This is a genomic window from Nitratireductor luteus (assembly GCF_026162365.1).
Lineage (GTDB): Bacteria > Pseudomonadota > Alphaproteobacteria > Rhizobiales > Rhizobiaceae > Chelativorans > Chelativorans luteus.
Genome location: NZ_JAOANW010000004.1, coordinates 113,657 through 171,327, shown reverse-complemented (window position 1 = coordinate 171,327; position 57,671 = coordinate 113,657). Strand labels below are relative to the sequence as shown.

Genomic DNA, 57,671 nt, shown 5'->3' with positions numbered 1-57,671 from the left:
GTCGTAGAGCAGCCCGACCCAGAAGGCCGGCAGAGCGCAGATGCGCCGCCAGGGGCCGCCATCGGCGCCGCGCATTTCGAGAAAGCGCTTGAGCCGCACGTCGGGAAAGAGCGTGGAAAGGTGATTGGCCCAGTCGCCCATGGTCGGCATGCCGCTCGGCAATTCCTTGCGCAAGGCGCCTTTCATGAACTGGCGAAAGGTGACATGGGTGCAATCGTGATAGCGGCCTTCGCGGATGACGAAGTACATCGGCACGTCGAGCGCCCACTCGACATAGTCCGCAAAGCCGAAATCGCTGGAGAACACGAAGGGCAACTGTCCCGAGCGCTGATTGTCGGTGTCGCGCCAGATCTCGCCGCGCCAGGACTGGAATCCGTTCAGCCCGCCATCGGTGAAGGGTGAATTGGCGAAGAGCGCGGTGGACAGCGGCTGGAGACGCGAGGAGACCTGCATCTTGCGGCGCATGTCGGCCTCGGAGGAGAAGTCGAGGTTAACCTGGATGGTGCAGGTGCGGTACATCATGTCGAGGCCGTGGGCCCCCACCTTGGGCATGTAGGCGGTCATGATGTCGTAGCGCGACTTGGGCATTTTCGGCGTTTCGGAGAGCCGCCATTTGGGGCTGCCGCCAAGGCCGAGGAAGCGAATGCCCAGCGGCTCGGCCATCTCGCGCAGCTGCGCCAGATGGGCGTTGCCCTCGCGGCAGGTCTGGTGCAGCGTCTCGAGCGCGGCACCCGAAAGCTCGAACTGGCCGCCGGGCTCGAGCGATATGGCCCCCTGCCCGGTCGGCTCCACAAGGCCGATGATGTGGCCGGCATCCTCTATCGGGTCCCAGCCGAGGGTGCGCCGCATGCCTTCCAGCAGAGCCTTGATGCCGCGCTCGCCTTCATAGGGGACGGGGCGGTTGCCATCCACGTAGAACGGAAACTTCTCGTGCTCGGTGCCGATACGCCATGCCTCGCCGGGCTTGCAGCCGGCGGCGATATAGGAGACCAGCTCGTCAATCTTTTCGATCGGCTGATCGTCGGTCGTGTCGCGCGCCATTAAACCGGGCCCTCTCTTTTTCCGTCCCTCAAGCGCCGGGCGGGCGCCTCCGCGCCCTTGGCTCGCGCCATCAGGGCGCGACGGCCGGTCGGCCTTGCCATTTTCGCTGCGCGAAAATGGAGATCGCCGCCTGATTGGCGAAAGGCCGGGACGCAATCAAGCGAAAAGTTCTGAACCATGCTTCAAGCCGGCGCATCGCGCCAATCGCCGGCCGCTGCCTGGATGACCGCCAGAGCGGCCACGGCCGCGGTGTCGGCGCGCAGAATGCGCGGGCCGAGCGGGATGGGCACGACAAAGGGCAGGTCGCGCAGCATCTGCCTCTCCTGGTCGGAGAAGCCTCCTTCCGGTCCGACGAGGAGCCCGAGCTTGCGCCCGGCAAGCCCTGATAGCATATCGACAGGATTGTTGGACGGGGCATCCTCGTCGCAGAAGACGAGCGCGCGGTCGGGCTCCCATTCCGCCAGCAGCCGGTCGAGCTTCACCGGCTCGAAAAGCTCCGGAACGGAGAGGATGCCGCACTGTTCGGCCGCCTCGATCACATTTGCTTGAAGGCGCTGGATGCCAGGCTTGGACACCTGGGTGTGCTGGGTGATGACGGGCTGCAGGACGCCGGCGCCCATTTCGACGGCTTTCTGGACCAGGTAGTCGAGCCTTCCCTTCTTGATAGGAGCGAAACAGTAGAAGAGGTCGGGAGGTGCCGGCTGCGGGCGGGTCTGCTCGCGTATGGCGAGCGTGGCCTTCTTCCTGGCCGCTCCGGTCAATTCCGCCAGCCATTCCCCGTCGCGCCCGTTGAAGACAAGCAGCCGTCCGCCCTCGCGCATGCGCAGGACGTTCAACAGGTAGTGCGCCTGGTCCGCAGCCAGATCGAACGACGCCCCCGCGGCAAGGCCGTCGGGCACAAAGAGGCGCTGCATCTTGTAGTTGGCTCTCATGACCGCTTGATGCGGCGCTGGTGGCTTGGGGTCAAGTCCGGTCCTCCACAGGCGCCGTCGGGTGCCATACCGGCTGGTAGCCGGCCGCGAGTGCCGCGCGCGTGGCGGAAGGCGTGACGATGGAAATCAAGGCCGGCAGGCCGCCAAGCCGCGGCTTGCCGTAACCATCGAAGGACCAGGGCAGGAGCAAGCCCGCGCGCAGCGCATAGGCGGTGCCACCGGACGCGACGACCGTGGCGTCCGGCAGGCGATGCAACTCCTCCGGCTCCACGGTTTCGCGGCTTCTGGCCGAGGCCCATCGCTTGACGTGCAGCAGGGCGTCGATCTCGGGAGCGCGAATGCCGGGGCGATGCAGGGCCTCTGCGAGGCACCGGCTGAACCGTTTCGCCCGTTCCCTGCGGCAGTAGAAGCAGGGGCGATGGCCGGCAGCCAGGGCGGTCACCTCGTCGAGGAAGAAGAGCTCGGTCCAGCCGGCGCCGCCGCGGGGGGCGTTGCGGCCCATGACCTCGCGGCTGCGGCCACGGAACTCGCACTCGCAGACGATCCAGGCACGGCTCGTCCAGCGCCGCTTCAGGAGAGTGCGCGAATCGGGATCATGGATCACGCCGCGATTGCCCGTGAAGAGACCGCGCGCCGGTGTGCTGTGGATTTCGCCGAAGGGATCGACCCGGTTCTGGAGAGGCATGCGGGATCCAAGTTGCAGGCAAGTCACATCGGGATTGCAAAAGTCATGAACAATAACAGAAACAGGCTTGTCATTTTTTAGGAATAGCAGCAATTGGCGCGTCGTCTCCGACCTTGAGTCGCTGCCATTCAACCCGATACGGCGCGGAACATTTTCGTAACCTGCCGTATCGTAAGCTGTTGCCCAACGAGTAGAACCGAAATGAGCCTCATGCGCGCTGCCGTTCTTTCCCTGATGATGCTCACCGCCGTCGCGGTCAGTGGCGCCGGCATCTATGCGGCGACCACTTCGGGGGCGCAGGCAACCGACGGCTACGGCATCACCGCGTTTACCCGGTAGAGCCGCGCACGACTTCCAGCAGCTTCTTACGCCTTCCCTCGAACATCATTGCCGTCAGGCGGCCCGTCGTCCAGGCGCCGGTGTCCAGGTTGACGCGGTTGGGGCATATTTCCGGCGCGGGCACAGGTGTATGGCCATGGATGACGACCTTGGGATGAAGGCCGTCATGCCCGTGAAATTGCTGCCTTATCCAGACGAGATCCTGCGGCGATTGCTCGTCGAGCGGCACGCCAGGGCGAATGCCGGCGTGGCAAAAGAAGAAATCGCCGAAACTCGCCGACAATGACAGCCCGCGCAGAAAGGCCAGATGCCTCTCGGGTATGGCACGTTGCAGGCGGGCATGGCCGCGCAGCAGGCCCGCATCGGAGCTGAGATCCAGTTCGACGCCATAGGACTGGGCCGTCGTCTCGCCGCCATTGTTGACGAAAAGGCCGTAGGTGCTCGGCCATTCGAGGAATTCGAGCAGACCGATATCGTGGTTGCCGGCCAGGGCGAGGACGCGCGGCTCGTCGCGGGTGACGCGCGACAGGAATTCCAGGACATCGCTTTCGGCCCCGCCCCGGTCGACATAGTCGCCCAGATAAATCAGCCGCCAATCCCGTGGGCGGTCCTCGACGATCTGCGCCATGATGCGGCGATGCATCTCGACCAGAAGGTCGTGGCGGCCGTGAATGTCGCCGACGGCATAAAGGCGCATGCCGTCGGGCGTGGATGCATCGTCGAAATGAACGCCGTCATCACCCGTCATCGACCACGATCAGATGCAGGGCGCGCGGCCCGTGCGCGCCCAAGAGCAGCTTCTGCTCGATGTCGCCGGAGCGCGAGGGGCCGGTGACGAGATTGAGCGTCCTTGGCATCTGTCCCTTCCCGAAGGTCTGTCTCACACGGTCGAACACCGTTTCCAGGTCGCCGGCGATGTCGCCGGCCTTGACGACAACGATATGGTGCTCGGGCAGGAAATTGACAGTGGTCGGGTTGTCCTGGCCCGAGTGAAGCGCGAGCGTGCCGGTCTCGGCCACGCCGGCATAGGCGTGGCTGACGCCGACCTCGTCGTCCGGTCCGGCGGGACCATGCGTGACTTCGAGCGATTTGGCCTTTTCCCAGGGCATTGCCGCCAGCCGCTCATCCGCGCCCATGCGCACGGTGGCCGGCAGGTTCCTGGAACGCAGATATTCGACCACGGCGGTCGGCACGTCCGCATCCTTCTTCACGCGCTTGACGCTTGCCGAGACCTTTCCCGCCATCTGGCAGAACAGCTCGATTCGCTCTTTCCGGCCGAGCTGGCCACGGGCGGGTATGACGCCCTTGGGCGCTGCTTCAAGGCGCCCGGCGACGCTCTTCCTGCGGGCGCCATCGTCACCGGCCGCGCCGAGCGAGGCCCGCACCTTGCCCAGTATCGCGTTGCGGCCACTCATGTCCGGCCTCCCTGCTTAAGCGTTTCCCGGTTGCGCCATTGCTGCATGAAGGTCCTGCTTTCAGGCGCAGGCAGATCGCGGTGCCTGGTCCAGCCGCCGGCAAAGGGCAGATAACCGAACCTGCCGCGCCTGCCGGCCAGAAGGGACAGGCCGGGAATGGCGAACGACGTCACCAACTGGTAGAGCCTCGGATGCCGGGCAAACCACGCCCAGGCGCGCAACCCGTAGCGCTGGGTCGCCGGATTGAGGCGGCGCGAGAATTCGCGCTCGCGCCAGTGACGCATCATCCTGGGCAGCGGAATGTGCATCGGGCACACCGCCTCGCACCGTCCGCAGAAGGTGGAGGCGTTGGGCAGATGCCCACTCTTGTCGACACCGATCAGCGAGGGGGTGAGCACCGCGCCCATGGGCCCCGGATAGACCCAGCCATAGGCGTGGCCGCCGACCGCGTGGTAGACGGGGCAATGGTTCATGCAGGCGCCGCAGCGGATGCAGCGCAGCATGTCCTGGAACTCGCTGCCCAGCATGGACGAGCGGCCATTGTCGAGCAGGATGACGTGATATTCCTCCGGGCCGTCCGGGTCGTCCTGCCGGCGCGGGCCGGTGGAGAAGGTGGTGTAGACGCTCATGTCCTGGCCCGTGGCCGAGCGCGCGAGCACCCGCAGGATCTGCCCCACATCGTCGAGGGTCGGCACGATCTTCTCGATCGAGGCGACGACGATGTGCACCTTCGGCAGCGTTTGGGTCAGGTCGCCATTGCCCTCATTGGTGACGATGACGGAGGTGCCTGTCTCGGCGACAAGGAAATTGGCGCCGGTGATGCCCACGTCGGCGGCGAAATATTCCTCCCGCAGCACGCGGCGCGCCTCAGCCAGCAGCGTCTCGGGCTCGGTCAGATCGCGGCCCTCGGGCAGATGGGTGTGCACCCGCCGGAAATCCTCCTCCACCTGCTCCTTGTTGAGATGGACGGCGGGGGCGATGATGTGGCTCGGGTGCTCGCCACGGAGTTGGATGATGTATTCGCCCAGATCGGTCTCGACGGGGCGGATGCCGTTTTCCACGAAGAAATCGTTCAGGCCGATCTCCTCGGTGATCATCGACTTGCCCTTGGTGACCGTGCGGGCGCCGGCGGCCCGGCAGATCTCGAGGATGGCCTTGCGCGCGTCCTCCGCCGTTTCGGCCCAGTGCACCTTGCCGCCTGCCGCGGTGACCTTTTCCTCATAGGATTCCAGATAAAGGTCGAGATGAGCCAGCGCGTGGTCCTTGATGTCGCGGGCGGAGTCTCGCAGCGCGTCGAATTCGGGCAGCGCATCGACGGCCTTGATGCGCTTGTCGATGAAGCCCAGACGCACATTGCCGAGCGCCTTCTGCAACTGGACGTCGGAAAGCGCTCCGCGCGCGTTCTTCTTGAAACTGGGTGACGTGATCTGCATCAGCTTTTCCCCCCGCCGATGGACGGCTTGTCGTCGAGGCCGGCCAGAACCTCGGCGACGTGGCGCACCTTTACGCTGCTGCCTTCGCGCTGAAGCTTGCCGGCCATGTTCATCAGGCAGCCGAGATCGCCGGCCAGAAGTGTCTCGGCGCCCGAAGCGTCGATGTTGGCGGTCTTCTCCGCGACGATCTTGTTGGAGATGTCGGGATATTTGACGCAGAAGGTGCCGCCGAAGCCGCAGCACACGTCGCTGTCGCGCATTTCCTTGAGCTTCAAACCCGAGACGGTGGCGAGCAGGCGGCGCGGCTGGTCCCTTACCTTGAGTTCGCGCAGGCCCGAGCAGGAATCGTGATAGGTGACGGTTCCCTCGTGATGGGCTGCGACCTTCTCCATGCCCATCACGTCGACGAGGAAGCTCATCAGTTCGTGCACCTTGGCCGAAAAGGCTTCGGCGCGCTCCTGCCAGTCGCCGTCCTTGAAGAGCGCCGGGTAATGCTTCTTCAGCATGCCGGCGCAGGAGCCGGACGGCGCGACGATATAATCGTAGTCCTCGAAGGTCTCAATCGTGTTCCTGGCGATGGCGATGGTGTCGGCGCGGTCGCCGGAATTATAGGCCGGCTGGCCGCAGCAGGTCTGCGCCATGGGTACCTCGACACGGCAGCCGGCATCCTCCAGGAGCTTAACCGACGCAAAGCCGATGCTTGGCCGGAAGAGGTCGACAAGGCACGTCACGAACAGGCCGACGCGGGGGGACTTCTGGTCACTCTCAGACAATGGACTATCCTGTTGCTTGCTACTGGGTCCCGGCGGACCGCTTGCTACTACGGGCTGGTTTGGTGGAATTTTCGGAGCGCTGGCGCAGGCGCATGGCGGAGATGCGTTCCCACTCGCCTGTGCGCTCGGCCTCCGCGCTGGCCCGCTCGACAAAGGCGATGTGGCTGACCGCCGCAGCGCGCGCGGTCTCGGGATCGCCGCCGCGGATGGCCTCGTAGATGGCCAGGTGCTGGGCGAGAAGCTGTTCGCGGGCGCCCGGCAGATCGTAGACCTTGGCGCGGTTGTAGAACACGCCCTCCGCCAGGAGCCGGTAGCACGAGCGTAGCGTGTGCATGAGCACGAAATTGTGGGTGCATTCGCTGACGGCGTTGTGGAACTCGGCGTCGATCTCGACCTCGATGTCGAAATCCCCGTTCCGGTGGGCCTTCTGCATGCGCTCCACAAGCTCGGCCAGCAACGCCTTGTCGGCTTGCGTGGCGCGGCGGGCAGCCATCTCGGCCGCGACGGCCTCCACCTCGCGGCGGTACTCCAGGTAATCGGCGGTCGCCTTGGGATGGGTGGCGATCAATTCGCGCATCGGCTTGGCGAAAACCTCGCCGACGATGTTGCCGACGAAAGTGCCGCCGCCCTGGCGCGTGACGAGCAGGCCGCGCGTTTCCAGCGCCTTCAGCGCGTCCCGCAAAATGGGGCGGGAGACCTGCATCTCGGCGGCCAGCTCCCGCTCCGCCGGCAAGCGGTCCCCGTCGCGCAGGATGCCTTCGAGGATCAGCGCCTCGATCTGGCGCGTCACCTCGTCGGCGGTGCGCGAATGCTCTATTCTTGTAAAAATCGTGGTCACTGAGCCGGAACCGCTGGAGCGAGATTTCATCGCCATTCTAGGATCAGGAGCGCTTTTTGGTCAAATGTTTTGTCCACTGTACCCGGCAGAGGTGGCGTTACCGGTTGTCCGTAAGCCTGTTCTCCGCAAAGTACAGGGAAGATGGCTGCACGATATTGATTATTGCCAGACAAGGCGGTAATTTTCCTTTACCAATTGGAGAGCGCCATGTCCGGACCCGCAATGCCGAAGGCCGATGCCGCCACGATGAAGCGGCGCGACGAGATCGTCGCCGACATGCGCATCATCGTGCCGGGAGAAGGCGTGGTCGACGCGGCCAACGAGATGCGCGTGTTCGAGAGCGACGGGCTGACGGCCTATCGCCAATTGCCATTGGTGGTGGTGCTTCCGGAGACGACGGCGCAGGTCGCGCGTATTCTCAAATATTGCGATGAGCGTAAAATCCGCGTGGTGCCCCGCGGCTCCGGCACGTCCCTTTCCGGCGGGGCGCTGCCGCTGGAGGATGCCGTGCTTTTGGTGATGAGCCGGTTCAACCGTATCCTCGATATCGATCTGGCCAACCGCGCCGTGGTGGCGCAGCCCGGCGTGACCAATCTCGGTATCACCCATGCGGTGGAGCAGGAGGGCTTTTACTATGCGCCCGACCCTTCCTCGCAGATCGCCTGCTCCATCGGCGGCAATGTGGCGGAAAATTCGGGCGGGGTGCATTGCCTGAAATACGGGCTGACGACGAACAACATTCTGGGCGTCGAGATGGTGCTGATCAATGGCGACATCGTCCGGCTGGGCGGCAAGCATCTGGACGCCGAGGGCTACGATCTGCTGGGCCTCATGACAGGCTCGGAGGGTCTTTTGGGCGTGGTGACGGAAGTCACGGTGCGCGTGCTCCAGAAGCCGGAAACGGCGCGGGCGATGCTGATCGGCTTTCCCTCCAGCGAGGCGGCGGGGCAGTGCGTGGCCGACATCATCGGCGCCGGCATCATTCCCGGCGGCATGGAGATGATGGACAGGCCGGCCATCCACGCGGCAGAGGACTTCGTCCATGCCGGTTATCCGCTGGACGTGGAGGCGCTGCTGATCGTCGAACTCGACGGGCCGCAGGCCGAGGTCGACCATCTGATCGGGCGGGTGGAGAAGATCGCCGGCGACAATGGCGCGACCACCAGCCGCGTCTCCCACTCCGACGAGGAAAGAGCGGCTTTCTGGGCCGGGCGCAAGGCGGCATTCCCGGCGGTGGGGCGCATCTCGCCGGACTATTACTGTATGGATGGCACGATCCCGCGCAAGGAACTGCCGCGCGTTCTGGCGGGCATGCGCGAACTGTCGGAGAAATATGGGCTGCGCGTGGCCAATGTGTTTCACGCGGGCGACGGCAATCTGCACCCGCTCATCCTCTACGACGCCAACGAGCCGGGCGAACTGGAGCGGGCCGAGGATTTCGGCGCCGACATCCTGCGGCTTTGCGTCAAGGTGGGCGGGGTGCTGACCGGCGAGCACGGCGTCGGCGTGGAAAAGCGCGACCTGATGCCGGAGATGTTCACGGAAGACGACCTCAACCAGCAAATCCGCGTCAAATGCGCCTTCGATCCGAACCATCTGCTCAACCCCGGCAAGGTGTTTCCGCAGCTTCACCGCTGCGCGGAGCTGGGGCGGATGCATATCCACCGCGGCCGGGTGCCGTTTCCTGAGCTGGAGAGGTTTTGATGGTTGCGAAGCTTTTTGACAAAAGCGACGACGATTATTTTGCGTGGATCGAAGCCAATCCCGAATCGTTCATTGCAAATACGCGTCGCAATATTTCTCCAAGCTACTTCGTCATCCATCTTCCGAGCTGTAAGCACATTACCGTTCGAGGAGATCTTCCTGCCGGAGCGTTTACCGAGCGAGACTACGTGAAGGTCGCCGCACTTGATCTCGCAGCACTCGTTGGCTTTGCTTCGTATCATCAGGTCCAGTTGGACAAGATTACGTATTGTGAGTCGTGCAAACCTGACCGAACCAACGATCTCGACCTCCTGGTAAAGAAGAGTTTACGCGATCCCGAAGAACGGCGACGAAAGCTCGCAGAGTCCAATGGTCAAGCTCGCTTTCGAACAGTCCTACGACGGGAGTTCATAAGGAGCGAACACGTAATAGCAGAAAGGTTGGAGATAGCGGGCCACCACTGCGAATCCTGCGGGAAAGAAGCACCTTTCCTCCGCAATTCTAATGGTCTCGCATACCTCGAAGTACACCACAAAAAGCCGTTGTCAGAAGGCGGATTGGATACCGTTGAAAACACAATCGCGCTCTGCCCCAATTGCCATCGCCGAGAACATCACGGCGTTCCCAAGCATCCCGCATGACCGTTTTCACCTCCACCAACGCAGAAGTCGTACTGAAAAGCGTCCAAGAGGTTTTGACATTAAAAGTAAGGTAAAAATGACTTACTTTCATTCTGTAATTCGGAGACGGTTCATGACGACGCTGACCGTGACGGCCAAGGGCCAGGTAACGCTGAAGAAGGAGCTGCTCCAGCATCTCGGAGTGCAACCGGGGCAGAAGATCGAGGTAGCCCCACAGCCCGGCGGAAGGCTTTCGATCACAGCCGCTCAGCCAAAAGGCAAGTTCGAGGACGCTTACGGGATTCTGGCGGGGAAAACCGACAAGGTTGCTACAATCGAAGAGATGAACGAGGTGATCGCGAAGGGCTGGGCGGGATTGTTAAAGTGACTATCTTCACCCCCACCACCGCAGAAGCCGTACTGGAAACCGTCCAATGGGCAGCCGACGAAGAGACGTCGCTGGAAATCACCGGTCACGGGTCCAAGCGCGGCATCGGCCGGCCGGTGCAGGCGGCGCATAGGCTCGATCTTTCGCAGCTTTCCGGCGTCACGCTGTATGAGCCGGAGGAGCTGGTCCTTTCGGCAAAGGCGGGAACGCCGGTGGCCGAGGTCGAGGCACTGCTGAGCCGGCACCATCAGCGGTTCGATTTCGAGCCTATCGATTATGGGCCGTTGCTCGGCCAGGAAGCCGGGCGCGGGACGGTCGGGGGGATGCTGGGCGCCAATCTGTCGGGGCCGCGGCGCATCAAGGCCGGGGCGGCGCGTGATCATGTGCTGGGCATCCATGCCGTCTCGGGACGCGGCGAAAATTTCAAATCCGGCGGGCGGGTGGTGAAGAACGTCACGGGCTACGACCTGTCCAAGGGACTGGCGGGCTCATGGGGCACGCTGGCGGTGGTGACGGATGTCACGTTCAAGGTGCTGCCGGCGAGCGAGACGGAGCGGACATTCGTGCTGGCCGGGTTGGACGATGCCGAGGCGGCCGGCGCCATGGCGGAAGCGATGGGATCGAGTGGCGAAGTTTCCAGCGCGGCGCATCTGCCGGAGGGCATTGTGGGGCGGTTTCTCGGCGGGGCGCTTTCGGCGGCTTCCACGGTTCTGCGGGTCGAGGGTTTCGGGCCCTCGGTCGACTACCGCATCGATCTCCTGGCCCGCCTGTTGAAGCCGTATGGGGCGGGGGAAACGATCGAGGTGGACGACAGCCGGCGGCTCTGGCGTGAAATCCGCGATGTGGCGCCATTCGCCGGCGGGTCGGATGCGCCGGTGTGGCGGGTATCGGTCGCGCCGACGGTAGGCCATCGGCTGGTCGATGCCTTTCGCCGCGCGGCAGGCGCCAATGCCTATTACGACTGGCAGGGCGGCTTGATCTGGCTGCGCATGGAGGCCGATCCGGAGGCGGCGATATTGCGCAGGCTGCTCGGTCATTTCGGCGGAGGCTTTGCCACGCTGGTGCGCGCGCCGGAAAGCCTGCGCGCCGCCCTGCCCGTCTTCCAGCCGCAGCCGCCGGCGCTTGCAGCACTTTCCCGGAGGCTGAAGGAGCAGTTCGACCCCCGGAACGTTCTCAACCCGGGGCGGATGATCGGCCCGGATGGCCGAGAGTCGAGAGCGTGATAGAGTGGCAGCGTGTTTCAAGCCCGGGAGAAGCGATATGAGCGAAACGAACACCGACCCAACACCGCCGCGCAAGACCGACGGCTGGCTAGAGCCGGGGCCCACGAACATTCAGGTCATCTACGTTCTTTATCTCGCCAGCTTCGTCATCGGCATTTCGGCGCTGGTCGGCATCGTGCTAGCCTATATCAACCGCGACAAATCGGAAGCGTGGGTGGAAACGCACTACACCTGGGCAATCCGCACCTTCTGGATCGGCATCCTTTTCGGCCTGATATCCGCCATCCTGATGGTGATCGGCATCGGATTCCTGCTGCTTCTGGCCGTGGTCATCTGGGCCGTCGTGCGCATCGTCATCGGCCTGCAGGCCGTAAGCCGCCGCGAGGCGATCAAGAACCCTCAAAGCTGGATTTTGTAACCACATATGCAGACCAATTTCACGGCCGAGCAGCTTGCCGATCCCCATGTCGCGGAATCGGAGCAGATCCTGCGCAAATGCGTGCATTGCGGGTTTTGCACGGCCACATGCCCGACCTATGTCGAGCTCGGCAACGAGCTCGACAGTCCGCGCGGGCGCATCTATCTCATCAAGGACATGCTGGAGAATGGCAGACCGGCGGACGAGGAGGTGGTCACCCATATCGACCGCTGCCTTTCGTGCCTTGCTTGCGTGACCACCTGTCCCTCGGGCGTCGACTACATGCATCTGGTCGACCATGCGCGGGCGCATATCGAAAAGACATACAAGCGCCCCCTGCCCGACCGGGCGATACGCGCCGTGCTGGCGCGGGTGCTGCCCTATCCGGGCCGGTTTCGCGCCGCGCTCAGGCTGGCGAAGCTCGGCCGTCCCTTTGCGCCGTTGTTGCGGGCTATTCCCGGCCTGAAACCGCTGGGCGCGATGCTGGCGCTGGCGCCCTCGCACGTACCCGCACCAGCGAAGACTACCAAGCCGGGGCGGCATGAAGCGGAAGGCGCCAGGCGCGGCCGCGTGGCGCTGCTGACGGGCTGCGCGCAATCCGTGCTCGATCCGGAGATCAACGCGGCGACGATCCGCCTGCTCAAGCGTCTGGGCATCGAGACGGTGGTGCCGCAAGGCGAGGGCTGCTGCGGGGCGCTTGTCCACCATATGGGCCGCGAGGAAGAGGCGCTTGCCTTCGCGCGCCGCAATGTCGATGCCTGGACCCGGGAGATCGAGGGGGGCGGCCTCAACGCCATCATCATCACCGCGTCGGGCTGCGGCACGACGATCAAGGATTACGGCCATATGCTGCGGCTCGATCCCACCAATGCGGACAAGGCTGCGCGGGTCTCGGCGCTGGCCAAGGACGTGACTGAGTTCCTCGCCACGCTCGACCTGCCTGGACCCGCGATCGAGCCGGGACTGGAGGTCGCCTACCACTCGGCCTGCTCGATGCAGCACGGCCAGAAGATCACACGCCAGCCGCGTGATCTCCTGAAAGCCGCCGGCTTCACAATCAAGGAGCCGCGCGAAGGGCATCTGTGCTGCGGCTCCGCCGGCACCTACAACATCATGCAGCCGGAGATTTCAGCCAGGCTGCGCGACCGGAAGGTGCGGAATATCGAGGCGACCGGGGCCAAGGCCATCGCCACCGGCAATATCGGCTGCATCACGCAGATCGCCGGCGGGACCGCGATACCCATCCTGCATACGGTGCAGCTGCTCGACTGGGCCTATGGCGGGCCGAAGCCGGATGTGATTGCGTTGTGAGGGCTTCCGTCAATGTATTTTGGAGAACGCAAAGCCTCTGTCCCGTCATCCCGGCCGACCGCAGGGAGAGCCGGGACCTATTGAGAGGCGCGGCCGGTTTCCGCAGAAGGGGCTGCCGATGTTGAAATGCGTTCGGGCGAGGACCGGGCCGCGCTCCCTGATATTCTTCCAATGGGTCCCGGCTCTCCCTGCGGTCGGCCGGGATGACTAGGTGGGAGCTTCGCCGTCTCCCGGGCGCATCAACGAACATGAAAAAGGGCGGCGCTTCCCCGAGGCGCCGCCCTTCTCCGTGTGCCCGGCGGTCCCCGCGCCGGGCATCCCCCGTTCGACGATCAGATGACGACGACCTTGGTGCCTACCTGGACACGGTTGTAGAGGTCGGTCACGTCTTCGTTGCGCATCCGGATGCAGCCGGACGATACGGCGCGGCCGATGGTCCAGGGCGCGTTGGTGCCATGTATCCGGTACAGCGTGGAGCCAAGGTAAAGAGCGCGCGCGCCGAGGGGATTGGACGGTCCGCCCTTCATATGCGCGGGCAGGATGCGGCCCTTCTTCTTTTCGCGGGCGATCATCTCGGCCGGCGGGCGCCAATCGGGCCATTCGCGCTTCTGCGAGATTTTCTCGGTGCCCGACCAGGAGAAGCCCTCCTTGCCAACGCCGACGCCATAGCGGCGCGCCTTGCCGCCCGGCTGGACGAGATAGAGAAAGCGCTGGCCGGTATCGACAACGATGGTGCCGGGCTTGTGCGGTCCGTCGTAATTCACTTCCTGCGGCAGGAATTTCGGGTCCAGACGGCTATCGGGGCGACCATCGGGCTGCTGCGGCGCGCGCGGCGCAACGGCAGCGGTGTGCAATCGCTGCGGGGCGGGCGGGAAAGCCCGTTGCCGCTCGACTTGGCGGGGCTGCGCCACGGGAACGCGGCGCTGCATCTGGCGCTGGCTCTCCTCATAGCGGCCATATTGTTCGGCCTGCCGGGCGCGGTAGCGCGCCTGCGCCTCGGCGGGCACGGAGCGAAGCTGCATCACCCACGGGGCGGACAGATCGGGACTGACCAGAACCGGCGGGCGCTCGACGTAGCGGTTCTGCGCCTGGGCCCCCCAGGGTGAAAGCAGCACGGCCACAAGGCCGGCGGCACACAGAAATGGCTTCATTTGACGTACTTCCTACTATTCGACGCGGTTGCCTTCAGGACGCTTCCCGCAATCTGGCGCGGGAAACGGGTGGCGGCGGACGGAAAAAGCGGTTCTCCCGTCAATCCGTGTCAGGATGCTGCATCGGCGGCGGCAAGCGAATGGTGAATCCGCATCCATAAAATGCGATAGAACGGCAAAACCATTTGGCGTGGTTACCCGGCGGTTCAGAAAGCTGGTGAACCGGCCGTTAAATGACTGATTTTATGCGTTAACCATCAGAGGACGGTTATATGAGCGACGAGCGGACGGGGTTGATCGAAGGGCCTGACGGGAAGACGCGATGCTTCTGGCACGCGAACCTGCCGGACTACCTGGCCTATCACGACAACGAGTGGGGCCGCCCCGTCGACGACGATATCCGTCTGTTCGAGAAGCTGTGCCTGGAAGGCTTCCAGTCCGGCCTTTCCTGGCTCACGATCCTGCGCAAGCGGGAGAACTTCCGCGAAGCCTTCGAAGGGTTCGACTTTGAGCGGGTGGCGCGCTTCACGGACGAGGATGTGGACCGGCTTCTGACCAATGCCGGCATCGTGCGCCATGGCGGCAAGATACGCTCGACGATCAACAACGCCCAGCGCGCCATCGAACTGCGCCGGGAGTTCGGTTCGCTGGCGCGCTATTTCTGGCGGCATGAGCCGGGGCCGGATGCGCGCCCGGCGCTGCTGGACTTTCCCACGCTGATGGCCAATCCCAGGACGGATGTTTCGGCGCGCATCTCGAAGGATCTGAAAAAGCGGGGCTGGTCCTTCGTCGGCCCCACCACCATTTATGCCTTCATGCAGGCAATGGGGCTCGTCAACGATCACATTGAAGGCTGCGCGATGCGGCCGGTGGTGGAGGCGGAGCGGGGACAGTTCACACGTCCGGTCTGAACGGTTGTCTTGACTCTCTCCGCCGCCGTCACTATTTCAGGCCCGCATTAGCACTCTCGATAGGTGAGTGCTAATGCCATCCGGCAGCGCCGGTGGAGGGAAAACCTATTTCATCATCCGAATCAAGGGTTCAAAACATGGCCAAGACGAATTTTCGCCCGCTCCATGACCGTGTGGTCGTACGTCGGGTAGAATCCGAGGAGAAGACGTCCGGCGGCATCATCATCCCCGATACCGCCAAGGAGAAGCCGCAGGAAGGCGAAATCATCGCCATCGGCTCCGGCGCGCGCGACGAGGCAGGCAAGCTGGTTCCGCTCGACGTGAAGGAAGGCGACCGCGTTCTCTTCGGCAAGTGGTCCGGCACCGAAGTCAAGCTCAACGGCGAAGATCTCCTCATCATGAAGGAGAGCGACATCATGGGCATCATCGGCTGATAAGGCCGACATCGAAACACGCGAAAAGGGTCCCAGACGGGATTCAGGAGCTTCAAGAATATGGCTGCAAAAGACGTAAAGTTTTCCCGCGACGCCCGTGAGCGCATGCTGCGTGGCGTCAACATCCTCGCCGATGCGGTGAAGGTGACGCTCGGCCCGAAGGGCCGCAACGTCGTTCTCGACAAGTCGTTCGGCGCACCGCGCATCACCAAGGACGGCGTCACCGTCGCCAAGGAAATCGAGCTCGAGGACAAGTTCGAGAACATGGGCGCCCAGATGGTGCGCGAAGTGGCCTCGAAGACCAACGACATCGCCGGCGACGGCACCACGACGGCCACCGTTCTGGCCCAGTCGATCGTCCAGGAAGGCGCCAAGGCCGTTGCCGCCGGCATGAACCCGATGGACCTGAAGCGCGGCATCGACAAGGCTGTCGAAGACGTCGTCGCCTATCTCGCCTCCGCAGCCAAGAAGATCAACACCTCGGCCGAAGTCGCCCAGGTCGGAACGATCTCGGCCAATGGCGAAAAGGAAATCGGCCAGATGATCGCCGAGGCGATGCAGAAGGTCGGCAATGAGGGCGTGATCACGGTCGAAGAGGCCAAGACCGCCGAGACCGAGCTGGAAGTCGTCGAAGGCATGCAGTTCGACCGCGGCTACCTGTCGCCCTACTTCGTCACCAATCCGGAGAAGATGGTGGCAGAGCTCGAGGATTGCTACATCCTCCTGCACGAGAAGAAGCTGTCCAACCTGCAGGCGATGCTGCCTGTGCTGGAATCGGTCGTCCAGTCGTCCAAGCCGCTGCTGATCATCGCCGAGGACGTCGAGGGCGAGGCCCTGGCCACGCTCGTGGTCAACAAGCTGCGCGGCGGCCTGAAGATCGCCGCCGTCAAGGCACCGGGCTTCGGCGACCGCCGCAAGGCCATGCTCGAGGACATCGCCATCCTGACGGGCGGCCAGGTGATCTCCGAGGATCTCGGCATCAAGCTCGAGAACGTCACGCTCGACATGCTGGGCCGCGCCAAGAAGGTCTCCATCACCAAGGAGAACACCACGGTCGTCGACGGCGCCGGCAAGAAGTCCGAGATCGAGGGCCGGGTTGCCCAGATCAAGGCGCAGATCGAGGAGACCACCTCGGACTACGACAAGGAAAAGCTGCAGGAGCGGCTTGCCAAGCTGGCCGGCGGCGTTGCCGTCATCCGCGTCGGCGGTGCGACGGAAGTCGAGGTGAAGGAGCGCAAGGACCGCGTCGACGACGCGCTGAACGCCACCCGCGCTGCCGTTGAAGAAGGCATCGTCCCCGGCGGCGGCACCGCGCTGCTGCGTGCTTCGCTCGCCATCAAGGCGAAGGCCGAGAACGCCGACCAGGAAGCCGGCCTCAACATCGTGCGCCGCGCCGTCCAGTCTCCTTGCCGCCAGATCGCGTCGAACGCCGGTGCGGAAGCATCGATCGTCGTCGGCAAGATCCTCGAGAACGACGCGGTGACCTTCGGCTACAACGCCCAGACCGGTGAATATGGCGACATGATCACCATGGGCATCGTCGACCCGATGAAGGTCGTGCGCACCGCGCTGCAGGATGCTGCATCGGTTGCCGGCCTGCTGATCACCACCGAGGCGATGGTTGCCGAGCTGCCCAAGAAGGACGCTCCGGCAATGCCCGGCGGCGACATGGGCGGCATGGGTGGAATGGGCGGCATGGGCTTCTAGGCCTGGCTGTTCGGAACCATTGATACGAAAGGGCGCCCTCGTGGCGCCCTTTCTGTTTAAATATTTGATTTTATTGTAAATTCTTTTCACCCTGATGACTGCCGAAAGCCGCCGGTGGCCCGCGGTTACCGGTCGCCCCCCGCCACGGCGATGCGATTGTGCAATGCAGCACGCGCAGGTCTGGTATTCGAAAATGGGCATGGTGCTGCGGGCCAGGAAGATTTATCTATCTGGTTATCGGCCATCTACTCCTCCCAGATGCGATGCCGATACCGAAAGCGGTGCACCTCCTCCCGCACCGCAATCGAATTGAAGCCCGCTGCCACCTCCTCCCGGCAGCGGGCTTTTTCGTATGCCCACGCACCTTCTTCTGCATTCAGCGTCGTACCGATCCCCGGTCCCTGCGCCATGGCGTGTGGCGGAAGAAGGAATATTGTTCTTCACCCGACCGCCCTGCGCCATCGCACCGTTGCAAAGACGCGCCTATATCGTCATTAAAGGCTACGCGACGACGCTGCGGATCATGGAGTTAATGCATGGCGAAGACCCGGACTGAAACCGACACTTTTGGCCCTCTGGAGGTAGCCTCCGATCGTTATTGGGGCGCGCAAACGCAGCGTTCGCTCACCAATTTCCGCATCGGCACGGAAAAGATGCCGGTGCCGCTGGTCAGGGCGCTGGGGATTGTCAAGCAGGCGGCCGCCGAGGTGAATCTGGACCTCGGCAAGCTCGACGCCAAGATTGGCGAAGCCATGGTCGCAGCGGCCAGGGAAGTGGTCGACGGCAAGCTCGATGATCATTTCCCCCTTGTCGTCTGGCAGACCGGGTCCGGCACGCAGTCCAATATGAATGCCAATGAGGTGATCTCCAACCGCGCCATCGAGATGCTGGGCGGCGAGATGGGCTCCAAGAAGCCCGTCCACCCCAACGACCACGTGAACATGGGACAGTCGTCCAACGATACGTTCCCCACGGCCATGCATATCGCGGCCGCCCGCGAGGCGGCGCGCGAGCTTCTGCCTTCCCTCGCCCATCTGACAGAGACACTGGAAGAGAAGGCAAGCGCCTTCGACAAGATCGTCAAGATCGGCCGCACCCACACGCAGGATGCGACGCCATTGACGCTGGGCCAGGAATTCTCCGGTTACGTCGCGGCCCTGAAGCTCGGTGCGAAGCGCATCGAGCACGCGCTGGGCGACGTCTATGCGCTTGCTCAGGGCGGCACAGCGGTGGGCACCGGGCTCAACGCGCCTGTCGGCTTCGACAAGGCCTTTGCCGACAAGGTGGCCACGATCACCGGCCTGCCCTTCCGCACGGCCGAAAACAAGTTCGAGGCGCTGGCGAGCCACGGCGCGCTCAATGCGTTCCACGGCGCGCTCAACGCGCTGGCCGCCGACCTGTTCAAAATCGCCAACGATATCCGCTTTCTCGGTTCCGGCCCGCGCTCGGGGCTGGGCGAACTGAAACTGCCGGAAAACGAGCCCGGCTCTTCCATCATGCCAGGCAAGGTGAACCCGACCCAGGCGGAAGCGCTTACCATGGTGGCGACCCAGGTGATGGGCAACCAGACGACGGTGAGCTGTGCGGCCAGCCAGGGCCATTTCGAACTCAACGTATTCAAGCCCGTCATCGCCAATGCGGTGCTGCAATCGATCCGCATCCTCACGGACGCCATGCGCTCCTTTGCGGACAATTGCGTGAAGGGCATCGAGGCGGACGAGGAACGGATCGCCGATCTGATGAGGCGCTCGCTTATGCTGGTGACGGCGCTGGCGCCGGCCATCGGCTACGACAATGCGGCGGCGATCGCCAAGTCGGCCCACAAGAACGGAACCACCTTGCGCGAGGAAGCGCTGAAGAGCGGGCATGTGTCGGAGGAAGATTACGACCGGCTGGTGCGCCCGGAACTCATGATCGCGCCCAAATAACCCTTCTGCTCTGCCCGATAACGCAGCGCTCAGCCCAAAAGGCAGAGCAATCGCATATGTCGGTTCTTCCCCCACGCCGTCCCGCTTCGCGGTCCACCGCCCCCTCGCGAGGAAACGCCGGCCGTGATGCGATGCGAGACGCCCTTCCTCTTCCCCACGTCTTGTAGGGGAGAGGCGGATCGGCCGAAGGCCGAGACGGAGTGGGGGAACAGGCGCTTCCATATACGATTGCCCCGCCCCAAAAGGGAAGCGCACGCCGGACGTAACAAGCGTCGATAATAAACAGTTCGTCAATGAAATCAGCGGTTTTGCATTGCGGCAAACTCACATAAAAAACGCCGCTCTATCAACAAATGGAATCGCAACGCATGTCCAATAATCTTCTCGTTCTTGCGGGCCGCATCCTGCTTGCGCTCATCTTCATCATTTCCGGCTATGGCAAGCTTACCGGCCTTTCCGGCACCGCCGGTTATTTCGGAAGCATCGGGCTGCCGCTGCCGATGGTCACCGCCGTGCTCGTCGGCGTATTGGAGCTTTTCGGTGGCCTTGCGGTGGCCGTCGGCTACCAGACCCGCATCGCTGCCATTCTGCTCGCACTGTTCACTGTGGGCTCCGGTTTCGTCGCCCATTTCGACTTTGCCGACCAGATGCAGTCCATCCAGTTCATGAAGAATCTTTCGATGACCGGCGGCTTTCTGGTCCTGGCCGGATTCGGCGCTGGCAAACTGTCGATAGACGGCCGCAAAGGCTAATTCGGCGCTATAGCCGCAATAAACTTATTGTAACTCGACGTCGTGAAAGCCCACGCTAGCATTTCTAGCGTGGGCTTTGATATTTGTTATCTCCGGCTTCACGCGGTGGTGATGCCACGGCAATCGGCGCTCAAAACGGAGTGAGAGCTACCCGCCGGACATTGCGGCGTGCGCCAACAAAGCGCATGTAGGTCCCGGCTATTGAGCAACGAGGCCTATCTGGATGACGATGGCACCCATGCCCGCCGATAAGGATCCCCAACCTGGAAAACGCAGCGCCGTGCGGCATTTCCTGCCGGCGCTGCTGATCGTTGCGGGTCTGGCGCTTGGTTATGTGCTCGGTCTGCATCAGTATCTGACGCTGGCCTATCTCGCCGAAAGCCGGGAGGCGCTGAAGGCCTATGTCGATGCCCACTCCCTGCTCGCGCCGACGCTCTTTGCGCTCTTTTATGCCGCGGCGGTTGCCGTGTCCTTTCCCGCCGCCTCGGTGCTGACGATCTTCGGCGGTTTCCTCTTCGGCTGGATATTGGGCGGTATCCTCGTGGTGGTCGCGGCGACGGCGGGAGCGACCGCGCTGTTCCTGGCGGCACGCAGCGCCTTCCGCGACACCGTGCGCCAGAGGCTCGGCGGCGTGGCGGCAAAGCTTGCCCGCGGTTTCGAAGAAGGCGCCTTCGGCTATCTGCTGGTACTGAGGCTGGCGCCTGTCTTTCCGTTCTGGGTCGTGAACCTGGCCCCCGCGCTGTTCGATATCCGGGTGAGAACCTATGTCGCTGCGACAGCCCTCGGCATCATGCCCGGCACCTTCGCCTATGCCTATCTGGGGCGGGGACTCGAGAGTGTTCTGATTGCCGCGGCCGCGTCCGGGAAGGATCTCGAGGTGGCGGACCTTGTCACCCCCCAGATCACCCTGGCCTTTGCCGCGCTCGCCCTTGTGGCCCTGATACCACTCATCGTAAGAAAACTGCGCGCAATGAAGGACATGTAATGGCGACCGTTCTCAACCCCGACATCTGCGTCATCGGCGCCGGCTCCGGCGGCCTGACCGTGGCGGCGGCGGCAGCCTCATTCGGGGTTCCGGTGGTGCTGATCGAGCGCGGCAAGATGGGCGGGGATTGTCTCAACTATGGCTGCGTGCCTTCCAAATCCCTGATCGCCGCCGGCAAGCACGCGGCCCGGCTGCGCCAGGGCGCCAAGTTCGGCATTGCCGATGTCGAGCCGGACATCGACTTCCGCAAGGTGATGCAGCATGTGGAGGGCGTCATCGCGGCGATCGCGCCCAACGATTCCGTGGAGCGTTTCACCGCGCTTGGCGTGAAGGTCATACAGGAAGAGGCGCGCTTCAAAGACGCATACACCATTGTGGCGGGGGATTTCGAAATACGCGCCCGCCGTTTCGTGGTCGCGACCGGCTCCTCGCCCGTGCCGCCGCCCATTCCAGGGCTCGACGATGTTCCCTACCACACCAACGAGACGGTCTTTTCGCAGAAGAAGCTGCCGGAGCACCTGATCGTCATCGGCGGCGGGCCGATCGGCATGGAGCTGGCGCAGGCGCATCGGCGGCTGGGCGCGCGCGTGACAGTGGTCGAGGCGATGAAGGCGCTGGGCAAGGACGATCCCGAACTTGCCGCGATCGTCTTGAAGCAGTTGCGCGACGAAGGCGTCGAAATCCTGGAGCAGACCAAGATATCGAGTGTGGAAAAGCGGGGACGCAGCGGCGTGCGCGTTTTTGTCGAGGATGCAGAGGGACCGCGTGCCATCGATGGCTCGGCGCTTCTGGTGGCGGCAGGCCGCAAGCCCAACATTGAGGCGCTGGACCTCGACAAGGCCGGCATCGCCCATGACCGCACGGGCATCAAGACGAGCAGGAAGCTGCGCACGACGAACAGGCGGGTCTACGCCATCGGTGACGTTGCAGGCGGACTGCAGTTCACCCATGTGGCGGGCTATCATGCAGGGCTGGTGATCCGGGCGTTGCTGTTCCGTCTTCCAGCTGCCGAAAACCGCGACACCATACCCTGGGCCACCTTTACCGACCCGGAGCTGGCGCATATCGGCCTGACGGAGGAGGCCGCGCGTGCCCGCCACGGCAAGGTCGGCATTCTGCGCTGGCCCTATGCCGAGAACGACCGTGCCCAAGCTGAGCGCAAGACCGGCGGCTTCATCAAGCTTATCACCGGCAAGGGCGGACGCATTCTGGGCGTGTCCATCGTCGGGGCCAATGCGAGCGAGATGATGAATTTCTGGTCTCTGGCCCTCGCCAAGAAGATGAAGACGCGCGACATCGCCGGCTACATCGCACCCTACCCGACCGTGGCGGAGATCGGCAAGCGGGCCGCCATAACCCATTTCACCGGCGCGACCAGCAAGCCGGTGGTGCGTGGACTCATACGCTTTATGCGCTTATTCGGGTAACCGTCGGCGTCACATATTTGCCGGCGCCGAACAAGGAATGGCGATGGCAACCGACGAGCGGCATCACAAGGGTAAGGGTGGCGGCAACGGCGAGGCTGGCCATGCGCCTTCGGTTCCGTTGACGCGTGGTCTGTCGACCAAATTGCTGTTCCTGACCATCCTTTTCGTCATGCTGGCCGAGGTGCTGATCTTCATCCCCTCGGTGGCCAATTTCGGCCAGCAATGGATGAGCCAGCGGCTGCGCACGGTCGCCGCCTTCGCGGTCGTCCTGATGAACGGCGACCCGGACAATCTAAGCCGGGAGGCCAGCAACGAGATCCTGATGGCGACGGGAGCCAAGGCCATCGCCGTGCGCGAGGAGGGCATGTCGCGCCTCCTGGTCGTGTCGCAAATGCCCCCGCAAGTGAACATGCATGTGGACCTGGACGCCGTGGGGCCGGTGGAGGCCATCGGTCAGGCCTTCGTCACGCTTTTCTCCGGGAGCGAGAGGATACTGCGCGTCCATGGCCTGGTCGGCGAGACGGGCAAGCGGTTCGAGATCATCATCTCCGATCGTGAACTGCGCTCGGCCATGCTCGTTTATGCGCGAAATGTCGCGGTTCTGTCGCTCATCATTTCACTTTTCACTGCGATGCTCGTGTTCTACGCCATCAACCGCATCATGATCAGGCCAATCCGGGCAATGACGCAATCCATGCTGGATTTCGCAGCCGCACCCGACGATGCGGCGCGGATCATTCAGCCGGAGGACCGGGGCGACGAGATCGGCACCGCCGAGCGCGAACTGGCCGATATGCAGAAAACGCTGCAGCGCGCGCTGAGCGAACGCAAGCGCCTGGCCGACCTCGGGCTGGCCGTCTCAAAGATCAATCACGACATGCGCAACATGCTGTCTTCGGCGCAACTCGTGTCGGACAGGCTGACCATGATCGACGATCCGACCGTGCAATCGCTGACGCCGCGCCTGCTGCGGACGCTCGACCGCGCCGTCGCCTATTCGGAGGGCGTCCTTGCCTATGGGCGCACGCAGGAAGCGCCGCCGCGCCTCCGGCGCCTGCGACTCGCGCAGATCGTCGACGACGTCCAGGCGACGCTGGCGATCGGCCCCGATGGCGGAATCGAGTTCATCAACGAGGTCGGCCCGGAGTTCGAGATCAGCGCCGATGGGGAACAGTTCTTCCGGGTGCTGGCCAATCTATGCCGCAATGCGGTTCAGGCGATGTCGGGGGACGACGACCCGGCGCTCGTGCGCCGGCTGACCGTGTCGGCGCGGCAGGACGGCGGCGAGGTCCGCATAGACATCTGCGATACCGGCCCCGGCCTCCCACCGCGGGCGCAGAAAAACCTTTTCGCCGCGTTCCGCGGCTCGGCCAAAAGCGGCGGCACAGGGCTGGGGCTGGCGATCGCCCATGAACTGGTGACGGCCCATGGAGGGCGTATCGAACTGGTAGAGACGGGTACCGGCCGCACGGTCTTCGCCGTGATCCTGCCACAGGCCAAGGGCGATACCGCGGGCCGGCCGGCGGCAAGGCGCACGACCGCGGGCGACGAATTCTGACCGCGCGGCGGCAATCGGCGACCGGAACCGGCAGGACCTCCACGCTCCTGCCCCGGCCCGGTTCTCGACGCTTCCGAAGGTTCTGGAAATGGTCAAAGAAATGTCATGACGGCGCTTGCTTTTGCCGGTTTCAATCGTTAGGTAAGCGGCGTCCGGTCAATGGCCCGTTCCCTTGACCACCTGCCAAATGCGGCAGACAGCGCGCCCGTAGCTCAGCTGGATAGAGCACCAGACTACGAATCTGGGGGTCAGAGGTTCGAATCCTTTCGGGCGCGCCATTTTTCCAAAAATTTCCGGAACAACGAAGGCACGCGGCGGATTTTCTGGTCGCGCCGTTGTTGGTCGCTGTCCCCTTGCCATACGCCGGATCAGAGATAATCCAGCCCGATATCGAGGATGGGTGCGCTGTGGGTCAGCCAGCCGATGGAGATGAGGTCGACGCCGGTGGCGGCGATTGCCGGGGCGGTGTCGGGGGCGATGCGGCCCGACGCTTCTGTGATGGCGCGACCGGCCGTGATACCGACTGCTTTTGAAAGCATGTCGGGGGGCATGTTGTCGAGCAGCACGGCATCGATGCCGAGCGACAACGCGGATTCGAGCTGGTCGAGCGTATCCACTTCCACCTCGACTTTGACCATGTGGCCGCAACTGGCGCGGACGCGCTCGACCGCCGGGCGGATGCCGCCGGCGATAGCGATGTGGTTGTCCTTGATGAGCACCGCGTCGTCGAGGCCGAAACGATGGTTGGAGCCGCCGCCGGCGCGCACCGCATATTTCTCGATGGCGCGCAGGCCTGGCGTCGTCTTGCGGGTGCAGACCACTTTTACTTTCTGTCCAGCGATGGCATCGACCACCGTTCGGGTGGCATTGGCGATACCGCTCAGGTGGCAGAGGAAATTGAGCGCGGTGCGCTCGCCGGTCAGCAAACCCCGTGCGGGGCCGCCGACCGTGGCTATCGTCTCGTCCGCGGCAATGCGGCTGCCATCCGCCTTCACGACGGAAACCTCGATGGAAGGCTCGATGAGGCGGAATGCCAGCACTGCCAGGTCCAACCCTGCAACCACGCCCGGCTGCCGCGGGCGCAGAACCATGCGGACCAGATTTCCGGCGGGAACGATGGCGTCGGTGGTGATGTCGCCGGCGCGGCCGAGATCCTCAAGCAGCGCGGCGCGCACCAGCGGTTCGATCATGAGGTCGGGCAGAGGAACGATGTTCATGACGTCATGCGCTCAAGGCCAAGCTGGAGGTCTCTCAACCTGGCGGTTTCAAGGTGCGCGACGGCGATTGCTTTCTCCAGCGTCAATCGCGCGCGCTGCGGCGGATCCTGCCTCTTCGGGAAGTCCGCGCGGCAATGAGCGCCCCGGTTTTCCGCACGCCGATGCGCGGCGACGGCGATCATCAGGGCAAGCAGGGCGGGGTCGGCGGCCGGTACTTGCGATTGCGCCAGCGGCAAAAGCGCCACGATGGCGCGCCGCAGATCCTCGCCCCGGCGCACCACGCCAAGGGCGCGGGACACGATAGGGCGAATGGCGGCGAGGCAAATGGTGGTTGGATCAAGCGGCGGCGGCACGGCGATCGAAGACCGCTGCGGGAAAGAGCCGGGCGCCGCGCCGGACACGTCTCGCGCCACGATTTCAGCGCATGCGGCCGCCTCGATCAGCGAATTGCTGGCCAGGCGATTGGCCCCGTGCAGGCCGGTCGAGGCCGCTTCCCCACAGGCCCACAGCCCCGGCACGGTGCTGCGTCCTGCCGCGTCGACCGCAATGCCTCCCATGTGGTAATGCGCCGCCGGGCGCACGGGAATAACCGCGCGCACCGGGTCGATGCCGGCCTGGCGGCAAAAGGCGTGGATGGCGGGAAAGCGAGCCTGGAAAGCCTTGCCCGGCTTGTCGCGCGCATCGACAAAGACCTTGTGGCCCTTTTCGAGATGTGCCGCCATGGCGCGGGCCACCGCAGCGCGCGGGGCGAGTTCGGCGCCGGGCAGGCATTCGAGAAAGCGCTCGCCGGTCTCGTCGACCAGCACCGCGCCCTCGCCGCGCACGGCCTCGCTGACCAGCCGCATGGGACGCGTGGAAGCGTCAAGCGCGGTCGGGTGGAACTGGATGAATTCGAGATCGGCAAGCTCCGCGCCGGCACGGGCGGCCAGCAGCAGCCCCTGGCCCCAGCATCCGGGCGGATTGGTGGTGTCCTCGAACAACCCGCCGATGCCGCCGGTGGCGATCACGACGCGGCCCGTCTGGAAAACCGCGGCACCACCCTGCCCTGCAGCCAGAACGCCGCTTACCGCGCCGTCCGCCAGGAGAAGCCGCCGTGCCTCCATGTGCTCGACGACGGCAATGGACGGCAAAGAGCGCACCGCAGCCAAAAGTGCGCGCATGATCTCGCGGCCTGTGCCGTCGCCGGCCGCATGGACGATGCGCTTGCGGCCGTGGGCGGCTTCCAGGCCGAGGCGCAGGCTTCCATCCGCGGAGCGGTCGAAGCGCACGCCGAACCGTTGCAATGTCTCGATGGCGCGGGGGGCCGCTTCGGCCAGGCGCCGTACCGTTTCGACGTCGCACAGGCCGTCGCCCGCGGCCAGCGTGTCTCGTGCGTGAAGCGCCGGCGTGTCGTCGTCACCGAGGGCGGCAGCCAGGCCGCCCTGCGCCAGCTCGCTCGACGATTGAGTGCCTAAGCAAGCATTCGTTGGCCGCCCAACGAATGCTTGCTTAGATTCCTTTGTTTGCCGCAGGTTTTGACCGGAAAACCGCGGGGCACTTTTCCGGAACCTGCTTAGCGGCCCCTTGCTCAGCAGTACCACCGGTTCGGGCGCCAGATGCAGCGCCGTCATCAGACCGGCAATGCCGCCGCCGACGATCACCGGCCGCCCCGCAAGCTGCGCCGGGTTCATACGGCCAGCATCCGCTCGACAGCGCGCCGCGCGCGGGCGGCCACGCGGGGGTCTATCGTTACCTCATGGCGGTTGTGTTCCAGCGCTTCTCGGATATTGGGAAGCGTGATGCGCTTCATGTGCGGACACAGATTGCAGGGCCGCACGAACTCCACATCCGGGTGCGCGACGGCCACGTTGTCACTCATGGAGCACTCCGTCAGCAGGACAACGCGCGGCGGCTTCTCGCGCGCCACATAATCCGACATGGCGGCGGTGGAGCCGGCGAAATCGGCCTCGGCCACGACTTCCGGCGGGCATTCGGGATGGGCAAGCACCATGACGCCGGGATGTGCCTCGCGCAGGTCGCGAATGTCGCCCGCGTCGAACAGTTCATGTACCTCGCAGTGCCCCTTCCAGGCGATAATCTCGACATCGGTTTCCTTGGCGATGTTCTGTGCCAGATATTCGTCGGGAAGCATGATGACGCGCGGCACGCCCAGCGATTCCACGATGGCGCGGGCATTGCCGGAGGTGCAGCAGATATCCGATTCGGCCTTCACCGCCGCGGACGTGTTGACATAGGTGACGACCGGCACACCCGGAAAGCGCTCGCGCATCAGCCGCACATCCGCCGGCGTGATCGACTCCGCCAGCGAGCAGCCGGCGCCCGTATCCGGGATCAGCACCGTCTTTTCCGGGTTAAGCAGCTTCGCCGTCTCGGCCATGAAATGAACGCCGGCAAGCACGATGGTGTCGGCCTCCACCTCCATCGCCCTGCGAGCGAGCGCAAGGCTGTCGCCGACGATATCGGCAACGCAGTGGAAGATTTCCGGCGTCTGGTAATTATGCGCGAGGATGACGGCGTTGCGCTGCCGCTTCAGCTTGAGAATGGCCTCGATGTCGCCGGAAAAGGCCGGCCATTCGATGGGTGGAATGACATGACGCACCTTGTCATAAAGCGCACCCGCTGACGTCGGCATATCGAGCACAGGCTGGCCTCCTCTTAGAGGCTGTTATGAAAGTCGTGATGGCGGTCTGCAAATGGCGTTTTTCTGCGCTCCGGTGCTCACGTACCTAATGTACGCTCCGCTCCGGTGCTCGAAAATCACCATTTCGACTCGCCTTGACGGCTTTCAAAACAGCCTCTTATACTCTCCTAGAGCATAATTGGCTTATACTTTATTTGAGCATAAATCAAGAGCGCGCGACGGGCAGCCGGGTTCCCATCACGGTGCGCTCCATGTGGATGGCAGGGCGGAAGCGGAAAAGCTTGGCAGGGCGACCGCCCGTATCCGCCGCCATTTCGCCGGTTTCCTCGACTAGTTCCTGCTGCTCGATCAGGCGCCGGAAATTCTGCTTGTGCACCGGCCGGCCGGAGAGCGCCTCGACGGCGCGCTGCAACTGCAGCAGCGTGAAGACGGGCGGCATCAGTTCGAACACCACCGGGCGGTATTTGATCTTCGTGCGCAGCCGGGCAATGGCGGTCGCCAGGATGCGGCGATGATCGGCGAACATTGACCGGCCGGGCACATCCGCGCTTTCAGACCCCGGCTTCCCGCGATGCGCCTCGGCCACCAACCCCGCCTCAAAGAGCAGTTCATAGCGCTGCAAGGCGAGCTCCTCGTTCCACGCGTGGCCATCGAAACCGAAGACGCTGGCGGCGCGCAGCCAAGTTTCGCTTTTCGCCTCGCCTGCCCACTTGCGCAGGCGCGGCTCGATCACCTCGAATAAAAGCGCCGGCGCGCCGAGCCGGTGATCTTCCCAGGGGAAGTAATCATACCAGCCGGTCCAGCTCGACGGCCCGGAAGCCTGCGGCTCCTTGGCACGTGTCAGGCCCAGATAGCTGATGGAGATGGCGCGGTCGCTCCCCTCCCCGCCTATGCGGTCGCTGTCGGCGAAAGTATAGAGCTGCTCGATATAGCCCAGCGGATGACCGGTCTGCCGCTCGACCCAGGCACGCAGACCCGACTGCAGCGAGCGGTGCCCGAGTTCAAAAGGGCCGGACGGCAGCACTTCGCCTCCCCCGATGGCGAGTACCGACGGAGCGCCATCGACAACGGCGGTCAGAACGGCGATCAAATCCACCTGAACGTCGTGGTCCTTGCCGGTCTTGAGGAGATCGCGCATCGGCCTTGTTTACCTAGCTTTCGTTTGTTCTTCTTCGCTGATACCAAGAACTATGGCATATGCCATCATCGAAAGGGATGGAGGAACAATGTCTTGAGCGTTGCGGGAACGACAGGAGCCTTGATGCCGCCGGAAGTCCTGGCGCGTAAAGGCGGCACGCCGCTGGTCTGCCTGACCGCTTATACGACCCCGATAGCCAAGGTTGTCGACCCGCATTGCGAAATCGTCCTCGTCGGCGACAGTGTCGGCATGGTGCTGCATGGCCTGCCATCGACGCTGGGCGTCACACTCGACATGATGATCATGCATGGCAAAGCCGTGCGGCGCGGCATCGAGCGCTCGCTTCTGGTGGTCGATATGCCGTTCGGTTCCTACGAGGCAACCCCGGAACAGGCATTCGGCAACGCGGCGCGAGTGATGGCGGAGACGGGTGCGGCGGCGGTCAAGCTGGAGGGCGGCGCAGCCATGGCCGAGACCATCCGCTTCCTGACCGGGCGCGGCATCCCCGTCATGGCGCATGTCGGCCTGACACCGCAGGCGGTCAACAGCTTCGGCGGCTACCGGGTGCAGGGGCGCGGCGCGGCTGGCGAGCAGGTCGAGCGCGATGCGGCGGCGGTGGCGGAGGCCGGCGCCTTCTCCGTCGTCCTGGAAAAGGTGCCGGAAGCGCTGGCCCGGCGGATCACAAGGGAGATCGCCATCCCCACCATCGGCATCGGCGCCTCGCCTGCCTGCGACGGGCAAATCCTGGTGATCGACGACATGCTCGGCCAGTTCAGCGACTTTCAGCCGAAATTCGTCAAGCGCTATGCAGAACTGGGCACGGAAGCCGAACACGCCATCGCCGCTTATGCGGACGATGTGCGGGCGCGCCGTTTTCCCGCCGCTGAGCATGTGTTCGCCGACGCGCCGCAAGACGCCGGCAAGAGGGGCGCCAGCAAGGGGGCCAGCCGATGAGCCTGCCGGTCATGCGCACGGTTTCGGAGTTGCGGGCAACGACCGCGGCCTGGCGCCGGGAGGGAGCTTCGATCGGCATCGTGCCGACCATGGGGGCGCTGCACGAGGGGCATCTGAGTCTGGTGCGCGCCGCGCTTGCGCGTACCGACCGGGTGATCGTGACGCTTTTCGTCAATCCCAAGCAGTTCAACAGCGCCGCCGATCTGGCCGCCTACCCGCGGACCGAGATGGACGACGCCGCAAAGCTCGCCCCGCTTGGCGCGCATGTGCTTTACGCTCCGTATGGCGAGGAGATCTACGGGCCGGGTTTCGCCACGACCGTATCGGTGGGCGGCGTCAGCGAGGGGCTGTGCGGAGCGCATCGGCCCGGCCATTTCGACGGGGTGGCGACGGTGGTAACCAAGCTCTTCCTGCAGGGCGGGGCCGATTTCGCGTTTTTCGGCGAGAAGGATTTCCAGCAGCTCCACGTGGTTCGCCGGCTGGCGCGCGATCTCGACATCCCGATAGAAATCGTCGGCTGCCCGACGGTGCGCGAGTCCGACGGATTGGCGCTTTCCTCGCGCAATGCGCGCCTTTCGGCGGCCGAGCGGCGCATTGCGCCGAAGCTGGCGGAAACGCTGTTCGACACCGCCGCCCGTCTGGCCGAAGGCGCTCCCCTGGCCGCAACGCTTGGCACCGCGCGCGTGGCACTCGAAGCGGGCGGTTTCGACCGCGTCGAGTATCTGGAACTGCGCGACGAGGCGACATTGGCACCCGTCGGGCAGGCCGAAAGGCCGGCCCGGCTGCTCGTCGCCGCATGGCTCGGCGAGACGCGGCTGATCGACAATGTGAAGGTGACGCCGGTGGGCCTTGCCTAAGCTTCTCCGCGGAGTGCGGGAAGGCCGACACCGGTGCTCTCGAAGCCGCCGTCGGAAGCGATGATCTGGCCCGTCACGTAGCTCGCCTTTTCCGAACACAGGAAGATGATGACCTCCGCAATCTCGTCTTCGGAACCGTAACGGTTCAGCGGGATCGCATCGTGATAGGCGGCGATGATCTCCGGGGTATGGACGGCCATGGCGAGCTTGGTCCTGACGGGGCCGGGGCACACGCAGTTGGCCCTTACCCCATATTCCCCCAGTTCGGCGGCCTGCTGCCTGGTGAGCTGGATCACCGCAGCCTTGGATGTGCCGTAGGCGACCCGCAGGGTGGAAGCGCGCAAGCCGGAAATCGAGGCGATGTTGACGATGGAGCCGCTCGACGCCTTCAAGGCCGGCATGGCCGCCTGGGACACAAGAAACACGCCGTCAAGATTGGTTTCCATCACGCGGCGCCAGCGGGTGAAATCCGTTTCGCCGATGGGACCGAAGTCGGCGACGCCGGCATTGTTGACCAACGCATCGATGCCGCCGCACTTCTGCTCGGCCTCCCGGATCGCGGCCTCGACCGCGTCCGGTTGAGACACGTCGCAGACGATAGGCAGAACGTTTTCCAGACCGGCGGCGGCCTCCTCGAGCGCGGGAACGTCGCGGTCGATCATCGCGACCTGCCAGCCGTCGCGCAGAAACAGTTTCGTCGTGGCAAGGCCTATCCCGCGCGCGGCGCCGGTGACAATCGCAGTCTTTCGCGTCATGCTTCCAATCCTCTTCAGAGCGCGGCGTTTCCCATCAATATTCCCATGCCGCCATCGACCCGAAGGTCGACACCGGTGATGAAGCCGGCGGCGTCCGACGCGAGAAAAAGCGCGGCTTCGGCGACATCCCAGCCGGTCCCCTGCCGCTTCATCGGCACCTGCGCGGCGCGGGTCGCGCGCACTTCGGCGGGATCAGGAGAGCTTGCCACATGGGCCTCAACATGCGGGGTGTCGATCATGCCCGGAACCACGGTGTTCGAGCGCACGCCGCGCGCGGCATATTCGGCCGCCACGCTGCGCGACAGGCGGGCGAGCGCGGCTTTGGAAGCCTCGTAGCCCACATACGGGTAAGGTCCGTTCAGATGCGCGGCCAGCGTGGTGATATAGACAATCGCCCCGCCCCCGTCGCGCTGTAGAACCGGGAGGGCGGCCTGCGTCACGTGGAAGGCCGCATCCACATTGATCGAAAAGACCCGCTGCCAATCCTCGAACCTCGTGGTTTCCACGCCGCCCCTGGTGCTGATCCCTATATTGAAATGCAGGATATCCAGCCCGCCGAAGGCATCTTCGGCCGCACGGATGGCAGCGCACGCAGCCGCCGGATCGGTCATGTCGCCGACAAAGGTCACGGCGTCATGACCCTCCTGGCGGATCAGGTCGGCCGTCGCCTGCACCGCCGCGGCATCCCGGTCAACGGCGAGGACACGCGCTCCTTCGCGGGCATAGAGCACCGCCGCGCATTTGCCATTGCCCCATCCGGGCCCGACCGAGCCGGCGCCGATGACGGCGACCCGTTTGCCCTCGACGCGCCCGGTCATTGCATCACCTTGTCGGGCAGCCATAGCGCGATTTCCGGAAAGGCGATCACCAGGCCGAGCAGCAGGAGCTGCAACAGCACGAAGGGCGCGACGCCCCGATAGATGTCGCGCATGGGCAACATGTTTCCCGCTGCACCCTTGAGATAGAACAGGGCGAAGCCGAAGGGCGGTGTCAGGAAGCTCGTCTGCAGGTTCAACGACACGAGGATCGCGAACCAGTAGATCATCTGCGTCTTGGCGACATGGTCGCCGAGATCCATCAATTCGACGATCGGCGCGAAAATCGGCAGCATGATCAGGGTGATCTCGATCCAGTCGAAGAAGAAGCCCATCACGAAGATCATGCCCATGATGGCGAAGAGCAGGCCCCAATCGCCGAACGGCAGCGACCGCGCGGTCTCGACGATGAAATGCTCGCCCCCCACCTTGCGGAAGATATAGGCGAAGGCGGTCGCGCCCACGAAGATGAAGAACAGCATGCCGAGCGAGCGGATCGAGCCGTCCATCGACGACTGGAGAACGGGACGGTTGAGCCGGCCGCGCAGGATACCGAGGAGAAGGGCGGCGGCCACGCCGACGCCCGATGCCTCGGTCGGCGTTGCGATGCCGCCGAGGATCGAACCGAGGACGGCTACGATCATCACCAGCGGCGCCAGGACCGACTTCAGGGTTTCGAGCCATAGGCCCTTGCTTTCCCCGGCCGTCAGGGGCGGCGCGGCGGGCGCGATGGCCGGCTGAAGGAACGACCGCACGACGATATAGGCCACGTAGCAGGCGGAGAGCAGCAATCCCGGCAGCAGCGCCGCCACGAAAAGGCGCCCCAGGGAGACGGACAGGAGATCGCCCATGAAGACGAGCATCACCGATGGCGGGATCAGGATACCAAGAGTTCCGGCGGAGGCGACGGTTCCCGCAGACAGGCCCTTGTCATAGCCGCGCTCAAGCATGGTGGGGATGGCCAGCATCGTCAGCATCACGACGGAAGCGCCGATGATGCCGGTGGCCGCCGCCAGGATCGTGCCCATCAGCACAACCGCAAGGGCAAGTCCGCCCGGAACGACCCGCATGAGCCTTTGCAGCGTCAGAAGCAGATCCTCGGCTATCCGGGTCTTTTCCATGATGAGCCCCATGAAAATGAACATGGGGGCGGCGACCAGGACCGCGTTGTCGATGGTGCCGGAGAATATGCGGTTGGGCAGGAGGGTCGCATGGATCGGGCGCATGTCGCCGGTCCAAAGGGCGATCAGGCCGAAGACGAGACTGACGCCCATCAGCATGATGGCGACCGGCGCCCCGGAAAACAACGCGACGATCAGCGACAGGAACATGGCACCGGGCAGCACAGAGGAAACGAGCTCGGCCATTGCTCAGAGACCTTTTGGAAATCGGATGATGCCGGGCTGCAAATGGCGTTTTCCTGCGCTCCGGTGCTCTCGTACCTCCACGTACGCTCCGCTCCGGTGCTCGAAAAATGCCATTTTCGCCTCGGCCTGATCCATTTTCATAAGGTCTCTCAACGCTCCCAGGGATCGCGGAGGATGTCGGGACGGCGCAGCGCGACGATCACGCGCAGGAGCACCGAGAGCCCTCCCATGATCGTCAGGGCGGCGCCAATGGGGATCGCCGACTTGATGATCCAGCGATTGGGCAGCCCCACTCCGCCGGGACTGCCTTCGGCCCGTTCGAAGGCCCGCAAGGTGAAGTCGGTTCCAAACCAGACAAGCAAGACCATGAAGGGGATCAGGAAGAGGGCAATCGCGACGATCTCGATCCTGAACCGCGTCGACGGGGCCATGCTGCCCGAAAAAAGGTCGATGCGGACATGCGCGTTCTCGATATAGGCCCAGCCGAAACAGAGAACCGCAATGGCCCCATGCAGATGCCATTCCAGCTCTTGCAGCTTGAACGATCCGGTGGAGAAAAAGCGACGGCCAATCACATCGTAGAGAATGACCGCCATCAGCACCAGGAGCAGCCAACCGCAGCCGCGCGCCACCAGGCGGCACGGCGCGGCAAGTAAATCGGACATTCGAAGCAGGCTGTTCATCATCACACTGACTGGTCGGGCAGCAAGTGCCCGACCGTCAAACTCACTTCAGATAGCCGATGTCCGACCAGGTCTTGAAGTTCTTGCGGAACTCCGAAAGGCTTTCCCAAGCGCGCTTGAAGTTCGGATCGGCGGCCGACTGCTCGACCACGACTTCGTCCCAGGCCGTGCGGAATGCCTGCATCATCTCGTCGTTCCATGTGTGGACAGTCACGCCCGCCGCCTTCAAATCCTCGAGCGGCTGGATCTGGCTTGCCTCGCCTTCCGCCGCGGTCAGCGCGACATTGGCCGCGCATGCGGTCTGGATCACCACGCGCTGCTGATCCGTCAGGCCGTCCCATACATCCTGATTGGCGATGAATGTGATGAGCGAGGTCTGCTGATGCCAGCCTGGGAAATAATAGTGGGAGGCATATTCGTTCATGCCCACGGCCTTGTCGATCAGGGGGAAGGACACCTCCGCCGCATCGATCGTGCCGAGGCGCAGGCCCGTCATCGTGTCCGCCACCGGCATCGACTGGGCTTCGACGCCAAGCTTGGCCATGACCGTTGCGCCAAGACCGAAGATGCGCATCTTGACGCCCTGGAGATCTTCCGGGGTGTTGATTTCCTTGGCGAACCAGCCCGAGGCCTCAGGCACCAGAATGGCGCAAAGCTCGGTGTGGATATTGTATTCGGCCGTGATGTCGGCCCATATCTCCTTGCCGCCTCCATAATACCACCAGGCCGTATATTCCCGCACATCCGGACCGAAGGGAACAGCGGTAAAGATGGCCGCCGAAGGAATGATGCCTTGCGCGAAGCCGGGGCTGTACCAGCCGGCATCCACGGCGCCGGTGGAGATCGCATCCCACATCTCGTTTCCGCCGACGATGGCGCCGGGCTCGTTGAACTCGATCTCGAGCTCGCCGCCAGTCAGGATCTTGACCTGCTCGGCAAGGTGGACGCCGCTTTCACCAAGCAGCGGCAGGGACGAGGGATATACGCTCTGCATAACAAGCGTTTCCGCCTGAGCTGCGCAGGTGAAAGCCATTGCGGCCGTGAAGGCAGCGCCAATTCTTTTCATCATGATTCCTCCCAATCGTTTTACGCTCGTAACGGGCGCTCTCCTCAGCCCGAGCAGATTATCCATATGATGGATAGAAACACCTAACAGCGTAGCGACGAATCAGGTGAAATGTAAGAGAAAACTTGAAATTCGTTGCGCATAGGCGAAATATCACGCAACACTCGGGAAACTAGGAGCGAGAAACTATCCATAATATGGATAATCCTGTACAACATCTCGATGCTGAAGCCGGGGGCGCGCAAAGCGTCGACCGGGCGCTAAGCCTATTGTCGATGATTGCCCGCACCGGCGGAAGCAGGGTTTCAATCAGCACCCTCGTCGAGCAAAGCCGGCTCAGCCGCCCGACCGTGCGCCGGTTGCTGCTGGCGCTCATGCGCTCCGGCCTCGTCGAGCAGGACGATGTGACACGAAGCTATGCGCTGGGTCCCGAAAGCTACGTCATCGGCCTCATGGCCAGCCGGCGGTTCAACCTGCTGGACGTTGCGATGGACAGCCTGTTGACCCTGTCGGCGGAAAGCGGCGACACCAGCTTCCTTTCGGTGCGCCGGGGCACCCATTCCGTCTGCCTGCATCGCGAGGACGGCTCCTATCCCATCCGCACCCACGCATTGCAGGCCGGCCAAAGGCATCCGCTGGGTGTCGGCGCGGGGGGGATGGCGATACTGGCAGACCTGCCGGACACTGAGGCCGAGGACGTCATTTCGGACAATGCAACGGGGCTGGCCCGCGATTATCCGAACTATTCTCCTGACCTTTTGCGGCAGCACATAAGGGACACGCGCGAGCGGGGCTGGGCGCTCAATCCCGGCCTTTATCTGGCCAATTCATGGGCCGTGGGGGTCGCCGTGCACGCGCCCGATGGCCAGGTGCTGGGAGCCCTTTCGATCGCCGCGCTCGATACAAGAATGCAACCGGACCGCCAATCCGACCTGGCCGCGCTGCTGAAACGCGAGGCGCGCATCATCGAAAAACGCCTCAGCCGCAAGACTTTAAGCACGGAGAGAAGATGGCCGCACAATCGTTGACCGTTACGGCATGGATCCTCGGGTCGGGGCCCGAGGATGACGAATCGTATGGTGGGATAGCGCTAGTCGCCGATCTTGGTGATTTGCAACGGGGCCTCAACCTTCGCCATCAATTCAGGCGAAATCCGTCGATGCATTTCGTAGAGCGCGAGGAACCCAGTTCGTCATCCCGGAAGCCCGAAGGGCTATCCGGGGCCTATTGGAAGAACAACGTAGAGCGCGGCCCGGTCCTCATCCCGGCGCATATCAGCGCCAGCGGTCCCCTCTACGGAACCCGGCCGCGCCAACCCAATAGGTCCCGGCTCTCCCTGCGGTCGGCCGGGATGACGAGGTGGGGCGCTCGCACCGCCGAAGCAGGGATCACCTCGAAAAACAGAGTTGATGACGAGGGTGGGGGCTTCGCCGGGCATGGATCCATTCTGGAGTGCGTAAGATGAGCCCGACTTCAAACCGCGACACCGCCCTTCCCTGGTCGACCCGCTGCTCGAACATTGCGCATTTCCTGACCCGCAATGCGCGTCGCCTTGGCGACCGGCCGGCAATCGTCTGGGGCGGACGAACGTGGACGTGGAAGGAACTGGACGACCGGGTCTCGGCGCTTGCCGCCGCCATGCGCGACCGTTTCGGAGTGCGCCATGGCGACCGGGTGCTGGTGCAATCGCCCAACAACAACCAGATGATGGAGATCATGCTTGCCTGCTTCCGGCTGGGCGCGGTCTGGGTGCCCTCCAACTTCCGGCAGGGCGCGGACGAGGTCGCCTTTCTCGGGCAGAAGGCCGATGTCTCTCTGATGTTCTGCGAGGCGGGCTTTCCCATGCATGCCGAGGCCTGCCTGAAGACCGCACCGAAGCTGTCGGAAGTCGTGTGCATCGGCGACGGCGGTTTCGGGATATCCTACGAGGGCCTGATCGCGGAATATGCCGGAACGGATATGCCGAACGCCGATGTGGATCGGGACGACCCGTGCTGGCTGTTTTTCACGTCCGGCTCGACCGGACGGCCAAAGGCGGTGGTCCTGACCCACGGTCAGTTGACCTTTACCATCGTCAACCATCTCAACGACCTGATGCCCGGCTCCGGGCCGGACGATGTCAGCCTCGTCGTTGCCCCCCTGTCCCATGGAGCGGGCATGCATCAGCTCACGCAGATCGCCGCAGGCGCTGCAAGCGTGCTGCTTCCGCCGGGCCGGTTCGATCCCGCCATCGCCTGGGAATTGGTCGCCCGCTACGGCGTGACCAACATGTTCACCGTTCCGACCATCGTGAAAATGCTGGTCGAGCATCCGTCCGTAGACGAGCACGATCATTCCAGCCTGCGATACGTGATCTATGCCGGCGCGCCGATGTATCGCGAGGACCAGAAATATGCCCTGCGCAAGCTCGGCTACGTGCTGGTGCAATATTTCGGCCTCGGCGAAGTGACCGGCGCCATCACCGTGCTGCCGCGGGACGATCACCATATCGAGGACGGACCCGATGCGCGTATCGGCACCTGCGGGTTCGAACGCACGGGCCTGCACGTGACGATCCAGGACGAGACGGGCCGGCAGCTTGACCCGATGGAGACCGGCGAGATATGCGTGGCCGGCCCAGCCGTCTGTGCCGGCTACTACGTGGACGACGAGGCGAACGCCAAGGCCTTCCGCGACGGCTGGTTCCGCACCGGCGATCTCGGTCATTTGGACAAGGAGGGCTATCTCTACATCACCGGCCGGGCCTCGGACATGTTCATCTCCGGCGGCTCCAACGTCTATCCGCGTGAGATCGAGGAACTGATGCTCACCCATCCCGCCCTGCGCGAAGTCGCGGTGCTCGGCGTGCCGGACCGCAAATGGGGCGAAGTGGGTCTGGCGGTATGCGTAACGGAACCAGGCCAGAGCGTCAGCGAAGCCGAACTTGCCGCAATGCTGCAGGGGCGCCTTGCGCGCTACAAGCTGCCGCATCGCTATGTCTTTCTCGATGAGATGCCGAAGACGGGCTACGGCAAGATCACCAAGAAGCTGGTGCGCGAGGAGCTCGAGGCGCGCGGCCTGCTGTCGGACGGGGTGGAAAACACGTGAGCCGGAACCGTCCAATCCAGCATCCGGGGCCACCGACAACACCGCGGCGTCACGTGGTTCCAGGTTTTGCGCGCAGAGTTTCGGTGGACCTGCCCCAGGGCACCGTTCTGATGGAAGCCGTCGCGGCCGCGATGGACGACCTGGGTTGCGACAGCGCCGTTCTGCGCCTGGATGGTCTGGAGATGGGGCCACACAACTATGTGATGCCCGCAGCATCGCCCGACGAGGATCATGCCGCCTGGTACAGCGCCGTTCATTCGGGAAAGGCGGCGCGCCTAGAGAATGCCACCGCGATAGTCGGGCGCAGGGAGGGCCGCTGGTTCCTGCATTGTCATGCCTTGTGGGCGGCGGATACGCCGAAAGCCGGGCACCTTTTGCCCGACCAGGTGATCATCGCCGCCCCGGCCCATGTTACGGGACTGGCATTCGACGGCGGGTTCTACGATGTGACGCCGGATGCGGAAACCAACTTTTCGTTCTTCCGCCCGCGCGCAACCGAAACCCCGGCAAGACGGAATGCGGCCATTGTCACGCTCGCGCCCCATGAGGACCTGCACACCGCCATAGCCGAACTTCGCGCCGGTTTGGGCCTTTCGGCCCCCGCGGTCATGGGAATAGGCAGCCTCATCGGCGCCCGGTTCACCGACGCGCCATCCATGCCTTCCCCCATATCGGAGGTGCTCTTGCTGAATGGTGCCGGCTTCGATGCCGACGGGCAACCAACCCTTCCCGCGCTTTGCGTCGACCCGGAGGGAAACCTGTTCGAAGGGAATATCGCACTGGGCGGGGCGCCCGTGTGCGTGACCTTCGAACTGATCCTGGCCGATCTTTGAAATTCGCGCCTGGCTATTCCGCTCCCGAGGGCCGCGACGGGCTCAATCGTCCTTATGGACGCCTGGCCGATTCCGCCGTATTGATGTGGCCGTATTGATGTGAAGGTGCGCTTGCAACTATCGTGCGAGACCTGACAATCGGGCACGGGATTGTGCAGGATGGCATGTCAGGGGGCCAATATTTCCGGACCGAGCGACTCGCCGGACAATGATGCCGCTCCGCGGCCCGCAAGGTTGCGCCCCGATCAGTTCGAGCGCCTGTTCGGCGGATGCCGTCCGGAGCACCACAGTGCGGGCAAGCACCTTTTCATGCAGGAAGATGCGTCGGATCGCATCTATGGCGTACTTTCGGGAACGATCGAGATATCGATCTATTCGCCAGGCGGGCGCAAGCTTGTCGCCAATATCGAACTCACACGCAGCCTGGTTGGAGAAATAGGCGTACTCGACGGAGGCGCTCGCACAGCCAGTGCCCTCTGCTTGACCGATTGCGTCCTGGTTTCCCTGAGCCGCGCACAGCTTTTTGAAAGGTTGGAGAAAAACGCCTCGCTTGCGCTGGCCATGATCGGACTCCTGTGCGCCCGCCTTCGCTGGGTCAGTGGCGAGAGGAACGATCAGGCCTTGCTCAAGATCGAGGCGCGGCTGGCGAAACGATTGCTGTTCCTTTCGCGGCTGATGGCCGACGGCGATGGATGGATTCCGATTTCGCAGTCCGAGTTGGCGGCGTTCCTTGGAGCAACGCGGGAGTCGGTCAACAAGATTCTGAACGAATGGCGCGGCCGCTCCCTGATCGCAACGAAACGTGGAGCGATACGCGTTTCCAATGCCAGAGGCCTGCAGGAGATCGTCGACCTGGAGGAGGTGTGACGGCCGGGAACCGGCGCACACTCCCACGGCCTCCAAGAGGTATGGGTTGACAGTGCGGGCGCGGGCCGGGTTTTTGAGGCTCCTTTTATGCCGTTGGGGAGGCCTCTATGCTCGTTCGGATCGCCAAGGATTTTCCGATTATCCATTCCGTTGTCGGATTGATCGGGAACCTGCTGTTTTTCATCGGCTCGATCCTGTTCTTCAAGGCATTCGAGCCGCTCTATACCCTTGCGGTCTGGCTGTTCGTCGTCGGGTCGCTGTTCATGCTCGTCGGGTCGGTCGGGGAGCTTGTGCGCAAGTATTTCCAGATCGAAGAGGGGAGGGTTTCGCTTTAGGACTTACCGGAAATCGGGATCCTTTCGGAAAGCGGCGTCCGCTTTTCGGGATCATGCGTTAAAGCCTGGAAAGCAGATAGCGCAGGCTTGAGCGGCCTGGCATGAAGAAATAGCCGCCACCGCGTGTGGTGACGAAATCCGGCACGCCGGTCAGTACCAGACTTCTCTCCGGCAGCGGGATCGAGAACCGCCCATTGCCGCCATTTGCTCCGATCGTCGGATCCTTCTCCTCCTGGAGCCCATGGAAGGAGGGCGAGGAGACCCAGCTTTGCTGCATGAATTCGTATTGCCGCTCAATGTCTGCGTTGAGGCACATGAAGAGCAGCCCCTTTTCGCTTCCTTTTTCGTAGGAGCGTCCGCAGCGAAGGATACGGTGGCGCTTGCTGACCTTGATCTGCGTGACCGGGTCCTCGCCAAGCGAGTCACGCGGATTTGAGCGCCTCACGTGAGAGCCGTACGGGCAGTGGATCCCTTGCGGATCCTCGTTGGCGAATGAGAAATCATTGTCGGGTTCGCGTCCCTTGCGACCGTTCGGATTGCGCATCAAAGATGTTCCGTCGGGCCATCGCCCGATCATTTTGGCTGCGATCCAGCGCGCGTCGATGCCGGCGCGGCCGGTCTGCACCCGCGCATCGGCAGCAGCCTTCTTGCAGAAGGACCGGAATGTGCCGACATGCTGCTCGAGTTGGCGCACCACCACAAAAGAACCGTTCCTGCCAAAATCGCGGATTGGCGTGTTTGCGCCGAAAAGCGGCCTCTCCTCATCCTCCAATACCGGCAGCATGCCTGTTTGGTCGCTTGAAGACGGGACCGTGGGGGTCGGTGGATAAATACCGCTCTCGTCCCGGTAACCCAGGAGAAACTCGCCAGGCGCCACCAGATGCATGGGATCTGACCGGACACTGGAACGCGAGGCACCCATCACGGCCGGCTGGGAGACACCATCTGCAAAGCCGAAATGTTCAACTGCCTGCTTCCCCCGTCGCTTGACCACGAGCGGCAATTGGATGACGATCGTCATGCCCGCTTCCTCGGTGCGCTCACGCAGTTCGCGCAGGTCATGGGAGAGGATTTCCTCTTCGGCCGCATAGCAAATGATGACCGCATCGACGGGCTTCGTCGCCGAGCCCCATTCCCAGTGCTCCGGCGCGCTTTTGCCGACATCGTCCAAGATTCGGCTTCGCGGCTCGAAGGCCATCCCCTGGCGGAATGCAGCAGGAAAAGTTGCGAGGCCGCGATCGGGGGCATGATCGTCGAGACCGAGACGGGCCAGCCCATCCGGCCCGAACATCACCGTCATGGCGCGCTGCGGGGGAAGCCTGTTTCCAAAACTTGTCCGCTCCTCCATGCACTCCAGCCACGCCTTCATCCTTCCGTGCGCAAGCCCCTCGGGAATGCGGATTGCCGTCATCTGCGCATGCTGGAGCGGGCCGAGCGGGCCGAAGAAGAGGGTCTGTATCTCTTCCGTTTCCAGGGTTCCGCTCGGGCGGGGGCGCGAATCGAAAAGCCGGATCCAGTCACGCGCCTCGCTTTCGGTTTGCGCCTTCGCAAGACCCTTTCTTATCAGCGAGTTGGTGCGGATGCGGCTGGTGTTCAAATCCGGGTAGGCCGAATACCAGAAGAGGGTCGGGATCTGCTGGCTCCGTGCCCAGCGCTTGAAGCGGGCACCGTCCCGTGCGCCGTCGCGGAAGAGCCCCCTCGTCTTCGGAAAGCCCATTGTGTTGCTCCACACCGCGGTCAGGCCGGCGCTGGCTTTTGCAATGAAATCTTCGAGGTAGCTTTCCCAGCTACCCCCGTAATTGCTGAGGAAGACCAGCCTGTCGGTGCCGGGCAGCAGCACCCACCGCGCATAGTGGATCGTATCGATATTGGCGAGATATCCCGGCCTGAAGACCTGCTTCGCCATGATCGAGATGAGATAGAAGGAGAGCCTCAAGGACAGCCGTCGCAATATGCCCGGCTTCACGGTGGATACCGCTGTCAGGTTGTTTTGTGCAAAATGGTTTTCCCGCGCCATGACGGCAGCCAACGTCGGCGGATCCGGCTGGGCGTCGCTGGGCCTATCCCGCTCCTCAAGCCGCCTCAGCAAGAGGTAGAGGACAAAGCCGATGAAGGCGACGAGCATGCTCACGCCGAGGACCGTGAGCACGAGCGAAGTTCCAAGCACCAGGGTATTGCGGAACACGCCCTGCTCATAGCCGAAGACCAGACTGTAGGTGATCGACCAGCAAACGAGAAGCACGATGGTGGCGGTGGTTAGCACGGACGGTGCCCTGAGCGTTCTCAAAAAGGCTGCCCACACGCTTCCCTTCGGCCCTTCCAGGAGGCTTTGAGCCGGCTCGAGAGCCCAGACGCGGCTTTTGTCCTGCGCCAGCCTTTCCCTGACCTTTGCAAGGACCGCCCCTGCTCCTTCGTCTGCGGCATTCGAGTTCGAGACGATCTCGCGCGCAACGTTCGACAACTCGGCTTCCCTGCGTATACGCTCGACCGAGTGTCCGGGGGTACCGGAAAAAACGAGACCTGCGTTGCTCCCGAATGTTTGCGAGATCCTGATCATCTTCGTGCGCAGGAATTCTTCGAGGGAGTCCTCGGGACCCACCCCGCACGCCTCTTCCAGCAGCCCACGGATCATTGGGCCGGCGCGGCTTGCAAAGGCGTCGAGGACGGCTTCGTCGGAGCCATCGCCGGAGAGTTCGAGCAGCAGATGCGTCCGCTCGTCCGCCGCGTCAGGATCGTTTGCGCAAATGACGGCAAGGCTTGCGAAATGAATGATGCCGCAGTCATCAAGCGCGGCAGCAATGCGCTCGCTGGCGGGATTGCCAAGCTTGCCGACCTTACAGCGCAGGTCGTCCGCCGCGACGCCGCGTTTGCACTCCAACACGACGGTGACCATGGCGTTCTCCACGGTCCTCGACAGCGGCGACGGCTCAAATACGATCTTCATCGTGTCGGGATACGCGCCGAGCCGCGTAAGGCGCCCCTTGGCACCCTTCGCCCGCCGCACGCCCGGTTTTGAAAAAAGCGCGCGGAAACATTCGGCAATCTGCACGCGGGCAATCGCTGCGCCTATGCATTGATGGATACCGTGCCCGAAGACCATGTAGTCGCGCGCAGGACGTTCCATCGAGAATTCGTTCGGATTTGCGACGACGTCCGAATCGAACATGGCCGACAAGGTTGCCGGCATTACGGACGTACCGGCCTTTACGATGCGCTCGCGGCGCGTTCCCTTGGCGATTACCGCATCGCGGGTCGTATAGCGAAAGGGGCCTATCCAGATCGGCTTGAAGCGCATCGCCTCGAGAATCGCGCGCTCAAGGCGGGCATCGTCCCCGGCAGCAATCGCATCGTCGATCGCTTTCCGGGCGTCGCTGCGCGAGAGCACGACATCCAGGCAGTTGCCGCCGGCGAGCAGGTTGGTTGGCGTGAAGCCGGCAACCATTCCCATCATGATGGAACGGATTTCCCCTTCACTGAGCCGGGACGGCGTTCGATCGTGCAGGGTTACAAGCCTGCCAAGCGGCGTAGACCGGCTTATTCTGCCGTGCCTGACCGCTTGCATCGACTGGTCGATCGCATTTTTCATTCGGTCTGCCGCCACGACAGCAAGCTCACGCACGATCGGATTGGCAGTGGGGTCGGCGAAGAACAATCCGCTTAGCGCATTTGCCCAATCGGAGAATTCCCTTTCGTCCGCAATCATCATCCCGAAATAGTCACGGCAGATGCGGACCGGGACAACTTTCAAGAGATCGCCAACCGCATCGAATTCGGGATCCGCGCTCAGCATGATGTCCCGTGCATGCTTTGCCGCCAGGGGCCTCACGACCTCCTCGACTTCGTCGACTGGAAACGCGCTCAGGACGATCGATTTCATGCGCCGATATTCCGGCCCGTCCTGCATTCCGAGGATGAAGTTCTTTCCCCCTGCGATCTCTGTCATCTCCGGGCCGTAGGGCGTCTGGAAAACATCCTGGCGCTCCAGGATCTCGCGAATATCGGCATTTTTCGTCACCAGCAGGAATTTGCGGAAGCGCAGCGTCGGCCAGAAGCGCCTGAGCAGGGCAAGAGCCCAGCGGGGCTCCTCCAACACGCGTTCCACAACGCGCGCGCGCAGGTTCTTGGCACGCAAGCGCTCGATATCGAAAGGGGGCAGTTCGGTCAGCGGCCGCTGTTCATGCTGGGCTTTGAGAACACCGTCGTAATACTTGACCATCGCTGTTGCCCAATCCCTCCGATTCAGCATTGACGACTTTCAAAACACACTCTTTGGTCGATCTATCCCGCCGTGTATGTGAAACAGTTCACCTATCGCGCCATTTCGAAGTTGCGGATGAGGACGGCTTTCATCGACTCCTGGGCAAAGGGTATCCACTCTATGCGTTCGTTCGTGAAATCGGGATGCCTGGTGTCGAAAATCAACCGCTCCCGCCGGGCCTCCTCGATGCGGCCGCTCCTGGCGAGAGCGCCAATTTTCAGGAAGTGCGAATAGAAGTAGCCGGGGGAGAGGCTGAGAGAACGGTCGGCGATCCTGATCGCTTCGTCCCACTGTTCGGTGATGCAGTACGCGGCGGCCAGTTCACCCAGATTGTGGAAGGCATAAATATCGAACGGGCTGAGGCGCGCGGCCGCCAGAAAGAGCGGAATGGCCTCCTTCGCCTGCCCGAGAAGGAGATGCGCGCTGCCCATTGCGGAATGGGCGAAGGCGAAGCTGGGATTGATCTCGAGGGCTTCGGTCAGATGTTCGAGTGCCGCTTTCGCCTGGCCACGCATGATGGCGACGACACCAAGATAGGCATGCGGACGCGCATCCTGGCTATCCATCAGCAAGGACTTGCGTGAATAGTCGACCACCTTTTCCAGATCGTCGCTGTCGCCCGAGCGCAGCCAGGCGCGCCAAAAATACCACCAGGCAAATTCGTTGAGCACGGTACTGGAATTAGCGTCCTTCGCCAGCGCTTGCTTGAAGCATCCCAGCGCCAGGTCCATGTCCTCGCGTGTGCGGCGTTGCATATGCCAGCGCCCGCGTCTGACAAGCTGCCAGGTCTCCATGCTCTCCCAGGGTATCTGGAAGGTGCGCGCCTGCTCGGCCCGCTCTACTTCATTTTCCAGCATCGCGACGATCATGCCGCCGATTTCCTGGTGCAGCAGGGTCAATTCGTCCGCTTGACGCTTGAACTCCCTCGACCAGATCAGCCTGCCGTTGGCGGCGTCGGTGAGCGTTATCTTCAGGGCTACGTAATCGTTGGCGCGCGTGAGCCTGCCATCGACAACGTAGCGTGCGCCGAGCGCGCTACCGATACTTCGAGCGCCTAGCGACTTATCGCGGAACTGGAAACTGGAGCTCTTCGCAATGACGGGGAGCCAGCGGGTATTGGACAGGCCCTCGATTACGTCTTCCGCGATGCCATCGGCAATATAGTCGAAGTCGCGATCACCGGCTTCATTGTAAAACGGCAAAACGGCGACAGCCGGCGGCATTTTCGGCAGGACATCGTGGCGATTACGGATCACGCTGGTGTCCTGCCCGACGCGGGCGGCGACGAATATGCGCACCGGCAGGGCGATGTTCTTCAGCCGTTGCTCGCCCAAGTCCTTGAAGCGGACCGCCGCCTTGTCCTTGACGTGATGCCAGGTCGTTTCAGAAACCGCCAGCCCGTCGTCGGGCGCCAGTTCCTGGATGCGCGCGGCGATGTTGACGTCGTCGCCATACAGGCTTTCGTCGCGGACGATCACGTTGCCCGTATTGATGCCGACGCGGAAAGGCATGCGCATCTCGATGGGCAGGGACGCGTTCAGGACTGCAATCTTGTCCTGAAAGTCGAAGGCGGCCCGCATGGCATCGATCGGGGCTCCGAACTCGGCCATAATACTATCGCCCGCTGCCCCGAACATCCGTCCGCCAGCGGTATCGCAGCTTTCTACAATGATCGACCGCCGTGCCTCAAAAGCCGAAACGGCAAACTCGTCATCGATTCCCATCAACCGCGAGAATCCAGCGGCATCGATCGAGACGACTGTTGCGACATGACGGGTATACAGCCGCTCGGTCATCTGGATCCGGGCCACCCACCCCACGTCAAGCGGGAAGACTAGCCTGACGGTCATTGCGCCGCAACTGCGAAGAAGATTGCAGTCGGTGGCGTGTCAGGGCGGATGGCATTGCAACCACCACGTCACAGTCGGCGTTTAGGCTCGGCGCGGCAAAGGCCGCTTGTGTAGCAAATTTCACAGACGGAGAGAGGCTGCCCCCTTAACTTGGCGGGCACTCAGAGAAAACCAACTCGTACCAGCTAAGCATCCCGGGGGTTCGACATGGCGATTGCTTCTACGCATCCTGACACAGGATCCGAAAGACCGAGCGCATTCCTTGACATCGACCGCAATATCGGCAGCGACGCGGATGATTTCGGGGACCAAACGCATCCAGACGAAAACGGCATCGTCGAATTCAGCGGTCGCCTGCGGTCGGTGGTGCTGCTCGACGATCGCACCTTGCGCAGGGAGTGCCTTCGACGGAGCCTGGTTTCGCAGCACGTCGACTGGGATGTGGCAGCGTATGGTTCGATGGACGAATGGCGGGCGGCAGCGAGTTTCCATCCTCCTCTGGCGGCAATCGTCCTCCACCTCGACGCCCAAAGTATCGCCGATACCGACGTCGCCGACGAGTTGAGGGCGCTCGTCAGCGAGTGCGGCAAAACGCCCGTCATCGCTCTTGCCGACTCCGACGACGTCGTGGAGATCGTCACCGCGCTTGACTGCGGCGTTCGCGGCTATATCCCATCCTCGGTCAGCATCGATGTATGTGCCGAGGCGATCAATCTGGCGCTTGCGGGCGGGGTTTTCGTGCCGGCAAGCTGCGTGTTCGCCTTGCGAAATTCAATTACCGCGGACGTTTCACGCGACAACCGTCTGACCGAGCTTTTTACGCCGCGCCAGATCAAGGTTGCGAACGCAATCCGGCAGGGCAAGCCAAACAAGGTCATCGCGTACGAGCTCAACATGTGCGAAAGCACGGTGAAAGTGCATATCCGCAATATCATGCACAAGCTGAAAGCAACGAACCGCACCGAGATCGCGTACAAGGTAAGGGACATGTTTCCAAGCGACGGCGATTGATCCGGTGTCTTCACACCGTGTTGTGTTGCTGTGAGCGGACCACGCGCACACTGGCTGAAGTCTCCCCTCCCCGCCAACAAAGCCAGTGGATGCCGCGGAATTACGTGCGCGCCTTTGGATGCGCGTGATGCCCGGGAAATCTACCGAAATATCAATGTGATGGAGATATGAGAGTTTGGTACGGTTGGGTGGGTTCGAACCACCGACCTCAGGAGCCACAATCCTGCGCTCTAACCAACTGAGCTACAACCGCGTGCCGTGCGATGACTGCGCCAGCGTCCATACGGGCAAATGATCGCATTTTCAAGAGCAATGCGCCATCGGATCCGGGACTTATTCAAAGAATCATAGGGCACATAAAAGAAAAGACCGGGGGGAGGAGCCCGGTCTTTTCATTAGGGGTCGGCGGGAGGAGGAGGAGTGCCGACCCACGTTCTCTCGAACAATGCGCATATAGGCGTTTGCGACGCCTAGTTCAGCGCGACCGTTCGTCTCAGGCAGCGGTCTGCTTGAGAGCCTTTTCGAACACGTCCTTGACGGGCTTGGAAACGTCCGAAGCGGCCTTCTGCGAGATCGCCTGGAAATCCTTGGCCTGCTCAAGGCCGAACTCGAACTGCTTGCGCAGGAAGGAGCTCTGCAGCTCGATGACTTCCGACAGGGTCTTGGCGCCGACCAGCGCTTCGAACTGTGCGAAATTGGCTTCGGCGCTGGCGCGCATGGCGGAGATCGACTTCAGCGCGAGCTCGTCGCTGGCACCCTTGGCGGTCTCGAAGGAGTTCTCGAAGGCCTTGCGGGCATCTTCGGCGCCGGTCTTGATCTGGTCGAAAGCCTGCTTGGTCTGCTCGGCGCTCTTTTCCGTGAGGACGCGGAACTGCTCGGTAGCCTTGGAGGCGTCGAAGGTCGGAAATTCGGTTTCGGCAGTTTTGCCGGCGGAGGTGTTGGCAGTGGTCTTGCTCATGTCGATCATCCTTTGTCGAGGTTGCGCCTGCCTCGCAGGCAGGCCGGATTTGAACCAAACTTGACCCCTATATAGCGCACCCTATGGTGCAATGCAATATCAAATGTTGCACTGCACCATTTTCGCTTCCGCGATTAACCAAGGCTTCAATTCGGGCGGAGTTCGCGGCGGAGTTTGTGGACGCGGGCGCGGCGTGCTTCTATTAACGAGTGGTTAATCGCGGGTCCGCCCGCAAGACTGGTTGGTACGGTTTTCATGGCTTCGGCATCCTATGCGTTTCTAGATATTGCCGTGCTCGACGCGATCCGGGAGCGCTTTGCCAAGGGCGATGCGCTGGCGGTGCTTTCGCCGGATCTGGATGAAGTGCTGTGGGCGAACGGCGCCGGCGCGGCATTGGTGGGGCATGACAGGATCGAAGCGGCGATCGGCGCGGCCCCGCGCCTTCCCGCCATCGCCCTGCGCCAGCTTCAGGGCGCTTCGGGAATACCGGAAGCGGGACGGGAGCGCCCGGTCGGGCTGCGCATGACGTCGGGACTGCGAAGCCGGGTCGTCAACGTATTGGCCTCGTCGATCATCCTGCCGCGCGGCGAACGGGCTGTTCTCATCGCCCTGCCCTTTCAGGCCGAGGATGCCAATGCCGCGGTGATCGAGGGCTTCGACGAGCCCGGTCATTTCGCGGGGCTGCTGGACGGCGAAGGAAACATCCTTGCCGCTTCCGAAGGTTTCGGCGGTCTCGACATCGACGACGCGACCCTGCGGGCGCTGGTGTCGGAGGTGCGCGGCGAGGACGACCGGCTGGTAAAGAAGCGGATAGAAGGTAACGGCAGTCTCTTCCCGGCGGGGATCGCCCGCCTGACCGAAGAGCCCGCGCGCCACCTTCTGGTTGTTGTCGACGACCGTCCTGTCTCCTCCGACGAGCCGGCTGCGCCCAGTGCTGAGCCGGAGGCCGGGGAGACCGACGCTCCGGCCGAAGAGGCCGAGCCGGAGCCTCAGCCGGAACAGGCGTCCGCCGTCGGGACAGTACCCGAACCCGCGTCCCCGAAACCCGTCGCGCCCGAAGACCGCACCGTGCGCTTTTCGTGGCGCACCGACGCCGATGGCCGGTTCTCGGCGCTGTCGGAGGAATTCGCCGAGGCCATGGGCGCGCCGGCGGCAGACATAATCGGGCGGCGCTTCCGCGATGTCTCCAATACTTTCGGCCTCGACGAAGATGGGATCATCGTCAAGCTTCTCGATCGACGGGAGACATGGTCCGGACGCACCGTCATGTGGCCCTTGTCGGGAACGGAATTGAAAGTGCCCGTGGATCTGGCGGCGCTGCCCACCTACGGACGCGACCGCACGTTCGAAGGCTTTCGCGGCTTCGGCATCGTCCGCCTCGGCCAGGTGGTCGCGGACCCGGAGAGAATAGGACTGGCGCTGGTACAGGCCGTTCCACCGGAACAACCGCCTGAGGAGCCGCAGGAAACCGCGGAGGAAGCGACGGCGGCACAAGAAGGCCAAGCGGAGAATGGAATACAGGCTCCGGCCGAACAGGAAGAGAGCCCGAAGCCGTTGATCGATCCATTCCTGGGCGAGACACCGGCGATCCGCATCTCAGAAGGCCCGGAAAGACGGTCCAGCGACAAGGTGATCCGGCTGGCCGAATTGCGCGATGGCGGTCTTTCCGCCAGCGAACGCACGGCCTTTCGCGAGATCGGCGACAGGCTGCGGCGCGCAAGCGACGCGCTTGCGGAACGTGGGAAACCCGATCCGGCATCCGATGCGCTGGACACAGGGGCCGGTCGCGGCAGGCAAACGCCCGAACAGGAACCTCCGCTCGACGCCAGTGCGGGATTCCGCCCGGTGAGCGATATCTCCGTGCAACCGCCGAAGGACGAGGCCGAAAGCAGCGCTGCCGGGACGGAAGAGGCAGGCGAGCCTCCGCCGGAGGATGCGCATGGCAATCCGACGGCTGACGCGCACGCGGAGACGACCGAAGCCTCGCTGGCCGAAGACGACGGCGGCGAGGACGAACTGGCGGGCCTGCCGTCCGAATTCGCACCCGCGGCTTCTGCCGGCGATGCCGGCGAAAAGGTCGACGTCGCGCTCTTTGCCGGCTTGCCCTTGCCCATACTGGTGCACTCGGGCGACCGGATGCACTACGGCAATCCGGAATTCTTCGCTTTCACGGGCTATCCCGATCTCGACACGCTGGCCGCGCAAGGCGGGATGGAGGCGTTGTTCGACGAGCCTCAGGAAGCCGGCGAGGAGAGCCGGCGCGCACGACTGAAAATCCGCAAGGCGGACGGCACATCAATGCCGGTCGAAGCGCATCTTCAATCCGTTTCGTGGGGACAGGGTAAAGCGCTGATGCTGGCGCTCAAGCCAGCGATGCCGGAACCCGAGACCCAGCCGACCGGGGCGGAGGAGCGCGAGATCGAGGCGCGGCTGGTGGAAATGCGCGCCATCGTCGACACCGCGACCGACGGCATTGCCGTGCTGGACAAGGATGGAAACATCCGCTCGATCAACCGTCCCGCCGAAGCCCTGTTCGGTTTCGACGCCGAGAATGTAACAGGCAAGCCGTTTACGACGCTGTTTGCCATCGAGAGCCAGCGAACGGTGCAGGACTATGTTAGCGCGCTGTCCGACCACGGCGTGGCAAGCGTTCTCAACGACGGACGCCAGGTGATCGGCCGCGAGGCCAAGGGCCGCTTCATCCCGCTGTTCATCACGATCGGGCGGCTGCCCAACGACAGCGGCTATTGCGCCGTCCTGCGCGACATCACTCAGTGGAAGCGCGCCGAGGAAGAGCTTACCCAGGCGCGGGCGCAGGCCGAACGGGCATCTTCACAGAAGAGCGAGTTCCTGGCGCGCGTCAGCCATGAAATACGCACCCCGCTGAACGCCATCATCGGCTTTTCGGAACTCATGGTGGACGAGAAGTTCGGGCCCATCGGCAACGACCGCTACCGCGACTATCTGCGCGACATCAAGCGCTCCGGCAATCACGTGCTCGATCTGGTGAACGACCTTCTCGATATCTCGAAGATCGAGGCCGGGCAGCAGGAGATGCATTATGAGGCGGTTTCGCTGAACGAGGCGCTGGGCCAGACGGTGGCCATGATGCAGCCCCAGGCCAACAGCGAGCGCGTCATCATCCGATCCAGCTTCGCATCGCGCCTGCCCGAGGTGGTGGCCGATCTCAGAAGCGTCAAGCAGATCGCCATCAATCTCCTGTCCAACGCGATACGCTTCACGCCGGCCGGCGGCCAGGTGATCGTGTCCACGGCCTATAATCTCGATGGTTCGGTGGTGCTGAGAGTGCGCGACACGGGCGTCGGAATGAGCGCGGCGGAACTCGACGAGGCGCTGAAGCCATTCAAGCAGATCAACACGCTGAAGCGCAAACGCGGCGACGGCACCGGGCTCGGGTTGCCCCTGACCCGCGCCATGGTGGAAGCCAACAGGGCCCGTTTCACCATCAACTCGAAGCCGGGCGAAGGCACGCTGGTCGAGGTAGTGTTCCCGCCGACGCGCGTGCTGGCCGACTGACCCCGCCTGCATGGCAGCGACAATAGTTGAGCGTTGTAGTTTAGAATAGTTCTAAACTATTGTTTTTGTTGCGCTTCTCTTGACCATGTGGTGAATTTCTCCCATAGGAAGGTGCGGTTGCCGAAGGCTCGACCGCGAAATTCAACCTTCCCGGGACCTTGCCTCCCGGTGGTTAGGAGACTGATCATGCTGACGAAATCCCCCACGCTCAAAGCCGGTTTTGCCGCGCTTGCGATGACTGCCGCTTTTGTTCCCGCTGCCGCGCAGGCCGAAGGCACCGTGAACATCTATTCCTATCGGCAGCCTTTCCTCATCGAGCCCCTGCTCGACGCCTTCACTGAGAAGACCGGCATCGAGACCGAGGTTCTGTTCCTTGACCAGGGCCTGGAAGACCGGATCGCCGCCGAGGGAGAAAATTCGCCGGCTGACGTGATCCTGACGGTCGATATCGGGCGCCTGGTCAACGTAGAGGAAAAAGGCGTCACGCAGTCCGTCGACAATGAGACGATCAACGCCAATATTCCAGCCGAGTTTCGCGATCCCGAGGGCAACTGGTTCGGCCTGACCACGCGCGGCCGTGTCGTCTACGCCTCCAAGGAGCGCGTCGACCAGGATACCATTACCTATGAGGAACTGGCCGACCCGAAGTGGAAGGGCAAGATCTGCATGCGCAGCGGCCAGCACATGTACAATATCGCGCTGTTCGCCTCGATGATCGCCAATCTCGGCGAAGAGAAAGCCGAGGAATGGATGAAGGGCCTGAAAGCCAATCTCAACGGCAAGCCCAATGGCAATGACCGGGCACAGGCGCAGGCGATCTATGCTGGCGAGTGCGACCTCGGCATCGGCAACACCTATTATGTCGGCAAGATGATGACCAATGACAAGGAGCCCGAGCAGAAGGAATGGGCGAAGGCCATCAAGGTGCTCTTCCCGAATACCGAAGACCGCGGCACCCATGTCAACATTTCCGGCATGGCGATGGCCCAGCACGCGCCGAACCAGGAAAACGCCATCGCGCTGATGGAATATCTTTCAAGCGCGGAAGCCCAGGCCATCTATGCCGAGCAGAACTTCGAGTATCCGGTGCTGCCGAGCGCTGAAACGGCTGAGCTCGTGAAGTCCTTCGGCGACATCAAACCCGACAGCCTGCCGCTGGCCGAGATCGCCGCGCACCGCAAGGCCGCCTCGGAAATGGTCGACCGCGTCGGACTCGACGAGGGTCCGGAAAGCTGAGCTGGCATCACGCCAAGAATTTCCGAAAGCCGGGCGCGGAAACCTGCCCGGCTTTCGTGCCTGATAGCCTAACCGAAAGCCCGGACGGGGCGGTCTGGCGGCTCTGCGGTCGGACGCTAAAGGCTTCCCGCCGGTTTCGTTCGCTGACCTATCGATGAGTAGCTTCAGCCTCAACACCCCAAAGCTGCCGGCTATCGACCGCCGGGCACGGCGGCAGAGCCATAAATGGCCCATCGGCATCGTGGCGGTCGTCGCGGCCATCGTGTTGCTGCCGGTCGCAACGCTCGTTGTTACAGCGTTGGGGAGCACGGGCGAGGACTGGCCTCATCTGGCACGTTACGTTCTACCGCAATCGATCGTGACGACGCTGGAATTGCTGGTGCTGGTGGCGCTGGGCAGCGGCATCATCGGTGTCGGCTGTGCCTGGCTGGTGGTGGCGTATGAATTTCCGATGCGACGGGTCTTCGCCTGGGCGCTTGTGCTGCCGCTGGCAGTCCCGCCCTACCTGGCCGCCTACGCCTTCGCCGAGTTCTTCCACTATGTCGGACCCGTGCAGAGCCTGGTGCGGGACCTGTTCGGCTTCGAGAGACCTTCGGACTACTGGTTTCCCGACATACGCTCGACGGTCGGAGCGGCCATCGTCATCACCGCGGTCACCTTCCCCTATGTCTATCTGACAGCTCGCGTCGTCTTCCTGATGCAGGGGCGCAACATCGCCGACGTGGCGCGCACGCTGGGCGCGGGGCCGGCGCGGGTCTTCTGGCGGGTATTGCTGCCCGTGGCGCGCCCGGCCATCGTCGCCGGCGTCGCGCTCGTGCTGATGGAAACGGTCAACGATTTCGGCGCCGTCCAGCATCTCGGCGTCAACACGATGACCTTCGCCGTCTATTCCACATGGCTCAACCGAGGAAGCCTGGAAGGCGCGGCGCAGATTGCCGTCATCATGCTTGTGCTCGTTCTCGTCCTGCTGACGGCCGAGCAGATGGCGCGGCGCAAACAGCGTTTCCACGCGCCGCGGGGAACCCAGATCAACATTCGACCGCCGCGCAAGGCACTGTTGGGCGGGCGGGCGCTGGCGGCCATGGGCATAGCGCTCCTGCCCATCCTGGCGGGCTTCGGTGTGCCCCTCGCGATCTTCGGCCGCTACGCGCTCAACCGGCTCAACCAGTTTGGCGAACCGGCGCTGGCCGAGGCGTTTCTCACAAGTGTCGCTGTCGCCGTCGCGGCGGCTGGCCTTGCGGTAGGGGCCGCGCTTGCCATCCTGTATGCGGCGCGGCTCGTCCGCTCGCCGATGATGATCTTCATGGTGCGCCTGGCGACGGTCGGCTATGCCCTGCCCGGCACCATCCTTGCGCTGGGGCTGCTGCTCTCGCTTGCGCGGCTGGACAATGCGGTTGACGCGTTTGCACGCAGCTATATGGGCTTTTCCACAGGATTGCTTCTGACGGGCTCGGCTGCCGCCGTCATCCTTGCCTGCGCCATCCGCTTCCTGGCGCTGGCCGAGGGCGCGGTTCAGGCGGGGCTTGAGAAGCTGCCGCCCAATCTCGACCAGGCCGCCCGCAGCCTCGGGCGCTCGGCACCGGCGAGCGCAGTGAGCGTGCTACTGCCCCTGCTCAAGCCGGCGATTTTCACGGCGGCGATCCTGGTCTTCGTCGACACGGTCAAGGAACTGTCGGCGACCATCCTGCTCCGCCCCTTCGGCTTCAACACGCTCGCCACTTACGTTTATGAAAATGCCTCGCGGGGCGCCGTCGAAGAGGGCGCGGTCGCGGCGCTGCTGATCATCGTCACGTCGATCCTGCCTGTCGCGCTTTTGTCCGGCCCGCTGATGCGGGACAGCGGGGCATAAAAAAGCGCCCCTTGAGAAAGGGGCGCAAAAATTCGTTTCAGGGTGCTGTCAAAACAGGGGCTTGGCGTTTCCCCCCGGCAGGGGCGCCGGGCTGCTGCGTCAAGTTACGCACGACTATCGTCGCCATTCCTTAACAGAACCTTACCGGGATACTGCCATCTTTACGAAAGTGTATCACTCGTGAATTCTCGGTAAATTTCGGTGCAAGGAACTTTTAACCATGCGGGAAACACGAATTGGAGCGGGATAAGGAAAACCGGTTCCTACTTTTCCTTATCCCGCTCTACGACTTCAACTGGGGAATGTCGCGGTAAAGGTCCAGCGCCTCCGGGTTCGCCAGCGCCTCCTTGTTCTTCACCAGGCGGCCATGGACGACGTCGCGCACGGCGAGTTCGGTGATCTTGCCGGACTTGGTGCGCGGGATATCGGCGACGGCAACGATGCGGGCGGGCACGTGCCGCGGGCTCGCCCCGGTCCTTATTTTGGTGCGGATCTTCTTTTCCAGCGCCTCGTCCAGAGTCACACCCTCGGCCAGCCTGACGAACAGGACCACCCGCACATCGTCGTCCCACTCCTGGCCGATGCAGATGGCTTCCAGAATCTCGGGGAGCTGTTCGACCTGATTGTAGATCTCCGCCGTACCGATGCGCACGCCGCCGGGATTGAGCGTGGCATCCGAGCGGCCATGGATGACGATGCCGCCATGGCCGGTCCATTCGGCGAAATCGCCGTGGCACCAGACATTGTCGAAGCGGTCGAAATAGGCGGCGTGGTATTTCTTGCCTTGGGGGTCGTTCCAGAAGCCGATGGGCATGGCCGGAAAGGCCCGTGTGCAGACAAGTTCGCCCTTGCCGGTGTCCAGATGGTTGCCATCGTCGTCCCAGACGCCGACGGCCATGCCGAGGCCCGGCCCTTGTATCTCGCCCGACCAGACGGGAAGCGTGGGAACGCCAAGGACGAAGCAGGAGACGATATCCGTGCCCCCGGAAATGGAGGCAAGATGGACGTCGGATTTGATGCCGTCATAGACGAACGCGAAGCTTTCGGGCGACAGCGGAGACCCGGTGGAGGATATGACCCGCACGCTCGAAAGGTCGTGCGACTTGCGCGGTTCCAGCCCTGCCTTGTGCACGGCGTCTATGAACTTGGCCGAGGTGCCGAAATAGGTGATCTTTTCCGCGTCGGCGTAGTCGAAAAGCGCGTTTCCATCCGGATGGAAGGGCGAACCGTCATAGAGGACGAGGGTGGCGCCCGAGGCCAGGCCGGAGACGAGCCAGTTCCACATCATCCAGCCGCAGGTCGTGAAGTAGAAGAAGCGGTCGCCATCGCGAATGTCGGCGTGCAGCCGCTGCTCCTTCACATGCTGCAGCAATGTGCCGCCGGCGGAGTGGACGATGCATTTGGGCGTGCCGGTGGTGCCGGAGGAAAACAGGATATAGAGCGGGTGGGCGAATGGCAGCCGCTCGAACACCGGCTCCTTCGCCTCGATCGTTCCCAGCGCCTCCTCCATCGAAACGGCATTGGGGATCGACCTGGCGGCGTCGCCGGCGGTTCCCAGATAGTCGACCACCAGAACCTTTCGCAGGCTCGGCAGCGCGGCTGCGATTTCCGCCGTCTTCTCGGCCACCTCGAACGGCTTGCCATTGTACCAGTAGCCATCCGGCACGATGAAGATGACGGGCTCGATCTGGCCGAAACGGTCGAGGACGCCACGAACGCCGAAATCGGGCGAGCAGGAGGACCAGATCGCGCCAAGCGAGGTCGCGGCCAGCATTGCCGCGACCGTTTCGGGCATGTTGGGCATCATGGCCGCAACACGGTCGCCGGCCTTAACGCCATGCGCGATGAAATATTGCTGGAGCCGGGAGACGAGGTCGTGCAACGCGTCCCAGCTCAGCCGGCGCTCGACCTTGTCTTCGCCGCGAAAGACGATGGCGTCGTCCCCTCCCCGCTTGGGCAGGAGATTTTCTGCGAAGTTCAGCCGGGCTTCGGGGAAGAAGGAAGCGCCTGGCATGCGGTCTCCGTTTTCAAGGACGATGCCGCCCTTCTCGCCCACGATGCCGCAAAAGTCCCAGACCAGCGACCAGAATGCCTCGCGGTCGTCGACAGACCACCGGTGCAGTGCCCCGAACCCTTCGATATCGCGGCCTGCCCGCAGCGAGGCTTCCCGCTCGAATGCGGTCAGCGCCGACTGTTCGATCCTTGTGCGGCTGGGGGTCCAAAGGGGCTGCTGGTCGTGCATCGAAATCCTCCAAACTGGCTTGCCGGTTATGCATTTACCGCGCGGTGGGAGCAAGCCGGTATTCGGGAACGCGCCTGCGACTACAGCGTGTACATGGCAGGCATGGGCAGGGGATTACGGCGCGCCTTCCTTCACTTTTCAT

At 63.3% G+C, this 57,671-nt stretch carries 48 protein-coding genes and 2 tRNA genes (1 of these 50 cut by a window edge); 27 read left to right on the top strand and 23 right to left on the bottom strand.

The window, feature by feature from the left end; genetic code table 11:
* The 3 genes from N1058_RS05990 to N1058_RS05980 all read right to left on the bottom strand — a co-directional run.
* On the bottom strand, positions 1-1,041 hold the 5' portion of the coding sequence (locus N1058_RS05990) for a glutamate--cysteine ligase (RefSeq protein ID WP_265516591.1). It extends 333 nt beyond the left edge of the window; only the first 1,041 of its 1,374 coding nucleotides appear in the window; the start codon lies at positions 1,039-1,041; the stop codon falls past the left edge of the window.
* Between the two features lie 182 nt (positions 1,042-1,223).
* Positions 1,224-1,973 (bottom strand): 16S rRNA (uracil(1498)-N(3))-methyltransferase, encoded by a 750-nt coding sequence (locus N1058_RS05985; RefSeq protein WP_265516590.1) that lies wholly within the window; start codon positions 1,971-1,973, stop codon positions 1,224-1,226.
* Between the two features lie 31 nt (positions 1,974-2,004).
* A complete protein-coding gene (locus N1058_RS05980) occupies positions 2,005-2,658 on the bottom strand; it encodes a hypothetical protein (RefSeq protein WP_265516589.1) in 654 nt (217 codons plus the stop codon).
* Between the two features lie 201 nt (positions 2,659-2,859).
* Here N1058_RS05980 and N1058_RS05975 point away from each other — a divergent pair, with 201 nt between their 5' ends.
* Positions 2,860-2,997 carry a hypothetical protein gene (locus tag N1058_RS05975; RefSeq protein WP_265516588.1) on the top strand — a complete coding sequence of 46 codons (138 nt, stop codon included), beginning with the start codon at positions 2,860-2,862 and terminating at the stop codon, positions 2,995-2,997.
* Here N1058_RS05975 and N1058_RS05970 read toward each other — a convergent pair.
* From N1058_RS05970 to N1058_RS05950, 5 genes are read right to left on the bottom strand one after another with little or no spacing between them, the layout of a single operon-like run.
* Positions 2,987-3,745, bottom strand: coding sequence for a metallophosphoesterase (locus tag N1058_RS05970; RefSeq protein WP_265516587.1), 759 nt, complete (start codon positions 3,743-3,745; stop codon positions 2,987-2,989). The two genes, N1058_RS05975 and N1058_RS05970, sit on opposite strands and share 11 nt — an antisense overlap.
* Positions 3,735-4,412, bottom strand: coding sequence for a LutC/YkgG family protein (locus tag N1058_RS05965; protein WP_265516586.1), 678 nt, complete (start codon positions 4,410-4,412; stop codon positions 3,735-3,737). Before N1058_RS05965 ends, N1058_RS05970 begins: the two co-directional genes overlap by 11 nt.
* Complete coding sequence (locus N1058_RS05960; protein WP_265516585.1) at positions 4,409-5,845, bottom strand: LutB/LldF family L-lactate oxidation iron-sulfur protein; 1,437 nt, start codon at positions 5,843-5,845, stop codon at positions 4,409-4,411. The genes N1058_RS05965 and N1058_RS05960 overlap by 4 nt, the downstream gene beginning before the upstream one ends.
* Positions 5,845-6,618: a (Fe-S)-binding protein gene (locus N1058_RS05955; protein ID WP_265516584.1), complete on the bottom strand. Its 774-nt coding sequence runs from the start codon at positions 6,616-6,618 to the stop codon at positions 5,845-5,847. The genes N1058_RS05960 and N1058_RS05955 overlap by 1 nt, the downstream gene beginning before the upstream one ends.
* 19 nt (positions 6,619-6,637) lie before the next feature.
* Positions 6,638-7,456 (bottom strand): FadR/GntR family transcriptional regulator, encoded by an 819-nt coding sequence (locus N1058_RS05950; protein ID WP_265516773.1) that lies wholly within the window; start codon positions 7,454-7,456, stop codon positions 6,638-6,640.
* A gap of 207 nt (positions 7,457-7,663) precedes the next feature.
* On the opposite strand from N1058_RS05950, the gene N1058_RS05945 reads away from it, so the two are divergent.
* The 6 genes from N1058_RS05945 to glcF all read left to right on the top strand — a co-directional run bounded on the left by N1058_RS05945 (position 7,664) and on the right by glcF (position 13,120).
* Positions 7,664-9,160 (top strand): FAD-linked oxidase C-terminal domain-containing protein, encoded by a 1,497-nt coding sequence (locus N1058_RS05945; protein ID WP_265516583.1) that lies wholly within the window; start codon positions 7,664-7,666, stop codon positions 9,158-9,160.
* A complete protein-coding gene (locus N1058_RS05940) occupies positions 9,160-9,801 on the top strand; it encodes an HNH endonuclease (RefSeq protein ID WP_265516582.1) in 642 nt (213 codons plus the stop codon). Before N1058_RS05945 ends, N1058_RS05940 begins: the two co-directional genes overlap by 1 nt.
* Before the next feature lie 112 nt (positions 9,802-9,913).
* A complete protein-coding gene (locus tag N1058_RS05935) occupies positions 9,914-10,168 on the top strand; it encodes an AbrB/MazE/SpoVT family DNA-binding domain-containing protein (protein ID WP_265516581.1) in 255 nt (84 codons plus the stop codon).
* Positions 10,165-11,391, top strand: coding sequence for an FAD-binding protein (locus N1058_RS05930; protein ID WP_265516580.1), 1,227 nt, complete (start codon positions 10,165-10,167; stop codon positions 11,389-11,391). Before N1058_RS05935 ends, N1058_RS05930 begins: the two co-directional genes overlap by 4 nt.
* Before the next feature lie 37 nt (positions 11,392-11,428).
* Positions 11,429-11,809, top strand: coding sequence for a DUF4870 family protein (locus N1058_RS05925; RefSeq protein WP_265516579.1), 381 nt, complete (start codon positions 11,429-11,431; stop codon positions 11,807-11,809).
* Positions 11,810-11,815: 6 nt separating this feature from the next.
* Positions 11,816-13,120, top strand: coding sequence for a glycolate oxidase subunit GlcF (gene glcF / locus N1058_RS05920; protein ID WP_265516578.1), 1,305 nt, complete (start codon positions 11,816-11,818; stop codon positions 13,118-13,120).
* A gap of 332 nt (positions 13,121-13,452) precedes the next feature.
* Here glcF and N1058_RS05915 read toward each other — a convergent pair whose 3' ends face one another.
* The gene (locus tag N1058_RS05915) at positions 13,453-14,271 is read right to left on the bottom strand and encodes a L,D-transpeptidase (protein WP_265516577.1); all 819 of its coding nucleotides are present in this window, start codon (positions 14,269-14,271) and stop codon (positions 13,453-13,455) included.
* A 272-nt stretch (positions 14,272-14,543) separates the two neighbouring features.
* Here N1058_RS05915 and N1058_RS05910 point away from each other — a divergent pair, with 272 nt between their 5' ends.
* The 9 genes from N1058_RS05910 to N1058_RS05870 all read left to right on the top strand — a co-directional run bounded on the left by N1058_RS05910 (position 14,544) and on the right by N1058_RS05870 (position 24,251).
* Positions 14,544-15,182 (top strand): DNA-3-methyladenine glycosylase I, encoded by a 639-nt coding sequence (locus N1058_RS05910; RefSeq protein ID WP_265516576.1) that lies wholly within the window; start codon positions 14,544-14,546, stop codon positions 15,180-15,182.
* A 137-nt stretch (positions 15,183-15,319) separates the two neighbouring features.
* Positions 15,320-15,616 carry a co-chaperone GroES gene (groES, locus tag N1058_RS05905; protein ID WP_265516575.1) on the top strand — a complete coding sequence of 99 codons (297 nt, stop codon included), beginning with the start codon at positions 15,320-15,322 and terminating at the stop codon, positions 15,614-15,616.
* A gap of 60 nt (positions 15,617-15,676) precedes the next feature.
* Positions 15,677-17,323, top strand: coding sequence for a chaperonin GroEL (groL, locus tag N1058_RS05900; RefSeq protein ID WP_265516574.1), 1,647 nt, complete (start codon positions 15,677-15,679; stop codon positions 17,321-17,323).
* Positions 17,324-17,859: 536 nt separating this feature from the next.
* A complete protein-coding gene (gene fumC, locus N1058_RS05895; RefSeq protein ID WP_265516573.1) occupies positions 17,860-19,251 on the top strand; it encodes a class II fumarate hydratase in 1,392 nt (463 codons plus the stop codon).
* Positions 19,252-19,619: 368 nt separating this feature from the next.
* On the top strand, positions 19,620-20,003 hold the full coding sequence (locus N1058_RS05890; RefSeq protein ID WP_265516572.1) for a DoxX family protein: 384 nt from the start codon (positions 19,620-19,622) through the stop codon (positions 20,001-20,003).
* Between the two features lie 223 nt (positions 20,004-20,226).
* Positions 20,227-20,988: a TVP38/TMEM64 family protein gene (locus N1058_RS05885; RefSeq protein ID WP_338040627.1), complete on the top strand. Its 762-nt coding sequence runs from the start codon at positions 20,227-20,229 to the stop codon at positions 20,986-20,988.
* Complete coding sequence (locus tag N1058_RS05880; RefSeq protein ID WP_265516571.1) at positions 20,988-22,415, top strand: dihydrolipoyl dehydrogenase family protein; 1,428 nt, start codon at positions 20,988-20,990, stop codon at positions 22,413-22,415. The genes N1058_RS05885 and N1058_RS05880 overlap by 1 nt, the downstream gene beginning before the upstream one ends.
* 43 nt (positions 22,416-22,458) lie before the next feature.
* Positions 22,459-23,973 (top strand): ATP-binding protein, encoded by a 1,515-nt coding sequence (locus N1058_RS05875; protein WP_265516570.1) that lies wholly within the window; start codon positions 22,459-22,461, stop codon positions 23,971-23,973.
* A 201-nt stretch (positions 23,974-24,174) separates the two neighbouring features.
* Positions 24,175-24,251, top strand: a tRNA-Arg gene (locus N1058_RS05870).
* Between the two features lie 90 nt (positions 24,252-24,341).
* Here the strand turns inward: N1058_RS05870 and nadC are convergent.
* From nadC to N1058_RS05850, 4 genes are all read right to left on the bottom strand, one after another.
* A complete protein-coding gene (gene nadC / locus N1058_RS05865) occupies positions 24,342-25,190 on the bottom strand; it encodes a carboxylating nicotinate-nucleotide diphosphorylase (protein ID WP_265516569.1) in 849 nt (282 codons plus the stop codon).
* Positions 25,187-26,860: an L-aspartate oxidase gene (locus N1058_RS05860; protein ID WP_265516568.1), complete on the bottom strand. Its 1,674-nt coding sequence runs from the start codon at positions 26,858-26,860 to the stop codon at positions 25,187-25,189. The genes nadC and N1058_RS05860 overlap by 4 nt, the downstream gene beginning before the upstream one ends.
* Positions 26,857-27,822 (bottom strand): quinolinate synthase NadA, encoded by a 966-nt coding sequence (nadA, locus tag N1058_RS05855; RefSeq protein WP_265516771.1) that lies wholly within the window; start codon positions 27,820-27,822, stop codon positions 26,857-26,859. The genes N1058_RS05860 and nadA overlap by 4 nt, the downstream gene beginning before the upstream one ends.
* 214 nt (positions 27,823-28,036) lie before the next feature.
* Positions 28,037-28,969 carry an NUDIX hydrolase gene (locus tag N1058_RS05850; protein WP_265516567.1) on the bottom strand — a complete coding sequence of 311 codons (933 nt, stop codon included), beginning with the start codon at positions 28,967-28,969 and terminating at the stop codon, positions 28,037-28,039.
* 93 nt (positions 28,970-29,062) lie between these two features.
* Here N1058_RS05850 and panB point away from each other — a divergent pair, with 93 nt between their 5' ends.
* Positions 29,063-29,923 (top strand): 3-methyl-2-oxobutanoate hydroxymethyltransferase, encoded by an 861-nt coding sequence (panB, locus tag N1058_RS05845; RefSeq protein WP_265516566.1) that lies wholly within the window; start codon positions 29,063-29,065, stop codon positions 29,921-29,923.
* On the top strand, positions 29,920-30,780 hold the full coding sequence (gene panC, locus N1058_RS05840; RefSeq protein ID WP_265516565.1) for a pantoate--beta-alanine ligase: 861 nt from the start codon (positions 29,920-29,922) through the stop codon (positions 30,778-30,780). The genes panB and panC overlap by 4 nt, the downstream gene beginning before the upstream one ends.
* Here the strand turns inward: panC and N1058_RS05835 are convergent.
* The 5 genes from N1058_RS05835 to N1058_RS05815 form a co-directional block, all read right to left on the bottom strand.
* Complete coding sequence (locus tag N1058_RS05835) at positions 30,777-31,535, bottom strand: SDR family NAD(P)-dependent oxidoreductase (protein WP_265516564.1); 759 nt, start codon at positions 31,533-31,535, stop codon at positions 30,777-30,779. The genes panC and N1058_RS05835 overlap by 4 nt on opposite strands.
* 14 nt (positions 31,536-31,549) lie before the next feature.
* On the bottom strand, positions 31,550-32,353 hold the full coding sequence (locus N1058_RS05830; RefSeq protein ID WP_265516563.1) for an SDR family NAD(P)-dependent oxidoreductase: 804 nt from the start codon (positions 32,351-32,353) through the stop codon (positions 31,550-31,552).
* Positions 32,350-33,717, bottom strand: a complete 1,368-nt coding sequence (locus N1058_RS05825) for a TRAP transporter large permease (RefSeq protein WP_265516562.1) — start codon at positions 33,715-33,717, stop codon at positions 32,350-32,352. Before N1058_RS05825 ends, N1058_RS05830 begins: the two co-directional genes overlap by 4 nt.
* A gap of 149 nt (positions 33,718-33,866) precedes the next feature.
* Positions 33,867-34,382 carry a TRAP transporter small permease subunit gene (locus N1058_RS05820; protein ID WP_265516561.1) on the bottom strand — a complete coding sequence of 172 codons (516 nt, stop codon included), beginning with the start codon at positions 34,380-34,382 and terminating at the stop codon, positions 33,867-33,869.
* Positions 34,383-34,443: 61 nt separating this feature from the next.
* The gene (locus tag N1058_RS05815; RefSeq protein WP_265516560.1) at positions 34,444-35,469 is read right to left on the bottom strand and encodes a TRAP transporter substrate-binding protein; all 1,026 of its coding nucleotides are present in this window, start codon (positions 35,467-35,469) and stop codon (positions 34,444-34,446) included.
* 194 nt (positions 35,470-35,663) lie between these two features.
* Here N1058_RS05815 and N1058_RS05810 point away from each other — a divergent pair, with 194 nt between their 5' ends.
* The 5 genes from N1058_RS05810 to N1058_RS05790 all read left to right on the top strand — a co-directional run bounded on the left by N1058_RS05810 (position 35,664) and on the right by N1058_RS05790 (position 40,588).
* The gene (locus N1058_RS05810; RefSeq protein WP_265516559.1) at positions 35,664-36,494 is read left to right on the top strand and encodes an IclR family transcriptional regulator; all 831 of its coding nucleotides are present in this window, start codon (positions 35,664-35,666) and stop codon (positions 36,492-36,494) included.
* A gap of 433 nt (positions 36,495-36,927) precedes the next feature.
* Positions 36,928-38,553: an acyl-CoA synthetase gene (locus tag N1058_RS05805; RefSeq protein ID WP_265516558.1), complete on the top strand. Its 1,626-nt coding sequence runs from the start codon at positions 36,928-36,930 to the stop codon at positions 38,551-38,553.
* 83 nt (positions 38,554-38,636) lie between these two features.
* The gene (locus tag N1058_RS05800; protein ID WP_265516557.1) at positions 38,637-39,386 is read left to right on the top strand and encodes a PPC domain-containing DNA-binding protein; all 750 of its coding nucleotides are present in this window, start codon (positions 38,637-38,639) and stop codon (positions 39,384-39,386) included.
* 159 nt (positions 39,387-39,545) lie between these two features.
* Positions 39,546-40,253 (top strand): Crp/Fnr family transcriptional regulator, encoded by a 708-nt coding sequence (locus N1058_RS05795; protein WP_265516556.1) that lies wholly within the window; start codon positions 39,546-39,548, stop codon positions 40,251-40,253.
* Positions 40,254-40,360: 107 nt separating this feature from the next.
* Entirely contained in the window at positions 40,361-40,588 is a 228-nt protein-coding gene (locus N1058_RS05790) for a YrhK family protein (protein WP_265516555.1), read from the top strand.
* 58 nt (positions 40,589-40,646) lie between these two features.
* On the opposite strand, the gene N1058_RS05785 is transcribed toward N1058_RS05790, so the two are convergent.
* Both N1058_RS05785 and N1058_RS05780 read right to left on the bottom strand, forming a co-directional pair.
* On the bottom strand, positions 40,647-44,834 hold the full coding sequence (locus tag N1058_RS05785; protein WP_265516554.1) for a cytochrome P450: 4,188 nt from the start codon (positions 44,832-44,834) through the stop codon (positions 40,647-40,649).
* A gap of 62 nt (positions 44,835-44,896) precedes the next feature.
* Positions 44,897-46,696, bottom strand: a complete 1,800-nt coding sequence (locus tag N1058_RS05780; RefSeq protein WP_338040625.1) for an adenylate/guanylate cyclase domain-containing protein — start codon at positions 46,694-46,696, stop codon at positions 44,897-44,899.
* 366 nt (positions 46,697-47,062) lie between these two features.
* On the opposite strand from N1058_RS05780, the gene N1058_RS05775 reads away from it, so the two are divergent.
* Complete coding sequence (locus N1058_RS05775) at positions 47,063-47,707, top strand: LuxR C-terminal-related transcriptional regulator (RefSeq protein WP_265516553.1); 645 nt, start codon at positions 47,063-47,065, stop codon at positions 47,705-47,707.
* Positions 47,708-47,883: 176 nt separating this feature from the next.
* Here the strand turns inward: N1058_RS05775 and N1058_RS05770 are convergent.
* Positions 47,884-47,960: transfer RNA gene (locus N1058_RS05770), tRNA-His, on the bottom strand.
* Positions 47,961-48,200: 240 nt separating this feature from the next.
* A complete protein-coding gene (locus N1058_RS05765; RefSeq protein ID WP_265516552.1) occupies positions 48,201-48,665 on the bottom strand; it encodes a phasin in 465 nt (154 codons plus the stop codon).
* A gap of 255 nt (positions 48,666-48,920) precedes the next feature.
* Between N1058_RS05765 and N1058_RS05760 the strand changes: the two genes are divergently transcribed.
* The 3 genes from N1058_RS05760 to N1058_RS05750 all read left to right on the top strand — a co-directional run bounded on the left by N1058_RS05760 (position 48,921) and on the right by N1058_RS05750 (position 55,287).
* On the top strand, positions 48,921-52,202 hold the full coding sequence (locus N1058_RS05760) for a PAS domain S-box protein (RefSeq protein ID WP_265516551.1): 3,282 nt from the start codon (positions 48,921-48,923) through the stop codon (positions 52,200-52,202).
* A 186-nt stretch (positions 52,203-52,388) separates the two neighbouring features.
* The gene (locus N1058_RS05755) at positions 52,389-53,438 is read left to right on the top strand and encodes a Fe(3+) ABC transporter substrate-binding protein (RefSeq protein ID WP_265516550.1); all 1,050 of its coding nucleotides are present in this window, start codon (positions 52,389-52,391) and stop codon (positions 53,436-53,438) included.
* A 154-nt stretch (positions 53,439-53,592) separates the two neighbouring features.
* Positions 53,593-55,287 carry an ABC transporter permease gene (locus tag N1058_RS05750; protein WP_265516549.1) on the top strand — a complete coding sequence of 565 codons (1,695 nt, stop codon included), beginning with the start codon at positions 53,593-53,595 and terminating at the stop codon, positions 55,285-55,287.
* Positions 55,288-55,570: 283 nt separating this feature from the next.
* Here the strand turns inward: N1058_RS05750 and N1058_RS05745 are convergent, their stop codons facing one another.
* Positions 55,571-57,529, bottom strand: coding sequence for an acetoacetate--CoA ligase (locus N1058_RS05745; RefSeq protein ID WP_265516548.1), 1,959 nt, complete (start codon positions 57,527-57,529; stop codon positions 55,571-55,573).
* Positions 57,530-57,671: the final 142 nt, after the last annotated feature.

Excerpts from the sequence above, each read along its gene's own strand:
- N1058_RS05985 (WP_265516590.1), bottom strand. The coding sequence starts at position 1,973 with ATGAGAGCCAACTACAAGATGCAGCGCCTCTTTGTGCCCGACGGCCTT.
- N1058_RS05980 (WP_265516589.1), bottom strand. The coding sequence starts at position 2,658 with ATGCCTCTCCAGAACCGGGTCGATCCCTTCGGCGAAATCCACAGCACA.
- N1058_RS05975 (WP_265516588.1), top strand. The coding sequence starts at position 2,860 with ATGAGCCTCATGCGCGCTGCCGTTCTTTCCCTGATGATGCTCACCGCC.
- N1058_RS05970 (WP_265516587.1), bottom strand. The coding sequence starts at position 3,745 with ATGACGGGTGATGACGGCGTTCATTTCGACGATGCATCCACGCCCGAC.
- N1058_RS05965 (WP_265516586.1), bottom strand. The coding sequence starts at position 4,412 with ATGAGTGGCCGCAACGCGATACTGGGCAAGGTGCGGGCCTCGCTCGGC.
- N1058_RS05960 (WP_265516585.1), bottom strand. The coding sequence starts at position 5,845 with ATGCAGATCACGTCACCCAGTTTCAAGAAGAACGCGCGCGGAGCGCTT.
- N1058_RS05945 (WP_265516583.1), top strand. The coding sequence starts at position 7,664 with ATGTCCGGACCCGCAATGCCGAAGGCCGATGCCGCCACGATGAAGCGG.
- N1058_RS05940 (WP_265516582.1), top strand. The coding sequence starts at position 9,160 with ATGGTTGCGAAGCTTTTTGACAAAAGCGACGACGATTATTTTGCGTGG.
- N1058_RS05935 (WP_265516581.1), top strand. The coding sequence starts at position 9,914 with ATGACGACGCTGACCGTGACGGCCAAGGGCCAGGTAACGCTGAAGAAG.
- N1058_RS05925 (WP_265516579.1), top strand. The coding sequence starts at position 11,429 with ATGAGCGAAACGAACACCGACCCAACACCGCCGCGCAAGACCGACGGC.
- glcF (WP_265516578.1), top strand. The coding sequence starts at position 11,816 with ATGCAGACCAATTTCACGGCCGAGCAGCTTGCCGATCCCCATGTCGCG.
- N1058_RS05915 (WP_265516577.1), bottom strand. The coding sequence starts at position 14,271 with ATGAAGCCATTTCTGTGTGCCGCCGGCCTTGTGGCCGTGCTGCTTTCA.
- N1058_RS05910 (WP_265516576.1), top strand. The coding sequence starts at position 14,544 with ATGAGCGACGAGCGGACGGGGTTGATCGAAGGGCCTGACGGGAAGACG.
- groES (WP_265516575.1), top strand. The coding sequence starts at position 15,320 with ATGGCCAAGACGAATTTTCGCCCGCTCCATGACCGTGTGGTCGTACGT.
- groL (WP_265516574.1), top strand. The coding sequence starts at position 15,677 with ATGGCTGCAAAAGACGTAAAGTTTTCCCGCGACGCCCGTGAGCGCATG.
- fumC (WP_265516573.1), top strand. The coding sequence starts at position 17,860 with ATGGCGAAGACCCGGACTGAAACCGACACTTTTGGCCCTCTGGAGGTA.
- N1058_RS05890 (WP_265516572.1), top strand. The coding sequence starts at position 19,620 with ATGTCCAATAATCTTCTCGTTCTTGCGGGCCGCATCCTGCTTGCGCTC.
- N1058_RS05885 (WP_338040627.1), top strand. The coding sequence starts at position 20,227 with ATGACGATGGCACCCATGCCCGCCGATAAGGATCCCCAACCTGGAAAA.
- N1058_RS05880 (WP_265516571.1), top strand. The coding sequence starts at position 20,988 with ATGGCGACCGTTCTCAACCCCGACATCTGCGTCATCGGCGCCGGCTCC.
- N1058_RS05875 (WP_265516570.1), top strand. The coding sequence starts at position 22,459 with ATGGCAACCGACGAGCGGCATCACAAGGGTAAGGGTGGCGGCAACGGC.
- nadC (WP_265516569.1), bottom strand. The coding sequence starts at position 25,190 with ATGAACATCGTTCCTCTGCCCGACCTCATGATCGAACCGCTGGTGCGC.
- N1058_RS05860 (WP_265516568.1), bottom strand. The coding sequence starts at position 26,860 with ATGAACCCGGCGCAGCTTGCGGGGCGGCCGGTGATCGTCGGCGGCGGC.
- nadA (WP_265516771.1), bottom strand. The coding sequence starts at position 27,822 with ATGCCGACGTCAGCGGGTGCGCTTTATGACAAGGTGCGTCATGTCATT.
- N1058_RS05850 (WP_265516567.1), bottom strand. The coding sequence starts at position 28,969 with ATGCGCGATCTCCTCAAGACCGGCAAGGACCACGACGTTCAGGTGGAT.
- panC (WP_265516565.1), top strand. The coding sequence starts at position 29,920 with ATGAGCCTGCCGGTCATGCGCACGGTTTCGGAGTTGCGGGCAACGACC.
- N1058_RS05835 (WP_265516564.1), bottom strand. The coding sequence starts at position 31,535 with ATGACGCGAAAGACTGCGATTGTCACCGGCGCCGCGCGCGGGATAGGC.
- N1058_RS05830 (WP_265516563.1), bottom strand. The coding sequence starts at position 32,353 with ATGACCGGGCGCGTCGAGGGCAAACGGGTCGCCGTCATCGGCGCCGGC.
- N1058_RS05825 (WP_265516562.1), bottom strand. The coding sequence starts at position 33,717 with ATGGCCGAGCTCGTTTCCTCTGTGCTGCCCGGTGCCATGTTCCTGTCG.
- N1058_RS05820 (WP_265516561.1), bottom strand. The coding sequence starts at position 34,382 with ATGTCCGATTTACTTGCCGCGCCGTGCCGCCTGGTGGCGCGCGGCTGC.
- N1058_RS05815 (WP_265516560.1), bottom strand. The coding sequence starts at position 35,469 with ATGATGAAAAGAATTGGCGCTGCCTTCACGGCCGCAATGGCTTTCACC.
- N1058_RS05810 (WP_265516559.1), top strand. The coding sequence starts at position 35,664 with ATGGATAATCCTGTACAACATCTCGATGCTGAAGCCGGGGGCGCGCAA.
- N1058_RS05805 (WP_265516558.1), top strand. The coding sequence starts at position 36,928 with ATGAGCCCGACTTCAAACCGCGACACCGCCCTTCCCTGGTCGACCCGC.
- N1058_RS05795 (WP_265516556.1), top strand. The coding sequence starts at position 39,546 with ATGGCATGTCAGGGGGCCAATATTTCCGGACCGAGCGACTCGCCGGAC.
- N1058_RS05790 (WP_265516555.1), top strand. The coding sequence starts at position 40,361 with ATGCTCGTTCGGATCGCCAAGGATTTTCCGATTATCCATTCCGTTGTC.
- N1058_RS05785 (WP_265516554.1), bottom strand. The coding sequence starts at position 44,834 with ATGCTGAATCGGAGGGATTGGGCAACAGCGATGGTCAAGTATTACGAC.
- N1058_RS05780 (WP_338040625.1), bottom strand. The coding sequence starts at position 46,696 with ATGACCGTCAGGCTAGTCTTCCCGCTTGACGTGGGGTGGGTGGCCCGG.
- N1058_RS05765 (WP_265516552.1), bottom strand. The coding sequence starts at position 48,665 with ATGAGCAAGACCACTGCCAACACCTCCGCCGGCAAAACTGCCGAAACC.
- N1058_RS05760 (WP_265516551.1), top strand. The coding sequence starts at position 48,921 with ATGGCTTCGGCATCCTATGCGTTTCTAGATATTGCCGTGCTCGACGCG.
- N1058_RS05755 (WP_265516550.1), top strand. The coding sequence starts at position 52,389 with ATGCTGACGAAATCCCCCACGCTCAAAGCCGGTTTTGCCGCGCTTGCG.
- N1058_RS05750 (WP_265516549.1), top strand. The coding sequence starts at position 53,593 with ATGAGTAGCTTCAGCCTCAACACCCCAAAGCTGCCGGCTATCGACCGC.
- N1058_RS05745 (WP_265516548.1), bottom strand. The coding sequence starts at position 57,529 with ATGCACGACCAGCAGCCCCTTTGGACCCCCAGCCGCACAAGGATCGAA.